Annotated in this window: 57 protein-coding genes (1 of these 57 only partly in view); 29 read left to right on the top strand and 28 right to left on the bottom strand. The window is 60.2% G+C overall.

Annotated elements, in window-relative coordinates; translation table 11 throughout:
• Window positions 1–291 precede the first annotated feature (291 nt).
• Both AC09SL_RS10490 and AC09SL_RS10495 read right to left on the bottom strand, forming a co-directional pair.
• Window positions 292–1512 (bottom strand): CaiB/BaiF CoA transferase family protein, encoded by a 1221-nt coding sequence (locus AC09SL_RS10490; RefSeq protein WP_058545472.1) that lies wholly within the window; start codon window positions 1510–1512, stop codon window positions 292–294.
• Between the two features lie 13 nt (window positions 1513–1525).
• Entirely contained in the window at window positions 1526–2707 is a 1182-nt protein-coding gene (locus AC09SL_RS10495) for an acyl-CoA dehydrogenase (protein WP_014335919.1), read from the bottom strand.
• A gap of 156 nt (window positions 2708–2863) precedes the next feature.
• Between AC09SL_RS10495 and AC09SL_RS10500 the strand changes: the two genes are divergently transcribed.
• From AC09SL_RS10500 to AC09SL_RS10545, 10 genes are all read left to right on the top strand, one after another.
• Window positions 2864–3760: a LysR family transcriptional regulator gene (locus AC09SL_RS10500; protein WP_058545471.1), complete on the top strand. Its 897-nt coding sequence runs from the start codon at window positions 2864–2866 to the stop codon at window positions 3758–3760.
• Window positions 3761–4194: 434 nt separating this feature from the next.
• Window positions 4195–5316, top strand: coding sequence for a Re/Si-specific NAD(P)(+) transhydrogenase subunit alpha (locus AC09SL_RS10505; RefSeq protein WP_064106847.1), 1122 nt, complete (start codon window positions 4195–4197; stop codon window positions 5314–5316).
• 15 nt (window positions 5317–5331) lie between these two features.
• Window positions 5332–5655 (top strand): NAD(P) transhydrogenase subunit alpha part 2, encoded by a 324-nt coding sequence (locus AC09SL_RS10510; protein WP_003187010.1) that lies wholly within the window; start codon window positions 5332–5334, stop codon window positions 5653–5655.
• On the top strand, window positions 5655–7091 hold the full coding sequence (locus AC09SL_RS10515; protein ID WP_030139190.1) for an NAD(P)(+) transhydrogenase (Re/Si-specific) subunit beta: 1437 nt from the start codon (window positions 5655–5657) through the stop codon (window positions 7089–7091). Before AC09SL_RS10510 ends, AC09SL_RS10515 begins: the two co-directional genes overlap by 1 nt.
• A gap of 199 nt (window positions 7092–7290) precedes the next feature.
• The gene (locus tag AC09SL_RS10520; RefSeq protein ID WP_058544927.1) at window positions 7291–8784 is read left to right on the top strand and encodes an acetyl-CoA hydrolase/transferase family protein; all 1494 of its coding nucleotides are present in this window, start codon (window positions 7291–7293) and stop codon (window positions 8782–8784) included.
• A 320-nt stretch (window positions 8785–9104) separates the two neighbouring features.
• A complete protein-coding gene (locus AC09SL_RS10525) occupies window positions 9105–9320 on the top strand; it encodes a DUF1127 domain-containing protein (protein WP_003187014.1) in 216 nt (71 codons plus the stop codon).
• A 341-nt stretch (window positions 9321–9661) separates the two neighbouring features.
• The gene (locus AC09SL_RS10530; protein ID WP_058544928.1) at window positions 9662–9979 is read left to right on the top strand and encodes a DUF2388 domain-containing protein; all 318 of its coding nucleotides are present in this window, start codon (window positions 9662–9664) and stop codon (window positions 9977–9979) included.
• Window positions 9980–10085: 106 nt separating this feature from the next.
• Complete coding sequence (locus AC09SL_RS10535) at window positions 10086–10394, top strand: DUF2388 domain-containing protein (RefSeq protein ID WP_058544929.1); 309 nt, start codon at window positions 10086–10088, stop codon at window positions 10392–10394.
• A gap of 27 nt (window positions 10395–10421) precedes the next feature.
• Window positions 10422–10742 (top strand): DUF2388 domain-containing protein, encoded by a 321-nt coding sequence (locus AC09SL_RS10540; RefSeq protein WP_003187020.1) that lies wholly within the window; start codon window positions 10422–10424, stop codon window positions 10740–10742.
• Entirely contained in the window at window positions 10739–12700 is a 1962-nt protein-coding gene (locus AC09SL_RS10545; RefSeq protein ID WP_058544930.1) for a DUF7844 domain-containing protein, read from the top strand. Before AC09SL_RS10540 ends, AC09SL_RS10545 begins: the two co-directional genes overlap by 4 nt.
• A 149-nt stretch (window positions 12701–12849) precedes the next feature.
• Here the strand turns inward: AC09SL_RS10545 and trpA are convergent, their stop codons facing one another.
• Window positions 12850–13662: a tryptophan synthase subunit alpha gene (trpA, locus tag AC09SL_RS10550; RefSeq protein ID WP_058544931.1), complete on the bottom strand. Its 813-nt coding sequence runs from the start codon at window positions 13660–13662 to the stop codon at window positions 12850–12852.
• The gene (trpB, locus tag AC09SL_RS10555; protein ID WP_058544932.1) at window positions 13662–14894 is read right to left on the bottom strand and encodes a tryptophan synthase subunit beta; all 1233 of its coding nucleotides are present in this window, start codon (window positions 14892–14894) and stop codon (window positions 13662–13664) included. Before trpB ends, trpA begins: the two co-directional genes overlap by 1 nt.
• A gap of 114 nt (window positions 14895–15008) precedes the next feature.
• Between trpB and AC09SL_RS10560 the strand changes: the two genes are divergently transcribed.
• A complete protein-coding gene (locus AC09SL_RS10560) occupies window positions 15009–15926 on the top strand; it encodes a LysR family transcriptional regulator (protein WP_058544933.1) in 918 nt (305 codons plus the stop codon).
• Here AC09SL_RS10560 and AC09SL_RS10565 read toward each other — a convergent pair.
• Complete coding sequence (locus tag AC09SL_RS10565) at window positions 15899–16225, bottom strand: ElaB/YgaM/YqjD family protein (RefSeq protein WP_003196426.1); 327 nt, start codon at window positions 16223–16225, stop codon at window positions 15899–15901. The two genes, AC09SL_RS10560 and AC09SL_RS10565, sit on opposite strands and share 28 nt — an antisense overlap.
• Before the next feature lie 155 nt (window positions 16226–16380).
• Here AC09SL_RS10565 and AC09SL_RS10570 point away from each other — a divergent pair, with 155 nt between their 5' ends.
• Window positions 16381–16596: a dodecin gene (locus tag AC09SL_RS10570; protein WP_058544934.1), complete on the top strand. Its 216-nt coding sequence runs from the start codon at window positions 16381–16383 to the stop codon at window positions 16594–16596.
• A 116-nt stretch (window positions 16597–16712) separates the two neighbouring features.
• Entirely contained in the window at window positions 16713–16937 is a 225-nt protein-coding gene (locus tag AC09SL_RS10575) for a DUF1161 domain-containing protein (protein WP_058544935.1), read from the top strand.
• A 53-nt stretch (window positions 16938–16990) separates the two neighbouring features.
• Here AC09SL_RS10575 and AC09SL_RS10580 read toward each other — a convergent pair whose 3' ends face one another.
• Window positions 16991–17992 (bottom strand): LLM class flavin-dependent oxidoreductase, encoded by a 1002-nt coding sequence (locus AC09SL_RS10580; RefSeq protein WP_058544936.1) that lies wholly within the window; start codon window positions 17990–17992, stop codon window positions 16991–16993.
• A 237-nt stretch (window positions 17993–18229) separates the two neighbouring features.
• On the opposite strand from AC09SL_RS10580, the gene AC09SL_RS10585 reads away from it, so the two are divergent.
• Together AC09SL_RS10585 and AC09SL_RS10590 are read left to right on the top strand one after the other, a co-directional pair.
• The gene (locus AC09SL_RS10585; protein ID WP_003196419.1) at window positions 18230–18661 is read left to right on the top strand and encodes an OsmC family protein; all 432 of its coding nucleotides are present in this window, start codon (window positions 18230–18232) and stop codon (window positions 18659–18661) included.
• Window positions 18662–18810: 149 nt separating this feature from the next.
• On the top strand, window positions 18811–19044 hold the full coding sequence (locus AC09SL_RS10590) for a DUF1161 domain-containing protein (RefSeq protein WP_058544937.1): 234 nt from the start codon (window positions 18811–18813) through the stop codon (window positions 19042–19044).
• A 6-nt stretch (window positions 19045–19050) separates the two neighbouring features.
• On the opposite strand, the gene AC09SL_RS10595 is transcribed toward AC09SL_RS10590, so the two are convergent.
• Both AC09SL_RS10595 and AC09SL_RS10600 read right to left on the bottom strand, forming a co-directional pair.
• Window positions 19051–19476, bottom strand: a complete 426-nt coding sequence (locus tag AC09SL_RS10595; RefSeq protein ID WP_058544938.1) for a PA0061/PA0062 family lipoprotein — start codon at window positions 19474–19476, stop codon at window positions 19051–19053.
• Window positions 19477–19516: 40 nt separating this feature from the next.
• Window positions 19517–19930 carry a PA0061/PA0062 family lipoprotein gene (locus AC09SL_RS10600; protein ID WP_058544939.1) on the bottom strand — a complete coding sequence of 138 codons (414 nt, stop codon included), beginning with the start codon at window positions 19928–19930 and terminating at the stop codon, window positions 19517–19519.
• Window positions 19931–19988: 58 nt separating this feature from the next.
• Between AC09SL_RS10600 and AC09SL_RS10605 the strand changes: the two genes are divergently transcribed.
• A complete protein-coding gene (locus AC09SL_RS10605) occupies window positions 19989–21080 on the top strand; it encodes an aminopeptidase (protein ID WP_058544940.1) in 1092 nt (363 codons plus the stop codon).
• Between the two features lie 207 nt (window positions 21081–21287).
• Here the strand turns inward: AC09SL_RS10605 and AC09SL_RS10610 are convergent, their stop codons facing one another.
• The 3 genes from AC09SL_RS10610 to AC09SL_RS10620 form a co-directional block, all read right to left on the bottom strand.
• Window positions 21288–21563, bottom strand: coding sequence for an HU family DNA-binding protein (locus AC09SL_RS10610; protein ID WP_003177201.1), 276 nt, complete (start codon window positions 21561–21563; stop codon window positions 21288–21290).
• Between the two features lie 191 nt (window positions 21564–21754).
• On the bottom strand, window positions 21755–22903 hold the full coding sequence (locus AC09SL_RS10615; protein ID WP_058544941.1) for an NAD(P)/FAD-dependent oxidoreductase: 1149 nt from the start codon (window positions 22901–22903) through the stop codon (window positions 21755–21757).
• A 24-nt stretch (window positions 22904–22927) separates the two neighbouring features.
• Window positions 22928–23095 carry a rubredoxin gene (locus AC09SL_RS10620; protein WP_003177199.1) on the bottom strand — a complete coding sequence of 56 codons (168 nt, stop codon included), beginning with the start codon at window positions 23093–23095 and terminating at the stop codon, window positions 22928–22930.
• Window positions 23096–23271: 176 nt separating this feature from the next.
• On the opposite strand from AC09SL_RS10620, the gene AC09SL_RS10625 reads away from it, so the two are divergent.
• Both AC09SL_RS10625 and ubiA read left to right on the top strand, forming a co-directional pair.
• Complete coding sequence (locus AC09SL_RS10625; protein ID WP_058544943.1) at window positions 23272–23835, top strand: chorismate--pyruvate lyase family protein; 564 nt, start codon at window positions 23272–23274, stop codon at window positions 23833–23835.
• Window positions 23835–24725 carry a 4-hydroxybenzoate octaprenyltransferase gene (gene ubiA, locus AC09SL_RS10630; RefSeq protein WP_058544942.1) on the top strand — a complete coding sequence of 297 codons (891 nt, stop codon included), beginning with the start codon at window positions 23835–23837 and terminating at the stop codon, window positions 24723–24725. The genes AC09SL_RS10625 and ubiA overlap by 1 nt, the downstream gene beginning before the upstream one ends.
• 183 nt (window positions 24726–24908) lie before the next feature.
• On the opposite strand, the gene AC09SL_RS10635 is transcribed toward ubiA, so the two are convergent.
• Entirely contained in the window at window positions 24909–25289 is a 381-nt protein-coding gene (locus tag AC09SL_RS10635; RefSeq protein ID WP_064106848.1) for a COG4315 family predicted lipoprotein, read from the bottom strand.
• A 152-nt stretch (window positions 25290–25441) separates the two neighbouring features.
• Between AC09SL_RS10635 and phoB the strand changes: the two genes are divergently transcribed.
• The 3 genes from phoB (at window position 25442) to AC09SL_RS10650 (ending at window position 28954) form a co-directional block, all read left to right on the top strand.
• The gene (phoB, locus tag AC09SL_RS10640) at window positions 25442–26131 is read left to right on the top strand and encodes a phosphate regulon transcriptional regulator PhoB (RefSeq protein WP_003177195.1); all 690 of its coding nucleotides are present in this window, start codon (window positions 25442–25444) and stop codon (window positions 26129–26131) included.
• A gap of 81 nt (window positions 26132–26212) precedes the next feature.
• Entirely contained in the window at window positions 26213–27499 is a 1287-nt protein-coding gene (gene phoR / locus AC09SL_RS10645; RefSeq protein ID WP_217501342.1) for a phosphate regulon sensor histidine kinase PhoR, read from the top strand.
• Window positions 27500–27613: 114 nt separating this feature from the next.
• On the top strand, window positions 27614–28954 hold the full coding sequence (locus tag AC09SL_RS10650; RefSeq protein ID WP_014335895.1) for a hemolysin family protein: 1341 nt from the start codon (window positions 27614–27616) through the stop codon (window positions 28952–28954).
• Between the two features lie 165 nt (window positions 28955–29119).
• Here the strand turns inward: AC09SL_RS10650 and AC09SL_RS10655 are convergent, their stop codons facing one another.
• The 8 genes from AC09SL_RS10655 to AC09SL_RS10690 form a co-directional block, all read right to left on the bottom strand.
• Entirely contained in the window at window positions 29120–30016 is an 897-nt protein-coding gene (locus AC09SL_RS10655) for a peptidoglycan DD-metalloendopeptidase family protein (protein WP_058544185.1), read from the bottom strand.
• A 230-nt stretch (window positions 30017–30246) separates the two neighbouring features.
• On the bottom strand, window positions 30247–31167 hold the full coding sequence (locus AC09SL_RS10660; protein WP_058544184.1) for a response regulator: 921 nt from the start codon (window positions 31165–31167) through the stop codon (window positions 30247–30249).
• A gap of 168 nt (window positions 31168–31335) precedes the next feature.
• Window positions 31336–32097, bottom strand: coding sequence for a phosphate signaling complex protein PhoU (phoU, locus tag AC09SL_RS10665; protein ID WP_003196388.1), 762 nt, complete (start codon window positions 32095–32097; stop codon window positions 31336–31338).
• A 97-nt stretch (window positions 32098–32194) separates the two neighbouring features.
• Window positions 32195–33028, bottom strand: a complete 834-nt coding sequence (pstB, locus tag AC09SL_RS10670; protein ID WP_058544183.1) for a phosphate ABC transporter ATP-binding protein PstB — start codon at window positions 33026–33028, stop codon at window positions 32195–32197.
• Between the two features lie 154 nt (window positions 33029–33182).
• A complete protein-coding gene (pstA, locus tag AC09SL_RS10675; RefSeq protein ID WP_058544182.1) occupies window positions 33183–34853 on the bottom strand; it encodes a phosphate ABC transporter permease PstA in 1671 nt (556 codons plus the stop codon).
• A gap of 15 nt (window positions 34854–34868) precedes the next feature.
• On the bottom strand, window positions 34869–36902 hold the full coding sequence (locus AC09SL_RS10680) for an ABC transporter permease subunit (RefSeq protein ID WP_175360682.1): 2034 nt from the start codon (window positions 36900–36902) through the stop codon (window positions 34869–34871).
• 405 nt (window positions 36903–37307) lie between these two features.
• A complete protein-coding gene (locus AC09SL_RS10685; protein WP_058544180.1) occupies window positions 37308–38306 on the bottom strand; it encodes a phosphate ABC transporter substrate-binding protein PstS in 999 nt (332 codons plus the stop codon).
• Window positions 38307–38474: 168 nt separating this feature from the next.
• The gene (locus AC09SL_RS10690) at window positions 38475–39773 is read right to left on the bottom strand and encodes an MFS transporter (protein WP_058544179.1); all 1299 of its coding nucleotides are present in this window, start codon (window positions 39771–39773) and stop codon (window positions 38475–38477) included.
• 378 nt (window positions 39774–40151) lie between these two features.
• Between AC09SL_RS10690 and AC09SL_RS10695 the strand changes: the two genes are divergently transcribed.
• Window positions 40152–40556 carry an acyl-CoA thioesterase gene (locus AC09SL_RS10695; RefSeq protein ID WP_003177184.1) on the top strand — a complete coding sequence of 135 codons (405 nt, stop codon included), beginning with the start codon at window positions 40152–40154 and terminating at the stop codon, window positions 40554–40556.
• Window positions 40557–40613: 57 nt separating this feature from the next.
• Window positions 40614–41513, top strand: a complete 900-nt coding sequence (locus tag AC09SL_RS10700; protein WP_058544178.1) for a D-hexose-6-phosphate mutarotase — start codon at window positions 40614–40616, stop codon at window positions 41511–41513.
• A 118-nt stretch (window positions 41514–41631) separates the two neighbouring features.
• Here the strand turns inward: AC09SL_RS10700 and AC09SL_RS10705 are convergent, their stop codons facing one another.
• The 5 genes from AC09SL_RS10705 to AC09SL_RS10725 form a co-directional block, all read right to left on the bottom strand.
• Window positions 41632–42168, bottom strand: a complete 537-nt coding sequence (locus tag AC09SL_RS10705; protein ID WP_058544177.1) for a DUF3299 domain-containing protein — start codon at window positions 42166–42168, stop codon at window positions 41632–41634.
• An 89-nt stretch (window positions 42169–42257) separates the two neighbouring features.
• The gene (locus tag AC09SL_RS10710) at window positions 42258–42503 is read right to left on the bottom strand and encodes a GlsB/YeaQ/YmgE family stress response membrane protein (RefSeq protein WP_058544176.1); all 246 of its coding nucleotides are present in this window, start codon (window positions 42501–42503) and stop codon (window positions 42258–42260) included.
• A gap of 104 nt (window positions 42504–42607) precedes the next feature.
• Complete coding sequence (locus tag AC09SL_RS10715; RefSeq protein ID WP_058544175.1) at window positions 42608–43690, bottom strand: 5-(carboxyamino)imidazole ribonucleotide synthase; 1083 nt, start codon at window positions 43688–43690, stop codon at window positions 42608–42610.
• Window positions 43691–43702: 12 nt separating this feature from the next.
• Window positions 43703–44194, bottom strand: coding sequence for a 5-(carboxyamino)imidazole ribonucleotide mutase (purE, locus tag AC09SL_RS10720; RefSeq protein WP_003196369.1), 492 nt, complete (start codon window positions 44192–44194; stop codon window positions 43703–43705).
• A 373-nt stretch (window positions 44195–44567) separates the two neighbouring features.
• The gene (locus AC09SL_RS10725) at window positions 44568–45485 is read right to left on the bottom strand and encodes a LysR substrate-binding domain-containing protein (RefSeq protein WP_058544174.1); all 918 of its coding nucleotides are present in this window, start codon (window positions 45483–45485) and stop codon (window positions 44568–44570) included.
• A 179-nt stretch (window positions 45486–45664) separates the two neighbouring features.
• Here AC09SL_RS10725 and aspA point away from each other — a divergent pair, with 179 nt between their 5' ends.
• The 3 genes from aspA to AC09SL_RS10740 all read left to right on the top strand — a co-directional run bounded on the left by aspA (window position 45665) and on the right by AC09SL_RS10740 (window position 50166).
• Window positions 45665–47089 (top strand): aspartate ammonia-lyase, encoded by a 1425-nt coding sequence (gene aspA, locus AC09SL_RS10730; RefSeq protein ID WP_003196363.1) that lies wholly within the window; start codon window positions 45665–45667, stop codon window positions 47087–47089.
• Window positions 47090–47577: 488 nt separating this feature from the next.
• Window positions 47578–49029, top strand: coding sequence for an alanine/glycine:cation symporter family protein (locus AC09SL_RS10735; protein WP_058544173.1), 1452 nt, complete (start codon window positions 47578–47580; stop codon window positions 49027–49029).
• A 132-nt stretch (window positions 49030–49161) separates the two neighbouring features.
• Window positions 49162–50166 carry an asparaginase gene (locus tag AC09SL_RS10740; RefSeq protein ID WP_058544172.1) on the top strand — a complete coding sequence of 335 codons (1005 nt, stop codon included), beginning with the start codon at window positions 49162–49164 and terminating at the stop codon, window positions 50164–50166.
• Between the two features lie 360 nt (window positions 50167–50526).
• On the opposite strand, the gene AC09SL_RS10745 is transcribed toward AC09SL_RS10740, so the two are convergent.
• Window positions 50527–51099 carry a hypothetical protein gene (locus AC09SL_RS10745; protein ID WP_058544171.1) on the bottom strand — a complete coding sequence of 191 codons (573 nt, stop codon included), beginning with the start codon at window positions 51097–51099 and terminating at the stop codon, window positions 50527–50529.
• A 215-nt stretch (window positions 51100–51314) separates the two neighbouring features.
• Here AC09SL_RS10745 and AC09SL_RS10750 point away from each other — a divergent pair, with 215 nt between their 5' ends.
• Both AC09SL_RS10750 and AC09SL_RS10755 read left to right on the top strand, forming a co-directional pair.
• Entirely contained in the window at window positions 51315–52307 is a 993-nt protein-coding gene (locus AC09SL_RS10750) for an AraC family transcriptional regulator (protein WP_058544170.1), read from the top strand.
• Window positions 52308–52472: 165 nt separating this feature from the next.
• Window positions 52473–52931: an REP-associated tyrosine transposase gene (locus AC09SL_RS10755; protein ID WP_081264419.1), complete on the top strand. Its 459-nt coding sequence runs from the start codon at window positions 52473–52475 to the stop codon at window positions 52929–52931.
• Between the two features lie 659 nt (window positions 52932–53590).
• Here AC09SL_RS10755 and AC09SL_RS10760 read toward each other — a convergent pair.
• Window positions 53591–54241 carry an HAD family hydrolase gene (locus AC09SL_RS10760; protein ID WP_058544190.1) on the bottom strand — a complete coding sequence of 217 codons (651 nt, stop codon included), beginning with the start codon at window positions 54239–54241 and terminating at the stop codon, window positions 53591–53593.
• 27 nt (window positions 54242–54268) lie between these two features.
• Window positions 54269–54814, bottom strand: a complete 546-nt coding sequence (locus AC09SL_RS10765) for a gamma carbonic anhydrase family protein (RefSeq protein WP_058544168.1) — start codon at window positions 54812–54814, stop codon at window positions 54269–54271.
• Between the two features lie 72 nt (window positions 54815–54886).
• On the opposite strand from AC09SL_RS10765, the gene prlC reads away from it, so the two are divergent.
• Window positions 54887–55302, top strand: partial view of an oligopeptidase A gene (gene prlC, locus AC09SL_RS10770; RefSeq protein WP_196764452.1) — the start only. It continues 1663 nt past the right edge of the window; only the first 416 of its 2079 coding nucleotides appear in the window; its start codon is at window positions 54887–54889; the stop codon falls past the right edge of the window.

Below are 55302 nucleotides of genomic sequence, written 5' to 3' on the forward strand. Positions count from 1 at the left end.
CTCACCGCTTTCGACCGAGAAGATCGAACCGCCGATAGAGCCAAACAACACTGCTCTACCTGCTCCTTCCGGGCTTCGATGAACTGAAGCCCAACACCTTCGAAACCTACTTAACTCATTGAATCTCAAGGAGTTTTCCGTTTCGACTGCGCCGGAAGTGGGGCGAATTATAGACTTCCAGAATCTGCCGTCAACCCCTAATTTCGCTTTTCTATCAATAAGTTGCGCAACACGGGCAAACCCGCTGCGTTTGCCCTTTAAAACCCTCCTCTATATAGAAGAAGAGAAGACTCAAAGAACTCCTGCCTCTCTGAACGCCGCCACCGCCGCTTCGTCCAGCCCCAACACTCGCTGCAACACCTCCAGCGTATGCTCCCCTAATAAAGGAGGCGCATTGCGATATTCCACCGGTGTCTCGGAGAGTCGAATCGGACTGGCCACCTGCGGCACGCTACCAGCCAGTACGTGAGGCAACTCAATCGCCAATCCACGCGCCTTCACCTGAGGATCGGCAAACACCTGGGCAAGATCGTTGATTGGCCCACACGGCACACCCGCCTGCTCCAACTGAGCCACCCACTCGGCTGTGGTCTTGAACACCGTCGCCTGGCGGATCAACGGAATCAACACCGCTCGATTCGCCACCCGCAACTTGTTCGTGGCAAAACGCGGGTCATCAGCCCACTGCGGCTGACCGGCAACCTCAGCGAACTTTCGGAACTGGCCGTCATTACCCACCGTAAGGATGAAATCGCCATCGGCCGTAGGAAAATCCTGATAAGGCACGATGTTCGGATGAGCATTGCCCAGCCGCTTCGGCGCATTGCCCGTGGTCAGGTAATTCATCGCCTGATTGGCCAGGCAGGCAACCTGGACATCCAGCAAGGCCATATCGATGTGCTGCCCGCCGCCGGCATGATCACGATGCGCCAGCGCCGCCAAAATAGCAGCAGTCGAATACAGCCCCGTGAGGATATCCGTCAGCGCGACCCCCACCTTCACCGGCCCCGCACCCTCATCGCCCTCAGGGCGGCCGGTCAGGCTCATCAACCCACCCAACCCCTGAATCATGAAGTCATACCCGGCGCGCTTGGCATAAGGGCCGGTCTGGCCAAACCCGGTGATCGAGCAATAGATCAATTGCGGATTGATCGCCTTTAACGACTCGTAATCCAGGCCATAAGCCGCCAGCCCGCCAACCTTGAAGTTTTCGATCAGGATATCGGACTTGGCCGCCAGCTCTCGCACCAGCCGCTGCCCCTCTGGACGCGTGAAATCGATAGTCAGCGACTGCTTGTTGCGATTGGCCGACAGATAATATGCAGCCTCGGTCGTGTTCTCGCCTCGGGCATCCTTCAGGAAAGGCGGCCCCCAGGCGCGCGTATCGTCACCGTTGCCGGGACGCTCGACCTTGATGACATCTGCCCCAAGGTCCGCCAGGATCTGCCCGGCCCACGGCCCGGCCAGGACCCTCGATAAATCCAATACCCGCAGATGCGAAAGCGCGCCCATGAACGTTCCCCTATTAATAGAACGCCTGGATACCGGTTTGCGCACGCCCCAGGATCAGCGCATGAACGTCGTGCGTGCCTTCGTAGGTGTTTACGACTTCCAGGTTCACGAGATGACGAGCGATGCCGAACTCATCGGAAATACCGTTGCCGCCCAGCATGTCCCGTGCCATGCGAGCGATATCCAGGGATTTGCCGCAGGAGTTGCGCTTCATGATCGAGGTGATCTCGACCGCCGCCGTTCCCTCATCTTTCATACGTCCAAGACGCAGGCATCCCTGCAAGGCCAACGTGATTTCGGTCTGCATGTCGGCCAGCTTCTTCTGGATCAACTGATTGGCAGCCAGCGGACGCCCAAACTGCTGGCGGTCCAGCGTGTACTGGCGAGCGGTATGCCAGCAGAACTCAGCCGCCCCCAAGGCGCCCCAGGAGATGCCATAACGCGCCGAGTTCAGGCAAGTGAACGGGCCCTTCAGGCCGCGGACATCCGGGAAGATGTTTTCTTCCGGAACGAATACGTTGTCCATCACGATCTCGCCAGTGATGGAGGCGCGCAGGCCGACCTTGCCATGAATAGCTGGCGCACTCAGGCCCTTCCAGCCCTTCTCGAGCACGAAGCCGCGGATATCGCCAGCGTCGTCCTTACCCCAGACAACAAAGACGTCGGCGATCGGACTGTTAGTGATCCACATTTTGCTACCCGTCAGGCTGTAGCCGCCTTCCACTTTGCGCGCACGAGTAATCATCGCGCCTGGGTCGGAACCATGGTTCGGCTCGGTCAGGCCAAAGCAACCGATCCACTCACCAGACGCCAGCTTCGGCAGATACTTCTGTTTTTGCGCCTCGGTACCGAATTCATTGATCGGCACCATGACCAGCGAGGACTGCACGCTCATCATCGAGCGATAACCGGAATCGACGCGCTCGACTTCACGAGCGATCAGGCCATAGCTGACGTAGTTCAGCCCACTGCCGCCGTACTGCTCAGGAATGGTCGCCCCCAGCAGGCCCACTTCACCCATCTCGCGGAAAATCGCCGGGTCGGTCTTCTCATGACGGAACGCTTCCAGCACCCGCGGCGCGAGCTTCTGCTGGGCGAACTGCTCAGCAGTGTCGCGGATCATGCGTTCTTCTTCGGTGAGTTGCTGATCCAGCAACAATGGATCGATCCAGTTGAAGCTCGCTTTACCGGCCATGAAAGAGTCCTCGCCAATTAAATGAAAATCGTGGATTGATCCTAGGCGCGCTTTCCTACAAGGGCAAACGAGGATTGCGCACTATCTTGTGCTAATTTCTCACTCCGTAAACGCCATGAACCCCGTTTATGCTGATATTGAGTGAGGCTTGCGTACATGCGCCGTAAAATCCCCAGCACTACCGCCCTGATCAGTTTCGAGGCTGCAGCACGTCATGAGAGCTTCACCAAGGCGGCGCACGAGCTTTCCCTTACCCAAGGCGCTATCTGTCGACAGATCGCCAGCCTGGAAGACTTCCTCAGCGTGGAGCTTTTCCGACGCTCACGCCGAGGCGTCAAACTGACCGAAGCCGGCCTTTCCTACAGCCGTCGAGTTGCCACCCAACTGGATGCGGTCGAGCGCGATGCTCTTTCAGTGATGGGACACACCGGTGCGAACGTGATCGAACTGGCGGTGGTTCCAACCTTCGGCACTCAATGGCTGCTACCACGCCTCAAGGATTTCCAGCAGCAGCATCCAGAAGTCACCGTCAACCTGACCAACCGCACACGACCCTTCCTCTTTGCGGACACAGAGTTTGACGCCGCCATCTATTTTGGTGACGCGGACTGGTCCGGTACCGAATCCCACAAACTGATGGGTGAAAATCCTATGCCGGTATGCAGCCCTACCTTACTGGGAGACCGGACGAGCCTGACACCAGAGACCATCGCCGAATTGCCCTTGCTCCAGCAGACCACTCGCCCGTATGCGTGGCGCCAATGGTTCAACGCCCAGAACCTGAACATTGCACGGGACCTGACAGGCCCGCGTTATGAACTATTCTCCATGCTTGCCCAGGCAGCCATGCACGACATGGGCATTGCGCTGATTCCGCCCTTCTTGATTCAGCGCGAGCTGGCAGAGAAACGACTGGTCGTGGCCAACCGTAGCGCGCTATCGAGCATCAAGGCCTATTACCTGATGATTCCAGAGCGAAAGGTCGAATCCGCCTCTCTTCGAGCTTTTCGCGATTGGCTCGTGAAACAAGCAAGCAACTATCACCTTGATTAATAAAGAAAAAGTCAAAACAGACTTAGGTAGTAAACTAACAGAAGACGCTACAGATATAAGTTTATGTCGCATTCAGTCAATCTGTTATGAAGTCGGTGCAGTAGTCTCCAAAGCGTTGAAATTCATGGCTTTGAGCCATATTGCGCAGCGCATCAGGGCCTATTCATCTGGCCGATGGGGAAAATTGTCAATTTGAACCTGAATCCTTGGAAAGCACGGCCTACAAGGGATGCCGATCGATTATTGCGACATTCGGTCACAGGGTGACTTGTAGTTAATTTTCCGTCACCCGTCATAATCCCTTGAAGGGCTGAATTTTCGCCTGCAAAATGCCGCGCCCCGCCTGGTTTGGCGGGATCGTGCTGATCGGCCGCCCCAGCCGCACCATCCGAAGTGCCTGGGTTTACTCAATAAGATCACGCAGGAGATTTGACGTGCACATTGGTGTTCCCCTCGAAACCCAAACGGGTGAAACACGGGTTGCTGCTACCCCGGAAACCATCAAGAAGCTGATCGGCCAAGGCCATAAAGTCACTGTTCAAAGCGGCGCCGGTATCAAGGCCAGCGTTATCGACAGTGCCTATGAGGCAGCGGGCGCAACCATTGGCAACGCCAGTGATGCATTCGGGGCCGAGCTGATCCTCAAGGTGGTCGCCCCCAGCGACAGCGAACTGGCGCTGATCAAGAGCGGCACCGTTCTGGTGGGCATGCTCAATCCGTTCAACAACGAAACCATCGCCAAGCTGGCCGAACGCGGTATTACCGCTTTTGCCCTAGAGGCTGCGCCACGCACCTCCCGCGCCCAGAGCCTGGATGTGCTGTCGTCTCAAGCGAACATTGCCGGCTATAAAGCCGTGCTGCTGGCCGCCCACTATTACCCGCGCTTCATGCCGATGCTGATGACCGCCGCAGGCACCGTGAAAGCGGCGCGCGTGCTGATTCTTGGCGCTGGCGTGGCCGGGTTGCAGGCGATTGCCACGGCCAAGCGACTGGGTGCGGTGATCGAAGCCTCGGATGTGCGTCCGGCGGTCAAGGAACAAATCGAATCCCTTGGCGCCAAGTTCGTCGACGTGCCTTACGAAACCGACGAAGAGCGTGAATGCGCCGTCGGCGTCGGCGGTTACGCCCGGCCAATGCCGGCCAGCTGGATGCAGCGCCAGGCCCAGGCTGTGCACGAACGCGCCAAACAGGCTGACATCGTTATCACCACTGCGTTGATTCCGGGCCGCAAGGCACCGACGCTGCTGAGCGCCGAAACCGTCGCGCAGATGAAACCTGGCTCGGTGGTCATCGACCTCGCGGCAGCCCAGGGCGGTAACTGCCCGCTGACCGTGGCCGACCAGGTCGTGATCGAGAATGGCGTGACCATTTGCGGTCCGACCAACCTGGCCGGTGAAGTCGCGGCCGATGCTTCGGCGCTGTATGCCCGCAACCTGCTGGACTTCCTGAAGCTGGTCTTCACCAAGGAAGGTCAGTTCGACGTGAACCTGGAAGACGACATCGTCGCCGCGTGCCTGATGTGCCGCGACGGCCAAGTCATCCGCAAAAACGCCTAAGCAGGGATTCAGACAATGGAAGAGCTTATCTCCCCCGGTATCTACAACCTGATCATCTTTGTGCTGGCGATTTATGTCGGTTACCACGTGGTCTGGAACGTAACACCCGCGCTGCACACACCACTGATGGCGGTGACCAATGCCATTTCGGCGATCGTGATCGTCGGCGCCATGCTCGCCGCCGCGCTGACCGTAACGCCACTGGGCAAGACCATGGGCACCCTCGCCGTGGCCCTGGCCGCGGTGAACGTGTTCGGTGGCTTCCTGGTGACGCGCCGCATGCTTGAGATGTTCAAGAAAAAAGCCCCGAAAGCCGTAAAAGAAGAGGCGCCCAAGTAATGAGCATGAACCTGGTAACGACGCTCTACCTGATCGCGTCGATCTGCTTCATCCAGGCCCTCAAAGGCCTGTCGCACCCCACTACCTCTCGCCGTGGCAACCTGTTCGGCATGCTCGGCATGGCGCTGGCGGTGCTCACCACTGTGGGCCTCATCTATAAGCTGGGCGCTGAGCTAGCGACAGCCGGCATAGGCTACGTCATCGTCGGCCTGCTGATCGGCGGCACCGCCGGCTCGATCATGGCCAAGCGCGTCGAGATGACCAAGATGCCGGAGCTGGTGGCATTCATGCACAGCATGATCGGCCTGGCGGCGGTGTTCATTGCGATTGCCGCAGTGGTCGAGCCGCAATCGCTGGGTATCGTCAAACAATTGGGCGATTCGATTCCGGCCGGTAACCGTCTGGAGCTGTTCCTCGGCGCAGCCATCGGTGCAATTACCTTTTCCGGTTCGGTGATCGCTTTCGGCAAGCTGTCGGGCAAGTACAAGTTCCGTCTGTTCCAGGGCGCACCGGTACAGTTCGGCGGCCAGCACAAACTCAACCTGATCCTGGGCCTGGCAACGCTGGGCCTGGGCCTGACCTTCATGTTCACTGGCAACCTCGGCGCGTTCGCCCTGATGCTGGCCCTGGCTTTTGTACTGGGCGTGCTGATCATCATCCCGATCGGCGGCGCGGACATGCCGGTGGTGGTCTCGATGCTCAACAGTTATTCCGGTTGGGCCGCGGCGGGTATTGGCTTCTCGCTGAATAACTCGATGCTGATCATTGCCGGTTCGTTGGTAGGTTCCAGTGGTGCGATCCTGTCGTACATCATGTGCAAGGCGATGAACCGTTCGTTCTTCAACGTGTTGCTCGGCGGTTTCGGCAACACCGCAGATGCGGCCGGCCCGGCAGGCTCCAAAGAAGCCCGTCCAGTGAAATCCGGCTCGGCTGACGACGCAACTTTCCTGCTGACCAACGCCGACACGGTGATCATTGTTCCAGGCTATGGCCTGGCGGTGGCACGGGCGCAGCACGCGCTGAAAGAGCTGACCGAGAAGCTGACCCACCACGGTGTGACCGTTAAATACGCGATCCACCCGGTGGCCGGTCGCATGCCCGGGCACATGAACGTGCTACTGGCCGAGGCCGAAGTGCCTTACGACCAGGTGTTCGAGATGGAAGACATCAACTCCGAGTTCGGCCAGGCCGACGTGGTGCTGGTGCTCGGCGCCAACGACGTGGTCAACCCGGCGGCGAAGAACGATCCGAAGTCGCCGATTGCCGGCATGCCGATCCTCGAAGCCTTCAAGGCCAAGACCATCATCGTCAACAAGCGCTCGATGGCCAGCGGCTATGCCGGCCTGGACAACGAACTGTTCTATCTCGACAAGACCATGATGGTGTTCGGTGACGCCAAGAAGGTCATCGAGGACATGGTCAAAGCGGTGGAATAACACTCACGGCTTCGCCATCAACGCCCCGACTTGTCGGGGCGTTTTGATTTGTATCAAGGCCGAACGTTACCGATCCGGTAATAATGTTTTGCCTGAAACACCCGTAATAGAGGCGTCAAATGCGACCTTTGTAGCGGGTCGGGCACAGCGCGAATTCACTAGACTGCGCATCTTGCTTTCCAGCCCGAGATAACAACCTATGTACCGTGATCGCATCCGCCTGCCTTCGTTATTGAATAAAGTGATGAGTGCTGCCGAAGCAGCCTTGTTGATTCAGGACGGCATGACCGTCGGCATGAGCGGCTTTACCCGCGCCGGAGAAGCGAAAGCAGTGCCCCACGCCCTGGCTGAGCGCGCCAAGGTCACCCCGCTGAAAATCAGCCTGATGACGGGTGCGAGCCTGGGTAACGACCTCGACAAGGAACTCACTGAGGCCGGCGTGCTGGCGCGACGCATGCCATTCCAGGTCGACAGCACGTTGCGCAAGGCAATCAACGCGGGCGAGGTGATGTTCATCGACCAGCATCTCTCGGAAACCGTCGAACAACTGCGCAACGGCCAGCTCAAGCTGCCCGATATTGCCGTGATCGAAGCAGTGGCCATCACCGAACAAGGGCATATCGTACCGACCACATCAGTGGGTAACTCGGCCAGTTTCGCCATCTTCGCCCGGCAAGTGATCATCGAGATCAACCTGGCCCACAACCCGAACCTGGAAGGGCTGCACGACATCTACATCCCGACCTATCGCCCGACCCGCACCCCAATCCCCCTGGTAAAAGTGGACGACCGTATTGGCAGCCCTGCCATCCCGATCCCGCCGGAAAAAATTGCCGCCATCGTCATCACCAACCAAGGGGATTCGCCTTCGACCGTCGCGCCACCGGACAGCGACACCCAGGCCATCGCCGATCACCTGATCGACTTCTTCAAGCAGGAAGTTGCGGCCGGACGCATGACCAACAAGCTCGGGCCGTTGCAGGCCGGAATTGGCAACATCGCCAACGCCGTGATGTGCGGGCTGATCGATTCTCCGTTCGAAGACCTGACCATGTATTCCGAGGTCCTGCAGGATTCGACATTTGACTTGATCGACGCTGGCAAGCTGAGCTTCGCCTCGGGCAGTTCTATCACGCTGTCGAGCCGACGCAACACCGATGTGTTCGGAAACCTGGAAAGGTATAAGGACAAACTGGTCCTGCGCCCACAGGAAATCTCCAACCATCCCGAGGTCGTACGTCGCCTGGGCATCATCGGTATCAACACCGCGCTGGAGTTCGACCTGTACGGCAACGTCAACTCCACCCATGTCTGTGGCACTCGGATGATGAATGGCATCGGCGGTTCGGGGGATTTCGCCCGCAACGCCCACCTGGCGATTTTCGTCACCAAGTCGATTGCCAAGGGCGGCGCCATTTCCAGTGTCGTGCCGATGGTCAGCCATGTGGACCATACCGAGCACGATGTCGACATCCTGGTGACCGAGATTGGCCTGGCCGACCTGCGCGGCCTGGCGCCAAGGGAGCGGGCACGCGTGGTGATCGACAACTGCGTGCACCCATCCTACCGCCAAGCGTTGAATGAATATTTCGAAGCAGCGTGCGCCCTGGGTGGGCATACCCCGCATATCCTGCGCGATGCACTGAGCTGGCACGTGAACCTCGAAGAAACCGGGCGCATGTTGGCCATCTGATACAGCTGGATCACCGGTTGTCGCAAATACAGTTTTGATTGAAGGCCGTCACTCGAGCCTGACGCGACAAAAACTGTACTGCTGTACCGGTGTTTTCTTACAGTCTTTTCCCACAAAACATCAGACATTTGCCAAAAACGCACCAATGCAGTGCAGACAAGTACAGTTGCCTCAATATCGACCAGTACACCGCTCTTTAACAGTTAACTGGTCTCTCACAATACAGATGAACTGTATCTAGAGAGACTGGCCAAACGAGAGGATCATGGGCACCAGCTAAACCACTACCTAATCCCGCCACAAGCGGAAGGATGTCAACCATGGAACGTACACTCAGTTCCGAGCTGTTTTTCGAAGACAAAGCTGAAAAAAACCAGGCTTCCCTGCCTCTTCGCGTTATCGCTAACCTGATGTTGTGGCAGCGCCGCATCGCCAGCCGCCACCAACTGGCTCGTCTGGATTCGCGCCTGCTGGCTGACGCCGGTATCAGCGAAGCACAACGTTACGAAGAGCTGAGCAAGCCGTTCTGGCGCTAACTCAGCGTCGCTGGCCCTGACCCACCGGGTCCACCGCCAGCACCGAATTGAACAAACAAGACCCGTCGCGGGAAACCGCGACGGGTCTTGTCGTTTCCGGGACCGTATTTTGGCAAGACCGCAGAGATACAACAGTTTCATAAAAATAAAAGAAGACCAGTACAGTTAATCTTGAGCCATAGCACCAATGTGAGCATCATCGTGCCAATGGCTCTCGCAAGGGCTGTCACCCAACGCGTTCTGTCCTAATATCGATGCAAACGTGGCGAAGCGAGTCGAGCATGCGTCTGCTCTTTCAGCTACAAGCACCGGCATCACCTCATTATTCAAGGAGTCTCACCATGAACCGTCTTCGCCTGCTCAGCGCAGTTGCCCTGCTGGCCGTAGCCGCCCACTCCAATGCCAGCAGCTTTATCGTCACCACTGACTCCATCGTTGGCGCACTCAAGGCCACGTCCGACGTGACTTCCGATGCAACTTCATCATTGCGGGACAACAAGATCGTTCAAGCCGCCCGAGATGACGCTGCCAGCTTCGTGGCCAGCGAAGGCGCCATCCGTGGTGTGAAGCTGGAAAGCGCTTTGGATTACATCCGCCAGCAAGCACCACAGCTCAACGCTACCGATGCGCAGCTGGCCCAAGCCATCCTGGTGATCTGATGCAACATGAAACATCGGGCGCCAAATGATGTTCCGATGTTTCAACGCTGGCTCTGGCCCGCAGGTTTGCGCTAGCCTTCAGGCTCGCCATCAATCGTCGAGCCCCATGCGTTCTTACTCAGATCTGTTCTTAGCGTCTTTCTTCGTAGCTTTTTGCTGGTCAGTTCCGGCCCATGCCTTCGATGTGTCCACCCAGCAAGTGGTGGTCAGCGGCTATGCCACGAGCATGGTGACCTCCGCGCCCTTCGACCATAAACTGATCGTCGCCGCTCACGATGACGCTGCGGCCTTCATCGCCAGCGACGGGCAGTTGCGAGGTGCACAACTGGAATCGGCCCTGGATTACCTGCGCCGGACCCAGCCAAAACTTCACGTCAGCGACCTTGAACTGGCACAGGCAATTCTCGTCCAATAGTTATCTCTATTTCTCCGGAGTCGTTCCATGCGTAGCCCGCTGATTGCTGCCGCCCTAGGCCTGCTGGTGTTGGCCGATGTGGCCCAGGCACACACCCTGGTAGCCACCAGTAACATCATCGTTCGCGCTTCCCAGCGCACGATTGACTTCACTTCCGACACCACCACTTCCATCCGTGATTCAAAAATCGTCCGCGAAGCCCATGACGATGCGGCCAGTTTTGTCGCCAGCAATGGGGAGATTCGTGGTGCTCATCTCGAGGCCGCCTTCGATACCTTGCGCACCCGCGTGCCGGAAGCCCGCGACGCCAGTGACCAGGTTCTCGCCGAAGCCATCCTCGCATTGTGAGGCGGTTCGCCGCCTGGCTGGCGGCCGGGGTCTTGCTGCTCACGGGCAGCATGGCCCAGGCTGGCCTGCAACTGCACCTCAACACCGAGGGACTGAGCCCGGCGCAACAGCAGGCCAGCCAGGCGCTGCTCGATGAAGCCATGCAGGCGCTGCCGCCACGCTTCATCGAGCGGCTGGACCGACGCATCGATGTCGGCTGGACCGACCAGATGCCCGCCAACGCCTACGGCCAGGCCTCGCTGGTGTCGCAACTGGACCTCAATAGCGACCTGCTCGACGGCCTTGTCGACGGCAGCGCCGCGACGCAAAAGACTCATCGCCCCCACGGCACCGTACGACGGGAAATGCTCGCCACGGTCCTGCACGAACTGACCCACATTTATGACCGCTCGCGTCTATGGCCAGATGCCGAACGTACGCTGATCCAGCGCTGCACTCGACGCAACAGCAGCGCCGGGCTCATCGGTCTTCCCGATGAATGCCGGGGCCAGAACGACCGCCGTTTCACCCTCAGCGATGATCCGCGCTTGCTGGATCTGGCCGGCTGGCCGCAATACGTTGGCCGACGCGGTGAACGGGAACAGCACAACCGCCAGGTCGCCCGCAGCCCGGACATCTACGAAACGAGCAGCCCCAAGGAATTTGTCGCGGTCAATATGGAGTACTTTCTCCTCGACCCGAGCTACGCCTGCCGACGCCCCGCCCTGTATCGCTACTACCAGGAACACTTCGGCTGGGCGCCCGCCGCCAAGGACACCTGCGCCAAATCGTTCGCGTTCCTCAACGCCGGCAACGACTTCGCCAAGACGCCACTGGGCAAGGTCGATCCAGAGCGAGTCTATTCCATTGATTACCTGCTGGCCGAAGCCAATCAGAACTGGGTGAGCCGCTGGGGCCACAGCATGCTCCGGCTGGTGATCTGCGCACCGGGTCGCCCACGTGGCCCGGACTGCCGCCTGGATCTGGACCAACACCTGGTACTGTCATACCGCGCCTTCGTGAGCGATGTGCAGCTATCGAGTTGGGATGGGTTGGTAGGCAAATACCCGTCGCGCCTGTTCGTATTGCCGTTGGCCCAGGTGATCGATGAATACACCAAGACCGAGCTGCGCAGCCTGGCATCGGTGCCGCTGAACCTGTCGCGCACTGAGATCGAGGAGACGGTCGAGCACGCCGCCGAAATGCATTGGAGCTATGACGGCAACTATTACTTCCTGTCCAACAACTGCGCCGTTGAAAGCTTGAAGCTGCTGCGCAGCGGCAGCAATAACGAGCAGCTCAAGGGCCTGGACAGCATCATGCCTAACGGCTTGTTGGAAGTACTCAAAGGCCGCGGCCTGGCGGACACCAGCGTGCTGGATGATCCCAAGGAAGCCTTGCGCCTGGGCTACCGCTTCGACTCATTCCGCGATCGGTACCAGGCGATGTTCGATGTGCTGAAGAAGTATCTGCCGATCAAGCAACAAACGGTGGAAGACTGGCTGGCCCTGGACGCCGCCGAACGCCGCGTCTGGTTCGAACAGGCCGACCTGCGCACCAGCGCAGCGTTATTGCTGCTGGAACAGGCCAGTTATCGTCGGCAACTGCTGTTGGCGCAGGATGAAGTCAAACAGCGCTACCTCGGTGCCCGTGAATTGCACAATGGCGGCATGGAAAGGGCCAACGCGACACTGCAGCAGATCCTCGCCAACAGCGGTTTCCTGAGCCGCCCGGCCGAACTGCTGGGCAGCAGCGGTTACGGCTTGCCGCAACCGCGCGAGTGGCAACGCCTGGAATCGCAAAGCAGCTTGCGTCAGAAACAGCTTCAAACGCTGACTGGCGACCTGGACAAGGAAGTCCGGGCATTGCTTGAGCCGAGTCGCGCCGCTGAAATTGCTGCGAGCGAGGCCAATGTGAAAGCGATCGGCGAGCATTTGCGCAAGCTGCACAAAGCCGGGGGCGGATTGGAGTTGCCTTGATACCATTGTGGCGAGGGAGCTTGATCCCGCTGGGTCCGTAGGAGCTGACGAGCGAAGCGAGGCTGCGATCTTTTCACTGCCAATTGAGTCTGGAGCGAAAGATAAAAAAATCGCAGGCTTAGCCAGCTCCTACAAAGCCGAACCAGGCATCAGCCCAGACGCGCCTTGCGCACACCATCAGCCAGGGCGGCACACAAGCTCAACACGCCATCAATCGCCTGTTCCGATGTATCGGCATTGGCGATATGGTCGATCAGCGCCGAGCCAACCACCACTCCATCAGCCAATCGTGCGATGGCCGCCGCCTGCTCCGGCGTACGGATACCGAAACCAATGCTGATCGGCAAATCGGTGTGGCGACGCAGGCGTGCCACGGCTTCTTCCACGTGCTCCAGTGTCGCGGCACCGGCACCGGTCACACCCGCCACCGACACGTAGTACACAAAGCCCGAACTGCCGTTGAGCACCGTCGGCAAACGCACGTCGTCTGTGGTTGGCGTGGTCAGGCGGATAAAATCCAGGCCGGCTGCCTGGGCCGGTTCGCACAGTTCGCTGTTGTGCTCGGGCGGCATGTCCACAACGATCAGGCCATCGACACCAGATTCCAGCGCCTCGCCGATGAAACGCTGCACGCCATAACGGTGGATCGGGTTGAAGTACCCCATCAGCACCAGCGGTGTCTCGCTGTTGTCCTTGCGGAACTCACGAACCATCTGCAGGGTTTTCGCCAGGTTCTGCTGGGCGCCCAAGGCACGAATATTCGCCAATTGGATCGCCGGGCCGTCGGCCATCGGATCGGTGAACGGCATGCCCAACTCGATCACGTCGGCACCGGCCGCTGGCAGGCCCTTGAGGATTGCCAGGGAGGTGTCGTAGTCCGGGTCGCCAGCCGTGACAAAAGTCACCAGGGCGGCGCGGTTCTGTTCCTTGAGTTCGGCAAAACGGGTTTGCAGGCGGCTCATCAGTGTTTCTCCTGCTGGGACTGTTCCATGTGGTGCATCACGGTTTGCATGTCTTTGTCGCCACGGCCGGACAGGTTGACCACCATCAGGTGATCTTTCGGCAGGTTGGGTGCGCGTTTGAACACTTCCGCCAGGGCATGGGCGCTTTCCAATGCAGGAATGATCCCTTCCAGGCGGCAGCATTTGTGAAAGGCTTCCAGAGCTTCGGCGTCGGTCACCGAGGTGTACTGGACGCGACCAATATCGTGCAACCAGGCGTGTTCCGGACCGATGCCGGGGTAGTCGAGACCCGCCGAAATCGAATGGGCGTCGATGATCTGACCGTCATCGTCCTGCAACAGGAAGGTGCGGTTGCCGTGCAGTACACCGGGGACGCCGCCGTTCAGGCTCGCCGCATGCTTACCGGTCTCGATGCCATAACCGGCGGCTTCGACGCCGATGATCTCGACGCTCTTGTCGTCCAGGAACGGGTGGAACAGGCCCATGGCGTTGGAGCCGCCGCCGATGCACGCCACCAGGCTGTCCGGCAGGCGACCTTCCTGGGCTTGCAGTTGCTCGCGGGTTTCCTTGCCGATCACGGCTTGGAAGTCGCGCACCATCGCCGGATACGGATGCGGGCCAGCCACAGTGCCGATCAGGTAGAACGTGCTGTCGACGTTGGTGACCCAGTCGCGCAGGGCCTCGTTCATTGCATCTTTCAGGGTACCGGTGCCCGCGACCACCGGGATAACTTCGGCGCCCAGCAGTTTCATGCGGAACACGTTGGCCTGCTGCCGCTCAATGTCGGTAGTGCCCATGTAGATCACGCAATCGAGGCCAAAACGCGCGGCCACGGTGGCGGTGGCCACGCCGTGCATGCCAGCGCCGGTCTCGGCGATGATGCGTTTCTTGCCCATGCGCCGCGCCAACAGGATCTGGCCGATGCAGTTATTGATCTTGTGCGCGCCGGTGTGGTTCAGCTCTTCACGCTTGAGGTAGATCTTGGCGCCGCCGCAGTATTCGGTCAGGCGCTCGGCGAAGTACAGCGGGCTCGGACGACCGACATAGTCACGCTGGAAGTAGGCCAATTCCTCAATGAATGCCGGATCTTCCTTCGCCAATTCGTATTCGCGAGCCAGATCGAGGATCAGCGGCATCAGGGTTTCGGCCACATAGCGGCCGCCGAACGCACCGAACAGGCCGTTGGCATCGGGGCCGCTGCGCAGGTTTAAAGGGGTCGTAGACTGGGTCATCGGGCGCTCCAGGCAAAAAATGCGTTGAAAGACAATGACGCTCACTCTACCCCTGACATTCCCTGCTGAAAACCGATAAGATCGCCACAACCTGTCAGAAAAACTCACAGATAAATGAGCCACGACCTTCCCCCCCTCAATGCCTTGCGCGCCTTCGAGGCCACCGCCCGCCTGAACAGCGTAAGCCAGGCGGCCGAACAGCTGCACGTCACCCACGGTGCCGTGAGCCGACAGTTGAAGGTGCTTGAAGAGCATTTGGGTGTCAGCCTGTTCATCAAGGATGGACGCGGCTTGAAACTCACAGATGCCGGCATGCGTCTGCGCGATGCCAGCACTGACGCGTTCGAGCGGTTACGCAGCGTGTGCGCAGAACTGACGCAAAGCACGGCAGATGCCCCGTTCGTCCTGGGCTGCTCGGGAAGCCTGCTGGCGCGCTGGTTTATTCCCCGTCTGGGCAGGCTCAATGCCGACCTGCCGGATTTGCGCCTGCACCTGTCCGCTGGCGAGGGTGACCTGGACCCCAGGCGACCAGGACTGGATGCCTTGCTGGTATTCGCCGAGCCGCCCTGGCCGGCCGACATGCAGGTGTATGAACTGGTGAGCGAGCAGATCGGCCCGGTCATGAGTCCGCACTACGCCGGATTCGCCCGCTTGCAGGCTGCACCGGCCAGCGCGCTGCTGGATGAATCGTTGCTGCATACCACGTCCCGCCCACAGGCCTGGCCGACCTGGGCACAGCAAAACGACCTTGACCCTCGGGCATTGAAGTTCGGGCAAGGATTCGAGCATCTGTATTATTTGCTGGAGGCCGCCGTAGCGGGGCTCGGCGTGGCGATCGCACCCGAGCCGTTGGTGGCCGAGGATGTGCGCGCAGGTCGCCTGGTCGCGCCGTGGGGGTTCGATGAAACGGCGGCGCGGCTGGCGTTATGGCTACCCAAGCGCGCCGCAGACGGGCGCGCTCGACAATTGGCCCAGTGGCTCAAGCATGAACTGAGCCAACCGGCTCAGTCACCGCGTTTGCACAGCAAGTAAGCAGCCAGCAAACCAAGCGCACCGACCGCGACACCGGCCGTGGTCCATGGGTGTTCCTGCGCGTAGTCGCGGGTGGCGATCCCGGTTTCACGGGTTTTCACCTTGACCTCTTCATACGCGTCACTGAGCAGATGGCGAGAATGTTTCAGCGCGTTCTCGGCATTGGCCTTGAGCGACTTGAGGGTCTTACGCGACTCGTCCGAAGCGTCGTCCTTCAGGCTTTCCAACGACTTGAGCAGACTCTCGATCTCCGCTTCCATGCTTTGCAACGAGGCTTTGCGTAACGAATTGCTGGCCATGGTGGCTCTCTCCTGCAGTGGTTGAGTGGCGTGTGTGAATTGGGACTGCGACCGCTTCTGAAAGTGCAGTAAATCTGAACTTCAAGGCATAAACGGCGCCACACGTAAGGCGAAAAATCGCTGCTAGGCTGTTAAAGACAACCAAGGAGAACGTCATGACTGATCATCACACCTACAAAAAAGTCGAGCTGGTCGGCTCCTCTCCCACCAGCATAGAAGACGCCATCAACAACGCCCTGGCCGAGGCCAGCAAAAGCCTCAAGCTCCTGGAGTGGTTCGAAGTCACGGAGACCCGTGGTCACATCGAAAATGGCCGGGCCGCGCACTTCCAAGTGACCATCAAGGTCGGCTTCCGGATTGCCAATAGCTGAGGGGCGGTGAACTTGCACGCTGGCGGAGTGCCATAGGGAATGGCGATGCGCTATCTGGCAAGCGCGTCATGTCTGTTCGATCCCTGCCCTATTGATCCGACCAAGGAGTGCGAGCGATGAAAAATTTGATGGTAGCCCTGGGTTTGCTAAGCCTTGCCGGTGGCGCGTTTGCGGCCGGCAAGCCCTGCGAAGAGCTGAAAAGCGAAATCGCAGCGAAGTTGGACGCCAAGGGAGTGTCAGGGTATTCGCTGGAAATCGTCGATAAAGGCGCAGCGGCTGACGGAAAAGTCGTAGGCACCTGTGAGGGCGGTACAAAGGAAATCGTCTACAAACGCGGCTGATAGCGCGTTCAGTTCAAAGCCGACGCACAGCGTCGGCTTTTTATTGCCGCAACTCAGCCCTTCATGACCTGCGCCAGCAACTCATACGAGTGCAGGCGATCAGCGTGTTCATACAGGTCGCTGGTAAAAATCAGCTCATCGGCCTGGGTTTGCTCGATCAGTACCTCCAGCTTGGCGCGAATCTTCTGCGGGCCGCCGACCATGGCCAGGCCAAGGAAATCACCCACCGCTTCTTTCTCGTGGGGTAACCAGAGGCCGTTCATGGTTTCCACCGGTGGACGCTGCACCAGGCTCTGGCCGCGCATCAGCGCCAGGATCCGCTGATACACCGACGTCGCCAGGTAATCGGCTTGTTCATCCGTGTCTGCCGCCACCAGCGGCACACCGAGCATCACATAAGGCTTGTCGAGCACTGCCGACGGCTTGAAGTGGTTGCGGTAGATACGAATTGCCTCGTGCATGTAGCGCGGTGCGAAATGGGAGGCGAACGCGTAAGGCAAACCGCGCTCACCGGCCAGTTGTGCACTGAACAGGCTCGACCCCAGCAACCACACCGGCACGTTGGTGCCGGTGCCGGGCATGGCAATAATGCGTTGGTCCGGGGTGCGCGGGCCCAAATAGCGCATCAGTTCGGCCACGTCTTCAGGGAAATCGTCCGCGCTGCCGGAGCGCTCACGACGCAGCGCCCGGGCGGTCATCTGGTCGGAACCGGGCGCACGCCCCAACCCCAGGTCGATCCGACCCGGGTAGAGGCTTTCCAGCGTGCCGAACTGTTCGGCGATGATCAACGGCGCGTGATTGGGCAACATGACCCCGCCGGAGCCGACACGAATGGTCGAAGTTCCCCCCGCCAGATACCCCAGCAGCACCGCCGTCGCGGAGCTGGCGATACCGTCCATGTTGTGGTGCTCGGCCACCCAGAAGCGGGTGTAACCGTATTTTTCCACGTGCTGCGCCAGGTCCAGCGAGTTGCGCAAGGACTGGGCGGCATTGCCATCGGCGCGGACAGGCACCAGGTCGAGGGTTGAGAATTTCACTTCGGACAGCTGTTTCATGGGCCGGGATCTCCAACGGCGTTCCGGGCTTTTCCAAGGGCAAAAGCCTGCCGTTTCTAAAGGTGTGTTCCATGCAATGTGGGCATATACCCGAGTTTCAATAGCTGCGAAGAAATTTCCTACTAAATTCGTCGGCTAATCGACAAGGTGAACTTTTCCGGGCGGTCTATCCTCACAACCCAGACAGCTAAAAAACACCCAGGCGCGTCTCTCGCGCCGGATCTTCAGGAGGCAGACATGGCTATCATCAAGAAAGCATCGGCTCATTGGGAAGGTGACCTGAAAACTGGTATCGGCTCCATTTCCACGGAAACCGGTGTGTTGCGCGAAGCGCCCTATGGCTTCAAGGCGCGCTTTGAAGGCGGCAAGGGCACCAACCCGGAGGAACTGATTGGCGCGGCCCATGCCGGCTGTTTTTCCATGGCCTTTTCGATGATCCTCGGCGATGCCGGGCTCAAGGCCGACAGCATCGACACCAACGCTGAAGTGACCCTGGACCAGGTCGATGGCGGTTTCGCGATCACGGCAGTCAAGTTGGTACTCAAGGCGAAAATTCCCGGCGCCAGCCAGGCGCAATTCGACGAACTGAGCAAGAAGGCCAAGGAAGGGTGTCCGGTTTCCAAGGTGCTGAACGCCCAGATCACCCTGGATGCGACGCTGGTGAACTGACGCATGAAAGGGTCGCAGCCTTTGCAGGCGCTGCTGAAGGCTGCGATTTCTTGAATACGGTCGAGCTGTTTACCCTGGCGCAATTATGATCGAATGAAGCCTGCAGTTTCAGCGCACAGGCAGTGCGCGCTGCCATGAGGAATTCGAACATGAAACGATCAGCCCTGGTGGTCATCGGCTGTGCATTCGCTGCATCAGCCCTTGCAGACCCCAAACCCTGCGAAGAGCTGAAAGCGGAAATCGAAGCGAAGATCCAGGCCAATAACGTGCCTTCCTACACATTGGAAATCGTGACCAATGATGAAGTGCACGACGAAAATATGGTCGTGGGCAGTTGCGAAAACGGCACCAAAAAGATCATCTACCAGAAGAACGACAGCTAAGCTGTCCTACGGAACGCAATTGACCTGCCGTTCTTCGGCCACGATTTCACGCTTGGCGTTATAAAGTCGGGCGCTGGGTGTGAACGCCAGGTTGCGAGCCTCCAGGCGATAACGCTGGCCCGCCTCGAAATGGTCATAACGCACGAGCATGTAGCACAACCGCTCCCGCGGTTCAGCTTGCATACCCAACCCACCACCGCTAAACACTTCGAAGTCGAAGCGCACTTTCAGTTCGTGACTGCCCGGCGAAACCTGAAAGAACCTTCCGTCCCGCAATCGCTGGCCATCGAGGCTTTCAGCCATCAACATTTTGCCGCCCGGCATGGGGGTAGCGAAATCGATCCACGCCATGTTCGGGTCGACCTGGGGCAGCGGGCTCGTTGCACAACCGCCCATGGAGACCAGGGCAAGTAACAGCAGAGGTAAGCGCATGGTGAATTTCCCGGAAATCAGGCACTGAGCATAGCGCCAATCAAGTGTGTTGGCAGCCCGCCGGCGTACCTTGTCCCACTACTTTGCGTTGTTGATCGTAAAGCTTGGCCCATGGCCGGAAACCGATGCTGCCGGCCTGCAGTTGGTAACGTTGGCCCGCGTTGAAATCCTTGAACTTCACATTCAACCGGCAATCACGCCACAGCGGCTCGGCATCCGGGCCGATGTTGCCGGGCTCGACGGCAAACTGATAACGCACCGTCAGCTCATGGCTGCCGGGTTGCACTTCGAAATAGCGCCGGTCGATAGACGTCTTGTCATCGACTTTTAGCGCTTGCAGCGCGGTGTCCTGCTGGTTTCCCAGGTCGATCCACGCCTGGGATGGATCAGGGTCAGGCAAACCGGCGCAACCGGTCAGCAGCAACAGGCCGCTCGTCAGCATCAACACGCGCATAGCGAAGCTCCAGGCAAGCGAGATAGTCTTGTGGACAGACTTCCCAGGGTGATTCCAATTGATCAGGCCGCGTTCAAGCCATCGGTTACTCGACCGTGTTTTCCAGATTTTGTTTCCAAGTCTCCTGCTTTTGTTACTGAACGGTTGCACAAGCGCCGCTTATTACAGCCAGCTCGTCGGTGGGCAACTGCGGTTGTTGCAGGCCCGAGAGCCTGTCGACCAGGTCATCGCCGACCCTGCTCGCGATGCCCAACTGAAAGCGCACCTGACCCAGGCGCGCGAGGCACGGACGTTCGCCAGTGATCACCTGCATTTGCCGGACAACAAAAGCTATCGCCTGTATGCGGACATTGGCCGCCCGTTCGTAGTCTGGAATGTCTTCACCACGCCAGAGTTTTCCCTGGCGCCGCAAAATCATTGTTTCCCCATTGCCGGTTGCGTGGCTTATCGCGGTTACTACAGTCAGGGCGCAGCCCGTGGCGAAGCCGCATTGCGGCGTTTGCAGGGCATGGACGTGTCGATCGGTGGTGTAGAGGCCTATTCGACACTGGGCTGGTTCAACGATCCGATCCTGAGTTCGATGATGCATTGGGGCGACGAACGCCTGGCGACGCTGATCTTCCATGAACTGGCGCACCAGCGCTTTTATGTAAAGGACGACACAGAATTCAATGAGTCCTTCGCCACCTTCGTCGAGCAGGAAGGCAGCCGGCAATGGCGCGCCAGTCGAGGCCTGGCGCCGGATAACGGTAAACGGGTACGCCAGCGTGACCAATTCATCCAATTGATTCTCGACACCCGCCAGCGCCTGGAAACCCTCTATGCCCAACCCCTGACAGCTGAACAGATGCGCCAACGCAAAGCTGCGGAATTCGAACGCCTGCGCACCGACTATGAGCAGTTGCGCGACACTCAATGGGCAGGCGACAAACGCTACGATGCCTGGGTCTATGCCCCTCTGAACAATGCGCGATTGCTGCCGTTCGGGCTGTATGACCAGTGGGTGCCGGCGTTTGCGGCGCTGTTCAAGCACAAGGGCGGCGATTGGATTGGGTTTTATGCGGCGGTGGAAAAGCTCGGCAAGTTGCCGATCGACGAGCGCAAGGCGGCCTTGAAGGCGTTGGCAGCGCCGAAGACCTCTGCGGATTAGGCGCACGTCATCGCGTGTAGGAGCTGCCGAGCGAAGCGAGGCTGCGATCTTTTCCCTGATGCTTGAGTCTCAAGCGAAAGATCAAAAGATCGCAGCCTTCGGCAGCTCCTACAACGGGACACCCAGCACAAAAAAAGGGCATACCGATTCATCGGTATGCCCTTTTGATTGCCGCTTTCTTCCCCCTGGTTGAGGTACTCGCAGCAATTATGGGTTGACGCTGTCTTTCAAGAACTTGCCTGGTTTGAAGGCAACGGTGTTGCTGGCCTTGATCTTCACCGGCTCACCGGTCTGTGGGTTTTTGCCGGTGCGGGCGCCGCGGTGGCGTTGCAGGAAAGTGCCGAAGCCCACCAAGGTGACGCTGTCCTTGCGGTGCAGGGCGCCGGTGATTTCTTCGAGGACGGCGTTGAGGACGCGGTTGGCTTGTTCTTTGGTGAGGTCTGCTTTTTCCGCGATAGCGGCGGCGAGTTCTGGTTTACGCATGAATGAAGCCCCTTTGACGGTTTTTTTGTTGTTATGTCCGTGCCGTTCTCTTTGGAACGGCCCCTAAGGCGCCGCAGGCTCTACTCTGCGGCAGACGGGAGTGAGGATGGCACGGAGCCGAAAACGGCGCCAGTGTCCGGGCGACCTTTGTGGGACCAAAAGTAGGGTTTTTGCGACAGAACGACCAGTATTTACGCCAGCAAGGGTGGAAGTTCCTTGTTCAGCGCCAGTTTCTCCATCACCGCCGTGCCTGTCAGCGCGTAGCCCAGCAGGTTGCCTTGAGCGTCGCGGCATAACGCCTTGATGTCCGCACCCTGCCCTTCGACGCTCCACACACCCTCGCTGCCTCGCGGTGGAGGCGACACCACCAGTGGGCACACCGGGGTTTTTACGGTAATCGGCATGGCGCCGTAGCTGACGGCCGTCGGGTTGCCGGCCAGGGTCTGGGCCAGGGCCCGGGCGCAGCTCATCAGCGGCATGACATACAGCAGGTTCAAGCCGTCGACCTCGGCGCAGTCACCCAGGGCGTAGATGTTGGCGTGGGAAGTTTTCAACTGACGGTCGACCACAACGCCACGGTTGACCACCAGACCGGCGGCGGCCGCCAGGTCGATGCGTGGGCGCAAGCCGATGGCCGAGACCACCAGGTCACAGGCAATCACCTGGCCGTCGGACAGGTGCGCCTCCAGCCCGTCGGCGACCTTCTGCAAGCGGTTGAGCACGGGGCCCAGGTGGAAACGCGCGCCGAGGCTTTCCAGCCCGGCCTGGACCGCTGCGGCAGCGGCCGGGTGCAGCAGCGTCGGCATGACTTGCTCGCACGGCGCCACCAGTTGCACTTCGTAGCCACCCAGGCTCAGGTCGTTAGCGAACTCACAACCAATCAGGCCAGCGCCGAGCAACAACACCCGACGCTTGCCAGCGGCCGCGGCCCTGAAGCGTGCGTAGTCTTCCAAGTCGTTGATCGGAAAAATCAGCTCCGCCGCATCGCCCTGCACCGGCACGCGCACGGTTTCGGCGCCCCAGGCCAGGATCAGGTCACGGTAGCTCACCGCCTCTTCGCCGATCCACAGCCGCTTGTGGCCCGGATCGATGCCGCTGATGCGGGTGTGGGTGCGTACTTGGGCCTTGAGTTGCTCGGCCATGGCCCCCGGTTCGGCCATGCTCAGGCCGTCGGCATCCTTGTTTTTTCCAAAGCCTGTGGAGAGCATCGGCTTGGAATACGAGCGCCCGTCGTCCGCGGTGATCAGCAGCAACGGGGTTTCGCTGTCGAGCTTGCGAAACTCCCGGGCCAGGTTATAACCGGCCAGGCCCGTACCGACGATGACGACAGGTGCGCTCATGTTGCTCTCCATTTGATGAAACGATCAGTTGATTTCGATCATTTCGAAATCCATTTTGCCGACGCCACAGTCCGGGCACAGCCAGTCTGCCGGTACGTCCTCCCAGCGAGTGCCGGGCGCGATGCCATCGTCAGGCCAGCCGTCAGCTTCGTTGTAGATCAGGCCGCAGACGATACATTGCCACTTCTTCATTCCAATATTTCCTCAAGATGTCAGGCCTTGGCCGGTATTTTCCGGCTCAGGGCCGTTTTGTACTGATCGGTTGCCACAGATGCAAGCATGATCGGCGGGACGGCAGGCCAGGCCAGTCAAAATCACCGACCGACATGGTAAGCTCGCGCCCTCATTTGCTGCCATTCAAGACCTCTGTGCCGCATACAAATTCGATATTTCCTACACTCCAATGGCTGCCCCAGCCCCTGCTGTCGCCTCGCCCCGATGCGGGTGTCCTCGACTGGCTGTTCGACGAAGGCTCCCTGACCCGGCGCCTCACGCGCCTGTCGGACGGCCATTTCAGCGTGACGCCGTTGTTCGAAGGCTGGCAACCATTGCGCGCCGACGAATGCGCTGCCCTGGACCTGGCCGAGGGCAGCGAGGGCTGGGTACGCGAGGTGTATCTGCGCGGCCATGACCAGCCGTGGGTGTTCGCCCGCAGTGTGGCGGCGCGCAGCGCCTTGCAGGGTGACGGCTTGCAGATGGACGAACTGGGCAGCCGTTCCCTGGGGGAGTTGCTGTTTTGCGACCAGGCGTTCCAGCGCCGAGCCATCGAAGTTTGCCATTACCCCGAGGCCGGGTTGCCGGAAGAAGTGCGCGCCAGCGGGCTGTGGGGTCGCCGTTCACGCTTCGATCGCGGTGCGTTGAGCGTGCTGGTGGCGGAAATTTTCCTGCCGCGCCTGTGGACCGTCGCCCGCGCCTATTCGGAGAGTTTTTGATGTACGTGCAACTGCTCAAATCCTTGAATCGCCTGAACCCACGGGCCTGGGACTTCGTGCAACTGACCCGCATGGACAAGCCCATCGGCATCTACCTGCTGCTGTGGCCGACGTTGTGGGCGTTGTGGATTGCCGGGGAAGGCTCGCCGTCCATCGCCAACGTGGTGATTTTCGTCCTCGGCGTGGTGCTGACCCGCGCCGGCGGTTGTGTGATCAATGACTGGGCCGACCGCAAGGTCGACGGTCACGTCAAGCGCACCGAGCAGCGCCCGCTGGTGAGCGGCAAGATCAGTTCGAAAGAGGCACTGGTGTTCTTCGCCGTGCTGATGAGCGTGAGTTTCCTGCTGGTGCTGTGCACCAACGCACCGACCATCCTGCTCTCCCTCGGGGGTTTGGCGCTGGCACTCAGCTACCCGTTCATGAAGCGCTATACCTATTACCCGCAAGTGGTCCTGGGCGCGGCGTTCTCCTGGGGCATGCCAATGGCGTTCACCGCCGAAACCGGTCATCTGCCGGCCGCCGCCTGGCTGCTGTACATCGCCAACCTGCTGTGGACGGTGGGCTACGACACCTATTACGCGATGACCGACCGGGACGATGACCTGCGCATCGGCGTGAAATCCACGGCGATCCTGTTTGGCGATGCCGACCGGGTGATCATCCTGACGTTGCAAGGCCTGGCCTTGGGCTGCCTGCTGTTGGCCGGGTCGAAATTCCAGCTGGGCGGCTGGTTCCACCTGGGGCTGGTGGCCGCTGCCGCATGCTTCGCCTGGGAGTTCTGGTACACCCGTAACCGGGACCGGATGCGCTGCTTCCAGGCATTCCTGCACAACCACTGGGCCGGGCTGGCGATTTTCGTGGGGATCGTGCTGGATTACGCGTTGCGCTGAATCCCAGGCGGGGCCCCTGTGGCGAGGGGATTTATCCCCGTTTGCTGTGGGAGCAAAGCTTGCTCGCGAAACAGGCACCTCGATTTCTAAGAGACCGCAGCGCCTTCATCGCGGGCAAGCCTTGCTCCCACATAAATCCCCACGCCACAGATGATCTATCGTTACGTTGGTGGAATACTTCTGTCAGGGCTTGGCAACCTTCCAGGCACCGTCCATCACGCCGTCACCGGTCTTGTCTCCGGCTTTGGTGTCCTTCACAAAGGTGTAGAGCGGCTTGCCCTTGTAGGCCCACTGCATTGAGCCGTCATCACGCTTGATCACGGTCCAGTCCCCCATGGATTTATCACCCGCCTCAGCCATCAGCGGTGGCCAATTGGCCGCACACTTGTCATTGCACATCGACTTGCCGGCCGAGTCCTTGGCGAAGGTGTAAAGCGTCATGCCCTTAGAGTCGGTGAACATGCCGTCCTTCTCCATCGCAGGATCGGCTGCCATCGCCAATCCAGGCAGCGTCAGGGCAGCAGCCATCAGCAGGGCTTTGAAAGAAACAGTCATTTGTTTCATGGAAACCTTCTTTTGTGGTTGTCTGAATTCGGACTCAAAAGCTTAGTCCAGGATCCTCTACACTGCCGGGTGCCGAAATAAGTGTCACACGACTGCAATAATTCCGTTATCTAATGCGGCGCAAGACAGTTAAATGACAAGAGGATTACCCCATGGTTGGCAGGAGCATTCTGATCGTCGACGACGAGGCGCCCATCCGCGAGATGATCGCTGTTGCGTTGGAGATGGCCGGCTATGACTGCATGGAAGCAGAAAACTCTCAACAGGCCCACGCCATCATCGTCGACCGCAAGCCCGACCTGATTCTGCTGGACTGGATGCTGCCCGGCACGTCTGGCATCGAACTGGCACGACGCCTCAAGCGCGACGAGCTGACCGGCGATATTCCGATCATCATGCTCACCGCCAAGGGCGAAGAGGACAACAAGATCCAGGGCCTGGAGGTCGGTGCCGACGACTACATCACCAAGCCGTTTTCCCCGCGGGAGCTGGTAGCGCGCCTGAAGGCCGTGCTGCGACGCGCCGGGCCGACCGATGGCGAAGCCCCCATCGAAGTCGGTGGCCTGCTGCTCGACCCGATCAGCCACCGCGTGACCATCGACGGCAAACCCGCCGAGATGGGCCCGACCGAATACCGCCTGCTGCAATTTTTCATGACTCACCAGGAACGTGCCTACACCCGCGGCCAACTGCTGGACCAGGTCTGGGGCGGCAACGTCTATGTCGAGGAGCGCACCGTGGACGTGCACATCCGGCGCCTGCGCAAGGCACTCGGCGACGCCTATGAAAATCTGGTACAAACCGTGCGCGGCACCGGTTATCGTTTTTCGACCAAGGCCTGATCCGAGCCCTTACCGCCCGACAAAGCTGACAAGGACGCGCGTCACGTGAACCAAAACTGGCATGGCACCCTGATTCGCCACATGTTGTTGCTGGTGACCGGCTGTTTGCTGATCGGCCTGATCAGCGGTTACTACGGTTGGAGCCTGGCCGCGGGCCTTGGGCTTTACCTGGCCTGGACGCTCAAGCAATTGCTGCGCCTGCATGAATGGCTGCGCCTGCACCAACCCGACGAAGCGCCGCCCGACGGCTATGGCCTGTGGGGTGAGGTGTTCGACAGCATCTACCACCTGCAACGGCGCGACCAGCGCGTTCGCGGACGCCTGCAGGCGGTGATCGACCGGGTCCAGGAGTCCACCGCCGCGCTGAAAGACGCGGTGATCATGCTCGACAGCGACGGCAACCTGGAGTGGTGGAACCGCGCCGCCGAGACCCTGCTGGGCCTCAAGACACCCCAGGACAGCGGCCAGCCGGTGACCAACCTGGTGCGTCATCCGCGCTTCAAGGAGTATTTCGAGCAGGCCAATTACGCCGAGCCGCTGGAGATCCCTTCACCCACCAATGACCGGCTACGCATCCAGCTGTACATCACGCGCTATGGCAACAATGAGCACTTGATGCTGGTGCGCGACGTCACGCGTATTCATCAGCTGGAACAGATGCGCAAGGACTTCATCGCCAACGTTTCCCACGAACTGCGCACGCCGTTGACGGTGATCTGTGGTTACCTGGAAACCCTGCTCGACAACGTCGAGGAGGTGAACCCGCGCTGGAGCCGGGCCTTGCAGCAGATGCACCAGCAAAGCGGGCGCATGCAGACCCTGCTCAACGACTTGTTGCTGCTGGCGAAGCTGGAAGCCACCGATTACCCGTCGGACAACCAGCCAGTGCCCATCGACGACCTGCTGCAAACCATTGTCGAAGATGCGCAGGAACTGTCCGGCTCCAAGCAGCAGACCATCACCCTGGAGGCCGACCCTGCCGTGCAGCTCAAAGGCAGCGAGGCGGAACTGCGCAGTGCCTTTTCCAACCTGGTGTTCAACGCGGTCAAGTACACCCCGGAGCAAGGCCGGATCCATGTGCGCTGGTGGGGCGATGAGCAAGGCGCGCACCTGAGCGTGCGGGATTCGGGGATCGGCATCGACAGCAAGCATTTGCCGCGCCTGACCGAACGTTTCTACCGTGTCGACTCCAGCCGCAACTCCAATACCGGGGGCACCGGGCTGGGCCTGGCCATCGTCAAACACGTCCTGCTGCGCCATCGCGCCCGCATGGAAATCAGCAGCGTACCCGGCCATGGCAGCACCTTTACCTGCCATTTCGCCCCGGCCCAGGTGACTCGCACACGCCTGGCCCATCCCGCTGATTGAGCACGCCCCCTAGGCAATCGCCCAGTCAGCCGCTACATTGACTGACTTGCGCCTGCCTTTTCAGGCGCTCATTTTTTAATTCCTACGACTATACGGAACCCGCAAAACTCCATCATGGACCCTTCCCCTGGCTTGTCCCTCGTTACCCTCTTCGCCGAATTCGGCATGATTCTTTTTGCTCTGATCCTGGTTTTGCTCAACGGTTTTTTCGTTGCGGCCGAATTCGCCATGGTCAAGCTGCGCTCGACCCGGGTCGAGGCCATTGCCGAGCAGAACGGCTGGCGCGGGCACATCCTGCGCACCGTCCATAGCCAGCTCGACGCCTACCTGTCGGCGTGCCAGCTGGGTATCACCCTGGCCTCCCTGGGCCTGGGCTGGGTCGGTGAGCCGGCGTTCGCCCACATCCTCGAGCCGTTGCTGGGCGCGGTCGGCGTACAGTCGCCGGAAGTGATCAAGGGCGTGTCGTTCTTCACCGCGTTCTTCATCATTTCGTACCTGCACATCGTGGTCGGTGAACTGGCGCCCAAATCCTGGGCGATCCGCAAGCCCGAGCTGCTGTCGCTGTGGACCGCCGTGCCGCTGTACCTGTTCTACTGGGCCATGTACCCGGCGATCTACCTGCTCAACGCCAGTGCCAACGCCATCTTGCGCATCGCCGGCCAAGGCGAGCCTGGCCCGCATCACGAGCACCACTACAGCCGCGAAGAACTGAAGCTGATCCTGCACTCCAGCCGTGGCCAGGACCCGAGCGACCAAGGCATGCGCGTGCTGGCCTCGGCCGTGGAGATGGGCGAACTGGAAGTGGTGGACTGGGCCAACTCCCGGGAAGACCTGGTGACGCTGGAGTTCAACGCGCCGCTCAAGGAAATCCTGGCGATGTTCCGTCGCCACAAGTTCAGCCGTTATCCGGTGTATGACAGCGAGCGCCAGGAGTTCGTCGGCCTGCTGCACATCAAGGACCTGCTGCTGGAACTGGCGGCCCTGGATCACATCCCCGAGTCGTTCAACCTGGCCGAACTGACTCGGCCGCTGGAGCGCGTGTCGCGGCACATGCCGCTGTCGCAATTGCTGGAGCAGTTCCGCAAGGGCGGCTCGCACTTCGCCTTGGTCGAGGAAGCCGACGGCAACATCATCGGCTACCTGACCATGGAAGACGTGCTGGAAGTGTTGGTGGGCGATATCCAGGACGAACACCGCAAGGCCGAACGCGGCATCCTGGCCTACCAGCCGGGCAAGCTGCTGGTACGGGGTGATACGCCGCTGTTCAAGGTCGAGCGCTTGCTGGGCATCGACCTGGACCACATCGAAGCCGAAACCCTGGCCGGGTTGGTCTATGAAACCCTCAAGCGCGTACCGGAAGAGGAAGAAGTGCTGGAAGTCGAAGGCCTGCGGATCATCATCAAGAAGATGAAAGGGCCGAAGATCATCCTGGCGAAGGTGTTGATGCTCGATTGAGTGTCAACCCGTTCCGGCGAGCCGGTGGCAAAGCTGTGGGAGCAAAGCTTGCTCGCGATACAGGCGACGCGATTTCTGAAAGACCGCGTCGCTTTCATCGCGGGCAAGCCTTGCTCCCACAGATAAATCCCTCCACCACGAAAGCATCCTCATCACGCCTAGGTTCTACTGCTTGCCCAGCGCAAAGTTGGGCAAGTCGCCCACCGGTTGATTGAACTGGTAGGGAATCGACACCAGCCCCAAGCCGGTATTGCGCTGCACCACGAAATGCAGGTGCGGGCCTGAGCTGTTGCCGGTATTGCCCGACAACGCCAACGGCGTGCCCACCCCGATCCGCTGCCCTTCCCGTACGCTCACCGAACCTTTCTGCAAGTGCAGATAGACGCCCATGGTCCCGTCATCGTGCAGCACCCGTACGAAGTTCCCCGAAGGGTCGTCCCCACGGCCGGTCTGCTGGTTTTCGGTCTTGATGACCACGCCGCCCCGCGCCGCGATGATCGGTGTGCCCACGGGCATGGCGATGTCCATGGCGTAGCGGCTCTTCGGACCGTAATGGCTGTACTGGCCGTTGGCACCCTGGCTCAGCCGGAACGGCCCGCCCCGCCACGGCAACGGGTACCGATAGGCCTGTGCCGCGCCTGCAGGGTCGCCCAGGGAGTATTCGAACCTTGGGGTATACACCAGCGGCCTGCCGGGCCGCGTGGCCGTGAGCAACGCCAGGCGCAGGTTGCTGCGCGCCGGCAGCACCCGACGAATCGGTCGGCTCGGTGCCCCGCTGACGTTGCGCAGCCCGGCGAAACTCAACTCGATCTCCACCGGCGCATACAGATCGTTGCGCACGAACACCGCGTCCGCGCCTTTGTGCTTCTTGATATCGAGGAACACCTGTCGCTCCAGGCGCTCGACCATGCGATCGCGGAACACGAACACCTGGGCGCCCTTGCTGGGGCGATCGCTATAGGACACCACGCCATTGGCATCGGTGGATTTGTAGATCGTCATGGCCACGGCCGAGGTGGAGGCCAGGACAAGACCACAGGCAAACAGCAGGGGTGCGAGCATGGGCAAAGGTTCTGTCGAAAAATGAAGGCCTGCACAGCAGCCTAGCAGCTGGGATGGACCAGCGTAGTCGACGGATGTTTCAAAATTGGATCAGTGATCGGTGTTGAAGCTCATGGCCCCATCGCGAGCAAGCTCGCACAGGGGGATTTGCGTAGGGCACAAAAACTGTGGCCAGTGCACAAATCACTGTGCGAGCTTGCTCGCGATGGCGTATTCAAAGCGCCGCCGAATCAGGCGCCAGGTACGAAGTGCTTCTGCGCGGTGCCGCGGGCGATCAGGCGGGAGATGTAGTCGAGTTTCTGCGGGTCTTTGTCGACGAAGCGGAAGGTCAGTTGCAGCCATTCGCTGTCGGGCGTCTGTTCATGGGCGACGATGGCGTGCAGGTAGCCGTTCAGACGAGCGGTTTCGGCGTTGTCGCCTTGCTCCATATCCAGCACTGCACCTTCGAGCACTTGCGGCAGGGTGTCGGTGCGTTTGACCACCAGCAGCGCTTCCTTGAGGCTCAGGGCCTTGATCACGCATTGCTGGGTGCCGCTGGACAGGCGCAACTGGCCTTGGCCGCGGTTGGTCGACGGAGCGGCGGCGGCCGGCGCCTTGACCGGTGGGCTGTTGAGCAGGCCACGCGCCGGAGCGGCTGCAGCTGGGGCAGCAGCGGGGGCCGAAGCAACAGCGGCGACCGGAGCCTTGCCGCCTGTCAGGGCGCTCAAGGAGTCATTGCCGAACGCCGAGTTCATCTTGGTCGGGGCACTGTTCATCAGCGTATCGAGCTTGCCGACCTTATGCAGGGCCTGTTTGACCTTGGTCAGTAGCTGTTCGTTGGTGAACGGCTTGCTGACATAGCCGGAAACGCCGGCCTGGATCGCCTGGACCACGTTTTCCTTGTCGCCGCGGCTGGTGACCATCACGAACGGCATGCCCTTGAGGTTGTCCTGCTGGCGGCACCAGGTCAGCAGTTCCAGGCCGGACATTTCCGGCATTTCCCAATCGCACAACACCAGGTCGAACGCTTCGCGAGCCAGCAGGGCCTGGGCTTTCTTGCCGTTCACCGCGTCTTCGATGCGCACGCCCGGGAAGTAGTTGCGCAGGCACTTCTTCACCAGGTCACGAATGAACGAAGCATCGTCCACGACCAACACACTGACCTTACTCATCCAGATACACCTCTAAAAAATCCCGGCAAGCATACCGCTTTTACTGATGGCACATTGCCAAAAAACCTTCAGTCACGCCGGGACTTTTCGTTCGCGGGGTGCTGCTTTCGATTAAAAAAAATCCAAAAAAAAGCCCGACCAGAAGGCCGGGCGCTTTTCTTGGCAATCTTACTTATCGTCAGTTTCGCCCGGAACATTAGCAGTTTCGGACGGGGTGCCCTCAACTTCTTGCTTCATCCGCTTGAGCCCCAAATGCCGCACATCCGTGCCGCGCACCAGGTAGATGACAAGTTCCGAGATGTTGCGTGCATGATCGCCGATACGCTCCAGAGAACGCAGCACCCAGATGATGCTCAACACCCGAGAGATGGAGCGCGGGTCTTCCATCATGTAAGTCGCCAGCTCGCGCAGGGCGGTCTTGTATTCGCGGTCGATGATCTTGTCGTACTGGGCCACCGACAACGCCAGGTCGGCGTCGAAGCGGGCAAAGGCGTCCAGCGCATCGCGAACCATGTTGCGCACCTGGTCGCCAATGTGGCGAACCTCGACGTAACCGCGCGGTGCCTCGCCTTCTTCGCACAACTGAATGGCACGACGAGCGATCTTGGTGGCTTCGTCGCCGATACGCTCAAGATCGATCACCGACTTGGAGATGCTGATGATCAGCCGCAGGTCGGAAGCAGCCGGCTGACGACGGGCCAGGATACGCAGGCACTCCTCGTCGATGTTGCGCTCCATCTGGTTGATCTGATCATCGATTTCGCGCACCTGCTGGGCCAGGCCGGAGTCGGCCTCGATCAGCGCGGTCACCGCGTCGTTGACCTGCTTTTCCACCAGCCCGCCCATGGCCAGCAAGTGACTGCGCACTTCCTCAAGCTCAGCGTTGAACTGTGCGGAAATGTGGTGAGTAAGGCCTTCCTTCGAAATCATTTTGTTCGCTCCGCGAAAGTTGCAAGCTTCAAGCTGCAAGCTTCAAGCAGTTAAATGTTGATCCTGATAGCGCAGTGCGGCTATGCAGCAGCCTCGACTAGCCGTAACGACCAGTGATGTAGTCTTCGGTCTGTTTCTTGGCCGGATTGGTGAACAGGGTATCGGTGTCGCCGAATTCCACCAGCTTGCCCATGTACATGAACGCGGTGTAGTCGGAAACCCGCGCCGCCTGTTGCATGTTGTGGGTCACGATGACGATGGTGAACTTGGACTTGAGCTCGTAGATCAGCTCTTCGACTTTCAGCGTCGAGATCGGGTCCAGGGCCGAGCAGGGTTCGTCGAGCAGCAGCACTTCCGGTTCCACGGCGATGGTGCGAGCGATCACCAGACGTTGCTGCTGACCACCGGACAAGCCCAGGGCCGATTCATGCAGGCGGTCCTTGACCTCATCCCACAACGCCGCGCCCTTGAGGGCCCATTCCACGGCTTCGTCGAGGATGCGCTTCTTGTTGATGCCCTGGATGCGCAAGCCGTAGACCACGTTTTCGTAGATGGTTTTCGGGAACGGGTTGGGCTTCTGGAACACCATGCCCACGCGACGACGCAGCTCGGCCACGTCTTCGCCCTTGCGGTAGATGTTGTTGCCGTAGAGGTTGATTTCCCCTTCGACGCGGCATCCGTCCACCAGGTCGTTCATGCGGTTGAAAGTGCGCAGCAAGGTCGACTTGCCGCAGCCCGACGGGCCGATAAACGCGGTGACGCGCTGTTTCGGGATGTTCAGGCTGACGTCATACAGCGCCTGCTTCTCGCCGTAGAACAGACTCAGGCCGGGCACTTCGATGGCGACGGTTTCCTGAGCCAGGTCCAGGCTCTGCTTGTCGCGGCCCAGGGCCGACATGTTGATGCCGTGTGTATGTGCTTCGTGTTGCATGGGAGGCTCCCTGTGCTAACAAATTCGGTTCGGAACGCCTTTGTGGCGGCCCCATAAAAATTCCGGTGAACGCCGATCAGTGTGGGAGCGAGCTTGCTCGCGAAGGGGCCATCAAGGCCGCCAAAGCTTCGCGAGCAAGCTCTCCCACAGACCATCAGCTATCCAGTGCCTTGTACTTCTCGCGCAGGTGATTACGGATCCACACCGCCGACAGGTTGAGCGTGGCGATCACCAGCACCAGCAACAGCGCCGTGGCGTACACCAGCGGTCGTGCCGCTTCGACGTTCGGGCTCTGGAAGCCCACGTCATAGATGTGAAAGCCCAAGTGCATGATCTTCTGGTCCAGGTGCAGGTAGGGGTAGTTGCCGTCCAGCGGCAGCGACGGGGCCAGTTTCACCACGCCCACCAGCATCAGTGGCGCCACTTCGCCAGCGGCACGGGCCACGGCGAGGATCATCCCGGTCATCATCGCCGGGCTCGCCATGGGCAGAACGATTTTCCACAGGGTCTCGGCCTTGGTTGCGCCGAGGGCCAGGGAGCCTTCGCGCACGGTCCGCGGGATCCGCGCCAGGCCTTCCTCGGTCGCCACGATCACCACCGGCACCGCCAGCAGCGCCAGGGTCAGGGATGCCCAGAGCAGGCCCGGGGTACCGAAGGTCGGCGCCGGCAAGGCTTCGGGGAAGAACAACCGGTCGACCGAACCACCCAGCACGTAGACGAAGAAGCCCAGGCCGAACACACCGTAGACGATGGCTGGAACGCCGGCCAGGTTGTTCACCGCGATACGGATCAGGCGGGTCATCGGGCCTTGGCGGGCGTATTCACGCAGATAGACCGCCGCCAGCACGCCGAACGGCGTGACGATCATCGCCATGATCAGGGTCATCATCACAGTGCCGAAAATCGCCGGGAAGATGCCACCTTCGGTGTTGGCTTCACGGGGGTCGTCGCTGAGGAATTCCCAGACCTTGCTGAAATAGAAGCCGAGCTTGGCAAACGTGCCCATGCCGTTCGGCTGATAGGCGTGTACCACCTTGCCGATGCCGATCTCCACTTCCTTGCCGTTGGCATCGCGGGCGGTCAGGCTGTCGCGGTTGAATTGTGCATGCAGGTCGGACAGGCGCGCTTCGATGTCCTTGTAACGGGCATTGAGTTCGGCACGTTCGCTTTCCAGGTCCGCTTGAGCGGCGGCATCGAGCTTGCCATTGAGCTCCAGTTTGCGACCGTGCAGGCGGATGCGCTCCAGGCCGGCGTTGATTGCACCGATGTCGCTTTTTTCCAGGGTCTTGAGCTCGGCGGCCAATTGGTTGACCCGCTGAACGCGGGCTTGCAGCTCCGGCCAGGCCGCCTCGCCTTCGGCAATGACCTTGCCGTCCTGCTTGACGTTGACCAGGTAGCCGTAGAAGTTGCCCCACTCACGACGCTCGATGGCCATCAGCTCCGGCGGCGTGGTCTGGTTGGTCAGCCAGTCACCGACGATCCAGGTGAAATCGGTGCCGTTCAGGTCCCGGTTACCCACCTTGATCAGCTCGCGAGTCATGAACTCCGGGCCTTCGTCCGGCACCGGCAGGCCGGCGCTTTTCAGGCGCTCGCGAGGCACTTCTTCTTTCTGCACGATTTCGCCGACCACCAGGTGCGCAGGCATGCCCGGCACCTCGTAGCTGGCGTGGACCAGGTCCGCCGGCCAGAAGTGGCCCAGGCCGCGCACGGCGATCACCGCCAGCAGGCCAATGGTCATGATGACCGCGATGGACACCGCGCCACCGCTGATCCAGACGCCGGGGGCGCCGCTCTTGAACCATCCTTTCAGGGAGTTCTGTTTCACAGACTTCTACCTTTCTTAAAGCGACGAATATTTCTTGCGCAGACGCTGACGGATCAGCTCGGCGAGGGTGTTCATGATGAAGGTGAACAACAGCAGCACCAGGGCCGACAGGAACAGCACGCGGTAATGGCTGCCGCCAACTTCCGACTCCGGCATTTCCACCGCCACGTTGGCCGCCAGGGTACGCAGGCCTTCGAACAGGTTCATTTCCATGACCGGCGTGTTACCGGTAGCCATCAGCACGATCATGGTTTCGCCGACCGCACGACCCATGCCGATCATCAGCGCCGAGAAAATGCCAGGGCTGGCGGTGAGGATCACCACGCGGGTCATGGTCTGCCACGGCGTGGCGCCGAGGGCCAGAGAGCCCAGGGTCAGGCCGCGGGGCACGCTGAACACGGCGTCTTCGGCGATGGAATAAATGTTCGGAATCACCGCGAAGCCCATCGCCAGGCCGACCACCAGGGCGTTGCGCTGGTCGTAGGTGATGCCCAGGTCATGGGAGATCCACATGCGCATGTCGCCGCCGAAGAACCAGGCCTCCATGTACGGGCTCATGTACAGCGAGAGCCAGCCCACGAACAGGATCACCGGGATCAACATCGCGCTTTCCCAGCCCTCTGGTACCTTCAGACGCACGGACTCAGGCAAACGACTGAAGACGAAACCGGCCACCAGAATGCCCACCGGCAACAACATCAGCAGGCTGAAGATACCCGGCAAGTGCCCTTCGACGTACGGCGCCAGGAACAGCCCGGCGAAGAAGCCGAGGATCACCGTCGGCATCGCTTCCATCAATTCGATCACCGGCTTGACCTTGCGACGCATGCCCGGGGCCATGAAGTAGGCGGTGTAGATCGCGGCGGCAATCGCCAGCGGCGCGGCCAGCAGCATCGCGTAGAACGCTGCTTTCAGGGTGCCGAAGGTCAACGGCGACAGGCTCATCTTGGGTTCGAAGTCGGTGTTGGCGGCGGTCGATTGCCAGACGTACTGAGGCTCGTCGTAGTTTTCGTACCAGACCTTGCCCCACAACGCGCTCCACGACACTTCCGGGTGCGGGTTGTCCAGTGTCAGCGGTTGCAGCTTGCCGCCCTGCTCGACGATCAGGCGGTTGGCCCGTGGCGACATGCCGAACAGGCCCTGGCCATCGACCACCTGGTCCACCAGCAGGGTGCGGTGGGCGGTGCTGTGGAATACGCCAAGCTTGCCGGCGGCGTCGAGCGCAACGAAACCCTTGCGACGCTCTTCGGCGCTGATCTCAACGATCGGCGCGCTGCCCATCTGGAAGGTACGAATCTGTTTGAAGCGCAGCTCGCCGTCCGGATCGCGAGCCATGAACCATTGGGCCAGGCCGCCCTTGGAGTCGCCGATGATCAGCGAGATCCCGCCCACCAGCTGGGTGACGGCGGTGACTTGGGCGTCGGCGTCCTCGAGCAGTTTGTAGCGACCGTTGAGGCTCTTGTCCCGCAGGCTGAACACATCGGCCTGGGCACGCCCGTTGACCACATACAGCCATTGCTGGCGCGGGTCCACGAAGATGCTCTTCACCGGCTCGGTCATCTGCGGCAGGTCAATGCGGGTCTGCTCGCTGGTGACCTCACCGGTCATCATGTTTTCTTCGCTGGTCAGCGACAGCACATGCAATTGAGCACCGCTGGAACCGGCCAACAGCAAGGTCGTATCAGAGGCGTTGAGGCTGACATGTTCCAGGGCGGCGCCCTGCTCGTTCAATACGATCGGCGTCTCGCCGTAAGGATATTCGACGGCAGGCGAGATGGTTTTCTTGCCGTCCGGGTAGGTGACCTTATAGGTGTGACGGAATACCAGGGCCTGGCCGTTGGACAGGCCGATCGCCACCAGCGGGCTGCCGGGTTGATCTTCACCAATGGACGTTACGCTGGCACCGGCCGGAATCGGCAGGTCGACACGACGCAGTTCGGCGCCACTGCGGACGTCGAAGAACAGCGCCTGGCCCTTGTCGGAAACCCGCATGGCGACTTGGTTCTGTTCTTCGATGGAGATCATCAAGGGTTTGCCGGCGTCTTGCATCCAGGCCGGCGTGATCGAGTCCTTGGCGGTCAGGTCCGCGCCCTGGAACAGGGGCAGCACCACATAGCCCAGGAAGAAGAAAATCAGGGTGATCGCACCGAGGACGGCGAGGCCGCCGATCAGCACGTACCAGCGGGTCAGGCGATCCTTGAGCGCGCGAATGCGGCGCTTGCGTTGAAGCTCAGGCGTATTGAAGTCAATGCGCTTGGGAGGGGAAGTCGTAGTCATTGTGGAATTGGCCAGATCATTCATGCGCACACCCTAGCGATCCTGTATGACAGAAAGATGACAATGCAGTGACGCAGCAAATCCGCCGCCAGCAGGAAGCGGCAGCGGACAGGAATTTGGGTTGTGGGAGCAACCTTCGCTCCCACAGAAGTCCGGGCGTTGGCCCGGACTCAGGTATTACTTCTTGGCGACGCTGCCTTCCGACAGACCCAGGTCAGCCAGTGCCTTGGCGGCTACTTTGGCTGGCAGTGGGATGTAGCCGTCCTTGACCACGACTTCCTGGCCTTGCTTGGACAGGACCAGCTTCACGAACTCGGCTTCCAGCGGGGCCAGAGGCTTGTTCGGGGCTTTGTTGACGTAAACGTAGAGGAAGCGCGACAGCGGGTACTTGCCGTTCAGGGCGTTCTCTTCGCTGTCTTCGATGAACTCGCCGCCTTCTTTCTTGGCCAAGGCAACGGTTTTCACGCTGGCGGTCTTGTAGCCGATACCCGAGTAGCCGACGCCATTAAGCGAGCTGCTGATCGACTGCACAACCGAAGCCGAACCCGGCTGTTCGTTGACGTTTGGCTTGTAGTCGCCTTTGCACAGGGCTTCTTCCTTGAAGTAGCCGTAGGTGCCGGACACGGAGTTACGGCCGAACAGTTGCACTGGCTTGTTGGCCAGGTCACCGGTCACGCCCAGGTCACCCCAGGTCTTGACGTCGGCCTTGGCGCCGCACAGACGAGTCGAGGAGAAAATCGCATCGACCTGAGCCATGGTCAGGCCTTTGATCGGGTTGTCCTTGTGTACGAACACAGCCAGGGCGTCCACGGCAACCGGGATAGCGGTTGGCTTGTAGCCGTATTTCTGTTCGAAAGCCTGCAGCTCGTTGTCCTTCATCTTGCGGCTCATCGGGCCCAGGTTGGAGGTGCCTTCGGTGAGCGCGGGTGGCGCGGTGGAGGAACCGGCCGCTTGAATCTGGATGTTTACGTTCGGATATTCTTTCTTGTAGTTCTCGGCCCACAAGGTCATCAGGTTGGCCAGGGTATCGGAGCCGACGCTGGAGAGGTTGCCCGACACACCAGTGGTCTTGGTGTAAGCCGGAATTGCCGGGTCAACACCAGCGGCAACCGCGCTGGCAGTCGCTACGCCAGCAGCGACAAAAGTCATTGCCGCCATCAAACGCTTCAGTTTCATGCCTTACTCCTAGCAGATAGAGTGTGTTAAGTCGGCCAAGTATCGGTAAGCCGTGTGAACACTCTATGGCTGAAATATGACAATTGGATGAAAGGCCAGTATCGAGTTTTACAAGATGTTGTGGCGAGGGGATTTATCCCCTCACCACAGAGGCCTGTCCAGCGCTGATCAGCGTCCCTTCTTCCAGAGATACCCACCCACCACAATCCCGATCCCACAGATGACCACCACGTAGTACGCGGGCCCCATCGAGCTCTCTTTCAACAGCAAGGTCACGATCATCGGCGTCAACCCGCCGAAGATTGCATAGGCCAGGTTGTAGGAGAACGACAGGCCGCTGAAGCGCACCACCGCCGGGAAGGCATTGACCATGACATAGGGCACCGCGCCGATGGTGCCTACCAGCAAGCCACTCAAGGCATACAGCGGGAACAGCCACTCGGGGTGGTCGAACAGGCAGTGGTAGAAGGTCCAGAAGGTGATCATCAGCAAACTGCTGCCGAAGACAAACACCCGCCCGGCGCCGAAACGGTCGGCCAGCACACCGGCACCGATGCAACCGAAACTCAGGAACACGATCGCCAGGCTGTTGGCCTGCAACGCGGTGGTCGGGCTGAAGTGGTACACCGTCTGCAACACGGTCGGTGTCATCAGGATCACCACAATGACGCCGGCCGACAGCAGCCAGGTCAACAGCATGGAAATGGCGATGGCGCCGCGATGGTCACGCAGCACGGCCCGCAGCGGCACTTCCTCGGCCAGGGCTTTGCGCAGTTGCAGCTCGGCGAACACCGGGGTTTCGTGCAACCAGCGACGCAGGTACACCGAAAACAGCCCGAACACGCCACCCAGCAGGAACGGGATCCGCCAGGCGTAATCGGCCACTTCCACCGGTGTATAAATGCTGTTGATCGCCGTGGCGACCAGCGAACCCAACAAAATCCCCGCCGTCAGACCGCAGGTCAGCGTGCCGCAGGCATAGCCGATGTGGCGCGCTGGAACGTGTTCGGAAACGAATACCCAGGCACCAGGCACTTCCCCGCCAATGGCCGCGCCCTGGATCACCCGCATCAGCAACAGCAGGATGGGCGCCCACATGCCGATCTGTGCGTACGTGGGCAGCAGGCCCATGATCAGGGTCGGCACGGCCATCATGAAAATGCTCAAGGTGAACATCTTCTTGCGCCCCAGCAGATCGCCAAAGTGGGCCATGACGATCCCGCCCAGGGGGCGGGCCAGGTAACCGGCGGCAAAAATGCCGAACGTCTGCATCAAGCGCAGCCACTCGGGCATTTCGGCAGGGAAGAACAATTTGCCGACCACGGTGGCAAAGAACACGAAAATGATGAAATCGTAGAACTCCAGCGCACCGCCCAAGGCAGAAAGCGACAGGGTCTTGTAATCGTTGCGGGTCAATGGACGTGCCGGTTGTGCGGGCGTTGCCGTGCTCGAAGGCGCAGTGGTCATGGCAAGGGCTTCTCTTATAGTGGGTTCTGCAACCCTGGCAACACGGGGTTGGGGGCCTGGGCAGGTCCGGCACGATAGCAAATTGTTCGAAAAAGCACATAGAGGTGCGTATTTGATAGTCAAAATCGGAACCGAGTGGTCGTCTCGACGCCTATCGCCCGATATACTCGCAACCTTGCAGTACTCTGTAAGGGGTTGCTGTGCGAAAACGTCGTTGGTGGCGTAGTACCAGAACCAGCCGATTTCGCAGAGTTTCCCTTTGGCACGCCTTTACGAAAAACGTGACGAACGCAGTATGTTCGGGCTGAATCGTTTTTTACAAAGACGGCTATTCACCTGAAGTACAAGACAGCGTTACGGGTCAGAGGCACCCCCGGCATGATAGAGCTCGAACAAGAAGATCCAATCCCGCAAGGCGACCTGGCCCTGCAAATCACCGCGCTCCCTCGCGAGACCAACGGTTTCGGCGATATCTTCGGCGGCTGGCTGGTGTCCCAGATGGACCTGGCCGGCACCGCCATGGCCAGTAAAGTGGCGGGCGGACGCGTGGCCACCGTGGCGATCGATCGCATGGCGTTCCTGGTGCCGGTGGCGGTGGGCGCGCAGTTGTCGTTCTATACCCAGGCGTTGGAAATCGGCCGCAGTTCGATCCAGATGATGGTCGAAGTCTGGAGCGACGACCCGCTGTCCAGTGAATGGCGCAAGGTGACCGAAGCGGTGTTCGTCTTCGTCGCCATCGACGGCAGCGGCCGCACCCGCTCGGTTCCGCCGCGCGCCCGTTAAACACGGCGGCCGTTTTGCGGTCCATTGCAGTCCCTGTTCCCGAGCGAGATTTGCAACATGCCTACGCCCAACGTCGAAGCCGTCAAGCTGGATGAACTGAACGCCTGGCGCATCCGCCACGGTCAGGCCGAGCTGCTGGTGGCCCAACAAGGCGCGCATATCCTCAGCTATCAAGTGGACGGCCAGCCGCCGCTGATCTGGCTCAACGACCAGGCCACGTTCAAGGCCGGCAAGAGCATCCGCGCGGGCGTGCCGGTGTGCTGGCCGTGGTTCGGCAACCTGACACGCAACCCCGACAGCGTACAGGCCATGCGCGTGAGCAACGACCCGGCCACCGCCCACGGCCTGGTGCGGGCGATGGATTGGGAGCTCAAGGGCATCGAAGCCCAGGGCGAAAGCCTGAAAGTGGAATTCGTGCTGCCCTACCCCGAAAACGGCCTCTCAGGCTGGCCCCATCAGGTAGACCTGACGCTGGCCATCGTGATGGACGAGCAGTTGCACATCCGCCTCACCAGCCATAACCGCGGCAGCGAAACCGTCAGCCTCAGCCAGGCGCTGCACAGCTACTTTGCCGTGAGCGACGTGCGCAACGTACAGGTCGAAGGTGTGGATGGCTTGAGCTACATCGAGACCCTGGACGACTGGAAAACCGTCACCCAGGCCGGCGACTTGCACTTTGCTGGCGAGACCGACCGCATCTACCTCAATACCCCGCCGAAGCTGAGCATCGTCGACCCCCAGTGGCAACGACGGATCGAGCTGACCAGCAGTGGTTCGCGCTCGGCAGTGATCTGGAACCCATGGACCGAACGCGCCAAGGCCTTCAGCGACATGGCCGACGACGGCTGGCAACACATGCTGTGCATCGAAACGGCCAATGTGATGGACGATGTGGTGACGTTGGTGCCGCAGGCCAGTCATACCCTGGGTGTGAGCCTCTGCAGCAAGCCGCTCTAAGCCACACCACAAAACCATTGTGGGAGCGGGCTTGCTCGCGAAAGCGGTGTGTCAGTCAACATAAGTATCAACTGACCGACCGCCTTCGCGAGCAAGCCCGCTCCCACATTGGGATCTATTACAAATCCGCCTCCTGCACCACCCGCACCTTCTCCGCATCCAGCGCATACGCCGCACTCGCCAGATCATTGTCGACCTTTTCGATCTTCAGCGTGCCGGTCACCCACAGCGGTGTATAGATGTCGTCCAGCTTCAAGCCCTTGGGATAGCGCACCAGCACCAGTTGATTAGGCGGCGGTGGCGGGACGTGGATGCAGGCGCCGGGGTAAGGCACCAGGAAAAACAGCGTGCTGCGGCCTTTGGCGTCGGTTTCCAGGGGCACCGGGTAACCACCGATGCGGATGTGCTTGTCGTTCATCGACGCCACGGTCTTGGTCGAATACATCACCGCCGGCAAGCCCTTGCTTTGCTTCAGGCCACCTTTCTCGGTGAACGTACCGTTGGCTTCGGGGGAATTATGGTCGATCTCGGGCATGGCCTCGAGGGCTTTCTGGTCCGACTTGGGCATCAGTTCGAGCCAGTCGGTTTCCGGCAGCTCGGCGGCGTGGGCCAGGCCACTGCCCAGCAAAAGAAGGGTCAACACTAGACGGCGCATGAATGGGCTCGGCAATGAGTAGGAAGTGCAACGCCGGGCATTCTAGCCCCCTCTGCGCGCCACGCAGAGGGGGCTTTGTCGCATTTGAATCAGTTTCTTTTGATCAGGCCGTAGATCACCAGCAACACCACCGCGCCCACCAGGGCACCAATGAAGCCAGCGCCTTCGCCGGCATGGTAGATGCCCAGGGCCTGGCCGCCGTAAGTGGCTGCCAACGAACCGCCGATACCGAGCAGGATGGTCATGATCCAGCCCATGCTGTCATCGCCCGGTTTCAGGAAGCGTGCCAGCAGGCCGACGATCAGGCCGATAAAGATGGTTCCAATGATTCCCATGGCATTTCCCTCTCGTTGAATAGCTAGAGCCAGAATCCGGTCAGATTTGGCGCCTAGCTAATCAGAGAAGTTGGCCGACGAATGGTTCCACCGACTCCAGACTATTACTCGGCGATCAGCGTCTCGACCTTGATGATCTGCTGGGCCAGCGTCGCCCGGTCAGCGCAACGCAGGTTGGCGTGACCGACCTTGCGCCCAGCCTTGAACGCCTTGCCATAGTGATGCAGATGGCAGTCGGCAATCGCCAGGACTTTCTCGCTGTCCGGGACCTTGCCGATGAAGTTGAGCATCGCGCTTTCACCGACCTTGGCGGTCGACCCCAGCGGCAGCCCGGCCACCGCCCGCAGATGGTTTTCGAACTGGCTGCATTCGGCGCCTTCGGTGGTCCAGTGCCCGGAGTTGTGTACCCGAGGCGCGATTTCGTTGGCCTTGAGGCCACCGTCCACTTCAAAGAACTCGAATGCCATCACGCCGACATAGTCGAGCTGCTTGAGCACCCGGCTGGAATAGTCTTCGGCCAGGGCCTGCAACGGATGGTCGGTGCTGGCGACGGACAGCTTGAGGATGCCGTCCTTGTGAGTGTTGTGCACCAGTGGGTAGAAACGGATCTCACCGTCGCGGGCACGCACGGCAATCAACGAGACTTCGCCAGTGAACGGCACGAAGCCTTCCAGCAGGCAGGCCACGCTGCCGAGTTCGGCGAACGTACCGACCACGTCTTCAGGCTTGCGAAGGACTTTCTGACCCTTGCCGTCGTAACCCAGGGTACGGGTCTTGAGCACGGCGGGCAGGCCGATGGTAGCGACGGCAGCGTCGAGGTCGGCCTGGGACTGAATGTCGGCAAAAGCCGGCGTGGGGATGCCCAGGTCCTTGAACATGCTCTTTTCGAACCAGCGATCACGGGCGATCCGCAAGGCTTCGGCGCTCGGGTAGACCGGGACGAACTGGGACAGGAAGGCCACGGTCTCGGCCGGGACGCTTTCGAACTCGAAGGTCACCAGGTCGACTTCATCGGCCAATTGGCGCAGGTGATCCTGGTCGCCATAGTCGGCCCGCAGGTGTTCACCCAATGCCGCGGCGCAGGCGTCCGGCGCCGGGTCAAGGAAAGCGAAGTTCATCCCCAGCGGCGTACCTGCCAGGGCCAACATGCGACCCAACTGGCCGCCACCGATTACACCGATCTTCATTCGTCAACAACCTCAGGCAATGCGTGGGTCTGGATTGTCCAGGACGCTGTCTGTCTGCTCAGCGCGGAATTTTTTCAGCACGGTATGAAATTGTGGGTGCTTGGCGCCCAGGATGCTCGCCGAGAGCAGGGCCGCGTTGATCGCGCCAGCCTTGCCGATGGCCAGGGTCGCGACCGGGATACCGGCCGGCATCTGCACGATCGACAGCAGCGAATCGACGCCCGAGAGCATCGAAGACTGAACCGGCACGCCCAGCACCGGCAGGTGGGTCTTGGCCGCACACATGCCTGGCAAATGGGCGGCGCCACCGGCACCGGCGATGATCACCTCGATGCCACGCGCCTCGGCCTCTTCGGCGTACTGGAACAGCAGGTCCGGGGTACGGTGGGCGGAGACCACTTTCACCTCGTAAGGGATGCCGAGCTTTTCCAGCATATCGGCGGTGTGGCTAAGGGTGGACCAATCGGACTTGGAGCCCATGATCACGCCAACCAGTGCACTCATCGTCGTGCCTCTTCTCTCTGGGCGCCCGCAGGCGCGTCAAAAAACAACAAGCCACGCAGGAGACCGGCGTGGCTTGTTGTACGAATTATGGTCGGGCGAACCGACCGAAGGCCGGGCAGTATACCGAAAATGGTGCGTTAAACGCACTTTCGCCGACCATCTGTCATTTGCGGTGAAGTGGCGGTTTTATTGACTTGCAGGTCAGCAGAGCAACGACACAAATCCCTTGTGGGAGCGAGCTTGCTCGCGATAGCGATAGGTCAGTCAATGCAACCGTGAATGCCAGTCCGTCATCGCGAGCAAGCTCGCTCCCACAAGGGCTCGGTGATGACCCTGATATCAGTGGCATCCCACAAGGGGTTCTGCGCTGGTTTCAAGATCCGGCGGCGCCCTGCGCCGCACCACCTTCAAGCTTGCGCCACAACAACCGCACATTGGCCTTGCGCACCAGGGCGCAGCGGTACAGGCGGATCTCCAGCGGCACGTGCCATTGCGGGCCGCCGCAGATCACCAGTTCGCCCCGGGCCAGTTCGGCGCGTACGCTCAGGTGCGGCACCCAGGCGATGCCCAGGCCTTCCAGGGCCATGCTTTTGAGGCTGTCGGCCATGGCCGTCTCGTAGATCGTGGTGAAACGCAGCGCCCGCTGGCGCAACAACTGGTTGACTGAACGCCCGAGGAAAGCCCCGGCGCTGTAGGCCAGCAGCGGCACGCTGGCCTCGCCCTCAAGGTCGAACAGCGGATTACCGTTGGCATCGGCGGCGCACACCGGGAGCATTTCGGTCTGGCCCAGGTGCAGCGACGGGAAGATCTCCGGGTCCATCTGCATGGCCGAGTCCGGATCGTAGAAGGCCAGCATCAGGTCGCAGCCCCCTTCACGCAGGGCATGGACCGCATCGCCGACGTTGGTCGCCACCAGCCGCGTGGCGATGTTCATGCCCTCGTTGCGCAATTGCGCGATCCAGCGCGGAAAGAAGCCCAGCGCCAGGGAGTGGGCGGCGGCCACCTGTATGACTTCGCCCTGTCCGCCTTCCAGGTGATGCAAATGGCGCAACACTTCACCCAGTTGTTCGACCACCGTGCGCGCCGTCACCAAGAAGAGTTGCCCCGCTGCCGTCAGCTCGACCGGCGTGCGGGAGCGGTTGACCAGGGTCAGCCCCAGCGCCGCCTCAAGGCTGCGGATTCGCCGGCTGAACGCCGGTTGCGTCACGAATCGCCGTTCGGCCGCCTGGGAGAAACTGCGGGTAGCGGCCAGGGCACTGAAGTCCTCAAGCCATTTGCTTTCAAGATTCATCACGCCTCCCTTACACGCACCAAAACAGGTCACACGTTCGTCGCACTGTCGACGTCACACCGACATTATGCCGAATATGCATAGGGCAGTGCTTAACAGCATTGGCCCATTTTTTTTCGAGAGCCTAGGATTCGCAGCGTTCCGGCTCAGACCGGGTCCTTATCGAGATGATTTCCATCATGTCCTCCGCTGCATCATTCCGCACAGAAAAAGACCTGCTTGGCGTACTCGAAGTACCAGCGCAAGCGTATTACGGCATCCAGACCCTACGAGCGGTAAACAATTTCCGTCTCTCCGGCGTCCCGATCTCGCATTACCCCAAGCTGGTGGTCGGCCTGGCAATGGTCAAACAGGCCGCCGCTGACGCCAACCGCGAACTGGGCCAGCTCAGCGAAGCCAAGCACGCCGCCATCAGTGAAGCCTGTGCACGATTGATCCGCGGCGATTTCCACGAAGAATTCGTGGTGGACATGATCCAGGGCGGCGCTGGCACGTCGACCAACATGAATGCCAACGAAGTCATCGCCAACATCGCGCTGGAGGCCATGGGCCACCAGAAAGGCGAGTACCAATACCTGCACCCCAACAACGACGTGAACATGGCGCAGTCCACCAACGACGCCTACCCAACCGCGATCCGCCTGGGTCTGCTGCTGGGCCACGACGCATTGCTGGCCAGCCTCGACAGCCTGATCCAGGCGTTCGCGGCCAAAGGTGAAGAATTCAGCCACGTCCTGAAAATGGGTCGTACCCAGCTGCAAGACGCCGTGCCGATGACTCTCGGCCAGGAATTCCGCGCCTTCGCCACCACCCTGAGCGAAGACCTGGCGCGCCTCAAAACCCTGGCGCCTGAACTGCTCACCGAAGTGAACCTGGGCGGCACCGCCATCGGCACCGGCATCAACGCCGACCCACGCTACCAGGCCCTGGCCGTACAGCGTCTGGCAACCATCAGCGGCCAGCCGCTGGTCCCGGCCGCCGACCTGATCGAAGCCACCTCCGACATGGGCGCCTTCGTGCTGTTCTCCGGCATGCTCAAGCGCACCGCAGTCAAGCTGTCGAAGATCTGCAACGACCTGCGCCTGCTGTCCAGCGGCCCACGCACCGGCATCAACGAAATCAACCTGCCGGCCCGCCAGCCAGGCAGCTCGATCATGCCCGGCAAGGTCAACCCGGTGATCCCTGAAGCGGTCAACCAGGTGGCATTCCAGATCATCGGCAACGACCTGGCCCTGACCATCGCGGCCGAAGGCGGCCAACTGCAACTGAACGTGATGGAGCCGCTGATCGCCTTCAAGATCTTCGACTCGATCCGCTTGCTGCAACGGGCCATGGACATGCTGCGCGAGCACTGCATCGTCGGCATCACCGCCAACGAAGCGCGCTGCCGTGAACTGGTCGAGCACTCGATCGGCCTGGTCACCGCCCTGAACCCGTACATCGGCTATGAAAACGCCACCCGCATCGCCCGTGTTGCCCTGGAAAGTGGCCGCGGCGTGCTGGAACTGGTGCGCGAAGAAGGCTTGCTCGACGACGCCATGCTCGACGACATCCTGCGCCCGGAAAACATGATTGCTCCGCGTCTGGTCCCGCTCAAAGCGTGATCGACACGACCACCGCTCACCAGGTCGAGGGACTAGACACCTCTCACCTTTTGAGGGCTTGGGGATCTTCCCCAAGCCCTTTTTTTAATTGATAGCAGCAAAGGATGACCGAACCTGTGGGAAGGAACCTGCTCGTGATAAACGACGACGCGCTGCCCGTTGTAAACCGCGTCGCCAGCCAACGCAAGCAGGCTCGCCCCCACAATAACCTGACCGAAAGGCCAGGTGTTTCAAAGGGTCCGCTTCGTCGGACGCACCACAACTGTGCAGACGGGCACCGCACTGATAGGTATAGTGCCGCCCCTCTTCGCATGAGCGGTCGTCTGCAGCGAGACCCTTAAACATGCGAAAACCGAACTAATAACAAACCCGCGAAAATGGACCGGGACGAAACATCGCCTCACCTGTCGGGCCGCGCGCCGACCGATGTAACGCGATGTTTCCAAATGGCCAGCATTTGCTTAAACAAAAAACAGCGAGGAATACTCATGCTTGAAGTCATCAACGACTTCCTCTCAGGGAAAGTGCTGATCGTGCTCATTGTCGGGCTCGGGAGCTACTTCACGATCCGCTCGCGTTTCGTCCAGTTCCGTCATTTCTTTCACATGTTCGCGGTGTTCCGTGACAGTTTGAAAAGCAGCACTGACCAGCTCAGCTCATTTCAGGCGCTGATGCTCAGCCTCGCCGGTCGTGTCGGCGCGGGCAACATCGCCGGTGTCGGCATCGCCGTGACCCTCGGCGGTCCTGGTGCAGTGTTCTGGATGTGGGTGACCGCGCTGGTCGGCATGTCCAGCAGCTTCTTCGAGTGCTCCCTCGGCCAGCTCTACAAGCGCTGCGACGCCGAAGGCCAGTTCCGTGGCGGCCCGTCCTACTACATCCAGCACGGCCTGCAGAAGCGCTGGTTGGGCATGGTCATGGCGGTCCTGCTGCTGGTCACCTTCGGCTTCGCCTTCAACGGCCTGCAAGCCCACGCAGTTACCCATTCCCTGAACAACGCCTTCGGCTTCGACACCACCTACACCGGCCTGGGCCTGGCGGTGCTGCTGGGCCTGGTGTTCATCGGTGGGATCAAGCGCATCGCCAAGGTGGCCGACCTGCTGGTACCGGTCAAGACCCTGGCGTACATCGGCGTGACCCTCTACGTGATCGTGCTGCAGTTCGAACACGTACCGGACATGCTGGCGACCATCGTCAGAAGCGCCTTCGGCCTGGACCAGGCCTTTGGCGGCCTGATCGGCAGCGCCATCGTCATGGGCGTCAAGCGTGGCGTGTTCGCCAACGAAGCCGGCCTGGGCAGTGCGCCAAACGTGGCCGCCGTCGCGTCGGTCGAGCACCCGGTAGCCCAGGGCGTGGTTCAGGCGTTCAGCGTGTTCCTCGACACGTTCCTGATCTGCACCTGCACCGCACTGCTGATCCTGCTGTCGGGCTTCTACACCCCGGGCTTCGAAGGCGACGGCATTGCCCTGACCCAGAACTCCCTGGCGGCCGTCGTGGGTGACTGGGGCCGGATATTCATCTCCGTGGCCCTGTCCTTGTTCGTGTTCACCTCGATCCTCTACAACTACTACCTGGGCGAGAACAACCTGCGCTTCATGCTGGGTGAAAACCGCAAGGCCCTGATCGCCTACCGCACACTGGTTCTGGTCCTGATTTTCTGGGGCGCCATCGAAAACCTCGGCACCGTGTTCGCCTTCGCCGACATCACCATGACCCTGCTGGCGTTCGTGAACCTGATCGCGCTGTTCCTGCTGTTCAAGGTCGGCATGCGCATCCTGCGTGACTACGATGACCAGCGTTCGGCCGGCATCAAGACCCCTGTCTTCGACTCCAGCAAGTTCCCGGACCTGGATCTGGACCGCAAGGCTTGGCCGGCCAACCCATCGGCGCCGGTTACCAAACCTGACGCCAAGACTGCTGGCGTGGCCGCAGCGCAACGCTGATCGGTAATCAAGGAAAAAAACCGGGCGCATCCCCTGCGCCCGGCGTGACACAGCCTGAGGTCGGCGTCATGCTCGACCTTATGTTGTGGCAGCTGACCCAAGCTGCCGTTTTCGTCCTCGGAGAACAACCCCATGAATGGCTTGACCTACCCTGCCGCCCAGCACGTCATGGTGCTCTATACCGGCGGCACCATCGGCATGCAGGCCAGCGCCCACGGCCTGACCCCGGCATCCGGTTTCGAAGCGCGGATGCGTGACTACCTGCACAACCAACCCGAACTCGTCGTGCCGCAATGGCGCTTCCGGGAAATGTCGCCGCTGATCGACAGCGCCAACATGACCCCGGCCTATTGGCAACAACTGCGCGAAGCGGTGGTCGATGCCGTGGATGTGCAGGGCTGCGACAGCGTACTGATCCTGCACGGCACCGATACCCTGGCCTACAGCGCCGCGGCGATGAGCTTCCAGTTGCTGGGCCTGCATGCACGGGTCTGCTTCACAGGCTCCATGCTGCCCGCCGGCGTGACCGACAGCGACGCCTGGGAAAACCTCAGCGGCGCGCTGGTCGCCCTCGGCCAGGGCCTGGCGCCGGGCGTGCACCTGTACTTCCACGGTGAGCTGCTGGCGCCGACCCGTTGCGCCAAGGTGCGCAGCTTCGGTCGCCACCCGTTCAAGCGCCTGGAACGCCAGGGCGGCGGCGTCAAAGCCTCCTCGCTGCCGGCGCAGTTGAACTACAACCAGCCCAAGCAATTGGCGAACATCGCCGTGTTACCGCTGTTTCCCGGCATCAGCGCACAGGTCCTCGATGGCCTGCTGGGCAGCGGCATCCAGGGCCTGGTGCTGGAGTGCTACGGCAGCGGCACCGGGCCGAGCGACAACCCGGCCTTCCTCGCCAGCCTCGAGCGGGCGCGGGACAGCGGCGTGGTGGTCGTGGCGGTGACCCAATGCCATGAAGGTGGCGTCGAGCTGGACGTTTACGAGGCTGGCAGTCGCTTGCGTGGCGTTGGCGTGCTGTCCGGCGGTGGCATGACCCGCGAGGCGGCGTTCGGCAAGTTGCAGGCGCTGATTGGCGCGGGGTTGCCGGTGGAAGAGGTTCGGCGGCTGGTAGAGCTGGACCTGTGTGGCGAGCTGAGCTGATCCTAAAAACCTGGGCAGGCTGGGTGAAGACCCAAACGGCTTTTTCGAAGAGTGCGGTTGTGCGTGAAATCTGTAAACGCTTGGTTATCCGGCTGACTCAGAGTTCACGTAGAAACGCGAAACTTAAATTTGTTTTTGACCTGTCAGATCCCGCTGAAAGTTTTCACACAACTTGTGTGAAAACAAGCTTGCTCGCGACGTAGGTATATCAGTCACATAACCATTATCTGACACACCGCAATCGCGAGCAGGCTCATTCCACAGATGTTGCGTTGAGCCTTCACCTTTCTGACGCTTCTCTCCACAACACAGTCTATAAACCAGAACCAATAATATTTTTTTATTCGATCAACCTTCCTTTCAGACTGATTTGGCCAGTCTCCAGCCGTCTAGATCAGCGCGCAGCACCCATTTATTGAAAAGCTGCCTCCCCCCGAAAACTTCACGAGGATCAACCTCATATATTTCAGACAGCACAACTACAACTTCCTTATCGTATGAGTCTTGCAAATAAAGACGATTTGCGGACCAGTCGACATTCTTCAACTTACCTTTTTTATATGTCATTGAATGCGCAGAATCATCGGAAAAATGTCCTTTCAAACTAAGATCCTGCCCCACAGAGGCAGATCTTAACTTCGCCTCAAGCCCCTCCCTCATACTAGGATTCCGCGCATCTGGGCCGTAGGTACTAATAGGACCATGCCCCTCTATCATTGGACCAGTGGGAGAATCTGCAAGCTTAGAAAGCAGAATAGTTTCTGGCTTATCATAAGTCGTGTTATATATTTCCAACGTATCGGACGCAAAGCTAAAACCTGACAAAAGGCCCGTCTTTCTGGAGATATTATGGTTATCAAGAAAGTACCCTCTGATGGTGATCTCCGTGCCGAATTGAGTGTTGTTTATTTTTTCCTTAAGTTCAGTGTCCATTACAAATACCCAGGTAGTAAATAGGAGACTTAAATATGCCTTTACTTACCTTCACCAAAACCTGTAAACATTGACAGTGTTTTATATAATTTCGGAATAAGGCACCGTAATCAACCTCATTACCACACATAATCTAGATTCAGCGAGTAACATTACGATCCAGCTTCGGCATACAACTTGCTCCGTTTCCAGCCTTCCCCAAGCAGGAAACGGACATGCTGCATTCCCACCTCACCACCCTCAACGCCGTCTCACTGGTACTGAACACCTTTAAAAACGAAGGGCTGTCCAGTGATGCATTGCTGGCCGGCAGCGGCATCAGCGCGGCGGACCTGAGCCGGGCCGATACGCGTATCACCACCAACCAGGAGATGCAGGTCTGCGCCAACGCCGTGGCCCTCAAGCGCGACATCGGCCTGGAGCTGGGCCTGCGCATGCACGTTTCGTCCTACGGCATGCTCGGCTATGCGCTGCTCACCAGTGCCACCTTAGGTGACGCCTTGCGCCTGGCGCTGCGCTATCCGGCGCTATTGGGAACACTCTTCGAACTGAACCTGGACGATGACGGCGAGCACATCTGGTTCAGTGCCGGCGATTATCGGGAGAATCCGGCCCTGGCGGTGTTCAATGCCGAGTTCTGCATGGTTTCGCTGAAGGTGATCTGCAATGACCTCCTTGGTCATGCACTGCCCTTGCGTGCGGCACGCTTCGAACATCCAGCGCCCGATTACCAGGCGCGCTACGCAGCGCTCTTCGATTGTCCGGTGCGCTTCGACAGCATCGATAACGCGTTCGCTTTCGAGCGCCACTGGCTCGACCACCCCCTGCCCCTGGCCGACCCCATCACCCATCACGCCATGGCCGAACGTTGCCGCCGGCAGAACACCGAATTCACCGGACGCCAGGCCTGGTTGGGGCGGATCCGTCAGTTGCTCGACGCCCAACTGAACGCCGCCCCCGGGCTGGAAGGCCTGGCCGAACAGATGAACTGCTCGGCGCGTACCTTGCGGCGCCACCTCAAGGACCTGGGCTGCAGCTACCAGGAGCTGCTGGACGAATTGCGCTTCGAACGGGCCAAGCAGATGCTTTGCGAGGACCAATTGCCGATCTATCGAATCGCCGAACGACTGGGTTTCAGCGAAACCGCCAGCTTCCGCCATGCCTTCGTGCGCTGGAGCGGGGTGGCGCCCAGCCAGTTCAGGGCCTGACCTTCCCAGGGAATCACCTCCTTCATGTACGACACCTTACCCCTGTGGGAGCAAGTCTTGCCCGCGATGGCGTCAACCCAGACACATCCTGCTCCAACATTCCAAGTCGGATCCGCTTCTGCTGTCCTAGCCTTGAAATAAAGGACAGATTAAGGACGATCATTTGTGACAACACGGCCTCATTCCCAAGGGTTGCGTTCCGGACGATATTCGCAGCCTGGACAAATCTATTTACTGACCGTGAATACGCGCGATCGCGAGCCGCTTTTTAGCCGCTTCGAGACAGGACGCTTAGTCGTTGATGCCTTCCGAAAGGCTCAGGAAGAGCAATTTGCCCACTCGTTGGCCTGGGTGGTGATGCCAGACCATTTTCACTGGCTGATCGAATTGCAGGGGATAGACCTTTCCAAACTGATTGCGCGAACGAAGTCTCGGACCACGGTTGTCTTCAATCGATTGACGCAGCGGGAAGGATCGCTTTGGCAGGAAGGATTTCATGACCGAGCCATTCGCAAGGAGGAGGATCTGCAAACAGTCGCTCGATATGTCGTGGCAAACCCGCTGCGAGCCGGTTTAGTTACAAAAATAGGGGACTATCCATTGTGGGACGCGATATGGGTCTGATTCGATTTGAGCGGCGTCGACGACGGCCTCATCGCGGGCAAGCCTTGCTCCCACAGGTATTCCAATTCTGTTTTTTGGGGGGAGCAAGCCTGATTCCATAGGCATTCCAAGTGCTGCTTTTGAAGGGGAGCAAGCCTGCTTCTACAGGCATTCCAAATGCTGCTTTGAAGGGGGGCGAGCCTGCTTCCATAGGCACTCCAAGTGCTGCTTTTGAAGGGGGGCAAGCCTGCTTCCATAGGCATTCCAAGTGCTGTTTTTGAAGGGGGGCAAGCCTGCTTCCATAGGCATTCCAAATGCTGCTTTTGAAGGGGGGCGAGACTGCTTCCATAGGCACCCCAAATGCTGCTTTTGAAGGGGAGCAAGCCTGCTTCTACAGGCATTCCAAATGCTGCTTTTGAAGGGGGGCGAGCCTGCTTCCATAGGCACCCCAAATGCTGCTTTTGAAGGGGAGCAAGCCTGCTTCTACAGGCATTCCAAATGCTGCTTTGAAGGGGGGCGAGTCTGCTTCCATAGGCACTCCAAATGCTGCTACTTGGAGGAACAAGTCTGCTTCCACAGGCATTACAAATGCTGCTTTTGAGGGGGAAGCAAGCCTTGCCCCCAATAGCATTCAAGCCGCGGTCCTGTGGGAGCAAGGCTTGCCCGCGATGGCAATATGACTAACCCCGCAAAAACGCCTGATGCAACGCATCCACCGTCTCGAAGTGATACGCCGGGCCCTCGGCGCTGAGTTCTTCATGGCTGCCAAAGCCATACCCCACCGCCGCGGCATCCAGGCCATTGCTGCGGGCGCCGATCAGGTCGTGTTTGCGGTCGCCGATCATCAGGGTGCCGGTCGGGTCGAGGCCTTCTTCGGCCAGCAGGTGGGCGATCAGCTCGACTTTATTGGTGCGGGTACCGTCCAGTTCGCTGCCGTAGATCACTTTGAAGTGCCGGGCGAAGTCGAAGTGGCGGGCGATTTCCCGGGCGAAGACCCAGGGTTTGGAGGTGGCGATGTACAACTGGCGCCCTTGGCCGCCCAGGGTTTCCAGCAACGGCATCACGCCGTCAAAGACGCGGTTCTCATAAAGGCCGGTGACCTTGAACCGCTCGCGATAGAAATTCACCGCCTCCCAGGCCTTCGCTTCGTCGAAGTCATAGAACTGCATGAAGGCCTGCAACAGCGGCGGGCCGATGAAAGGCTCGAGACGGGTCAGGTCGGGTTCGTCGATGCCCAGTTTGCTCAAGGCGAACTGGATCGAACGGGTAATGCCCTCGCGGGGGTCGGTGAGGGTGCCGTCGAGGTCGAACAGTACGGTTTGGTAATGCATGAACATTCCTGGAAGTGGCGGGGCGATTCAATCCTGGTCGTAGCCTTCGGCCAGATGCAGGTCCTTGAGCTTCACGTAGTTCGCCGCGCTGTAAGTGAAGAAGGCGCGCTCCTTGTCCGTCAGCGGCCGGGCCTGCTTCACCGGGCTGCCCACATATAAAAAGCCGCTTTCCAGGCGCTTGCCCGGCGGTACCAGGCTGCCGGCACCGATGATCACATCATCTTCGACCACCGCGCCGTCCATGACGATGCTGCCCATGCCGATCAGGACCCGGCTGCCCACGGAGCAGCCATGGAGCATGACCTTGTGGGCGATGGTCACGTCGTCGCCGATCAGCAACGGGAAGCCCTCGGGATTGAACGGCCCAGCGTGGGTGATGTGCAGCACGCAACCGTCCTGGACGCTGGTACGCGCACCGATACGGATGCGGTGCATGTCGCCGCGAATGACCGTCAGCGGCCAGACGGAGCTGTCTTCGCCGATTTCAACGTCGCCGATCACCACCGCGGTGCTGTCGACAAAAGCGCCACGGGCTAGCCGCGGGCGGTGGTTCTGGTACGTGCGAAGGGTCACGATAGGCTCTCTCTTATCCGGTGATAGGCGCTGCTAGCTGCGGTGAACGTCGATTGTAATTAAGATGGGCCCATGTTTCTTCCAGCCAAGGTGTCGACCGTGAGCGTGAACAACCCTCTTTTACAGCCCTATGACCTGCCGCCATTCTCGGCGATCCGTGCCGAACACGTGCAACCGGCCATCGAGCAGATCCTGGCTGACAACCGCGCCGCCATCGCCGAGCTCCTCAAGACCCAAGTCCAGCAGCCTACCTGGGCCGGCCTGGTATTGGCGATGGACGAGCTCAATGATCGACTGGGCGCTGCCTGGAGCCCGGTCAGCCATTTGAACGCCGTGCGCAACAGCCCAGAACTGCGCGAAGCCTACGAGGCCTGCCTGCCGGCGCTGAGTGCCTACTCCACCGAGCTGGGCCAGAACCGCGAATTGTTCCAGGCCTTCGAAGCCCTGGCGAGCAGCCCTGAAGCCGCCGGTTTCGACGTCGCGCAGAA

This window comes from Pseudomonas sp. PF05 (assembly GCF_056521845.1).

Bases quoted from the DNA above. Each gene is read 5' to 3' on its own strand.
- AC09SL_RS10490 (WP_058545472.1), bottom strand. From the start codon at position 1,512: ATGGGCGCGCTTTCGCATCTGCGGGTATTGGATTTATCGAGGGTCCTG.
- AC09SL_RS10495 (WP_014335919.1), bottom strand. From the start codon at position 2,707: ATGGCCGGTAAAGCGAGCTTCAACTGGATCGATCCATTGTTGCTGGAT.
- AC09SL_RS10500 (WP_058545471.1), top strand. From the start codon at position 2,864: ATGCGCCGTAAAATCCCCAGCACTACCGCCCTGATCAGTTTCGAGGCT.
- AC09SL_RS10510 (WP_003187010.1), top strand. From the start codon at position 5,332: ATGGAAGAGCTTATCTCCCCCGGTATCTACAACCTGATCATCTTTGTG.
- AC09SL_RS10515 (WP_030139190.1), top strand. From the start codon at position 5,655: ATGAGCATGAACCTGGTAACGACGCTCTACCTGATCGCGTCGATCTGC.
- AC09SL_RS10520 (WP_058544927.1), top strand. From the start codon at position 7,291: ATGTACCGTGATCGCATCCGCCTGCCTTCGTTATTGAATAAAGTGATG.
- AC09SL_RS10525 (WP_003187014.1), top strand. From the start codon at position 9,105: ATGGAACGTACACTCAGTTCCGAGCTGTTTTTCGAAGACAAAGCTGAA.
- AC09SL_RS10530 (WP_058544928.1), top strand. From the start codon at position 9,662: ATGAACCGTCTTCGCCTGCTCAGCGCAGTTGCCCTGCTGGCCGTAGCC.
- AC09SL_RS10535 (WP_058544929.1), top strand. From the start codon at position 10,086: ATGCGTTCTTACTCAGATCTGTTCTTAGCGTCTTTCTTCGTAGCTTTT.
- AC09SL_RS10540 (WP_003187020.1), top strand. From the start codon at position 10,422: ATGCGTAGCCCGCTGATTGCTGCCGCCCTAGGCCTGCTGGTGTTGGCC.
- trpA (WP_058544931.1), bottom strand. From the start codon at position 13,662: ATGAGCCGCCTGCAAACCCGTTTTGCCGAACTCAAGGAACAGAACCGC.
- trpB (WP_058544932.1), bottom strand. From the start codon at position 14,894: ATGACCCAGTCTACGACCCCTTTAAACCTGCGCAGCGGCCCCGATGCC.
- AC09SL_RS10560 (WP_058544933.1), top strand. From the start codon at position 15,009: ATGAGCCACGACCTTCCCCCCCTCAATGCCTTGCGCGCCTTCGAGGCC.
- AC09SL_RS10565 (WP_003196426.1), bottom strand. From the start codon at position 16,225: ATGGCCAGCAATTCGTTACGCAAAGCCTCGTTGCAAAGCATGGAAGCG.
- AC09SL_RS10570 (WP_058544934.1), top strand. From the start codon at position 16,381: ATGACTGATCATCACACCTACAAAAAAGTCGAGCTGGTCGGCTCCTCT.
- AC09SL_RS10575 (WP_058544935.1), top strand. From the start codon at position 16,713: ATGAAAAATTTGATGGTAGCCCTGGGTTTGCTAAGCCTTGCCGGTGGC.
- AC09SL_RS10580 (WP_058544936.1), bottom strand. From the start codon at position 17,992: ATGAAACAGCTGTCCGAAGTGAAATTCTCAACCCTCGACCTGGTGCCT.
- AC09SL_RS10585 (WP_003196419.1), top strand. From the start codon at position 18,230: ATGGCTATCATCAAGAAAGCATCGGCTCATTGGGAAGGTGACCTGAAA.
- AC09SL_RS10590 (WP_058544937.1), top strand. From the start codon at position 18,811: ATGAAACGATCAGCCCTGGTGGTCATCGGCTGTGCATTCGCTGCATCA.
- AC09SL_RS10595 (WP_058544938.1), bottom strand. From the start codon at position 19,476: ATGCGCTTACCTCTGCTGTTACTTGCCCTGGTCTCCATGGGCGGTTGT.
- AC09SL_RS10600 (WP_058544939.1), bottom strand. From the start codon at position 19,930: ATGCGCGTGTTGATGCTGACGAGCGGCCTGTTGCTGCTGACCGGTTGC.
- AC09SL_RS10610 (WP_003177201.1), bottom strand. From the start codon at position 21,563: ATGCGTAAACCAGAACTCGCCGCCGCTATCGCGGAAAAAGCAGACCTC.
- AC09SL_RS10615 (WP_058544941.1), bottom strand. From the start codon at position 22,903: ATGAGCGCACCTGTCGTCATCGTCGGTACGGGCCTGGCCGGTTATAAC.
- AC09SL_RS10620 (WP_003177199.1), bottom strand. From the start codon at position 23,095: ATGAAGAAGTGGCAATGTATCGTCTGCGGCCTGATCTACAACGAAGCT.
- ubiA (WP_058544942.1), top strand. From the start codon at position 23,835: ATGTACGTGCAACTGCTCAAATCCTTGAATCGCCTGAACCCACGGGCC.
- AC09SL_RS10635 (WP_064106848.1), bottom strand. From the start codon at position 25,289: ATGAAACAAATGACTGTTTCTTTCAAAGCCCTGCTGATGGCTGCTGCC.
- phoB (WP_003177195.1), top strand. From the start codon at position 25,442: ATGGTTGGCAGGAGCATTCTGATCGTCGACGACGAGGCGCCCATCCGC.
- phoR (WP_217501342.1), top strand. From the start codon at position 26,213: ATGTTGTTGCTGGTGACCGGCTGTTTGCTGATCGGCCTGATCAGCGGT.
- AC09SL_RS10650 (WP_014335895.1), top strand. From the start codon at position 27,614: ATGGACCCTTCCCCTGGCTTGTCCCTCGTTACCCTCTTCGCCGAATTC.
- AC09SL_RS10655 (WP_058544185.1), bottom strand. From the start codon at position 30,016: ATGCTCGCACCCCTGCTGTTTGCCTGTGGTCTTGTCCTGGCCTCCACC.
- AC09SL_RS10660 (WP_058544184.1), bottom strand. From the start codon at position 31,167: ATGAGTAAGGTCAGTGTGTTGGTCGTGGACGATGCTTCGTTCATTCGT.
- phoU (WP_003196388.1), bottom strand. From the start codon at position 32,097: ATGATTTCGAAGGAAGGCCTTACTCACCACATTTCCGCACAGTTCAAC.
- pstB (WP_058544183.1), bottom strand. From the start codon at position 33,028: ATGCAACACGAAGCACATACACACGGCATCAACATGTCGGCCCTGGGC.
- AC09SL_RS10680 (WP_175360682.1), bottom strand. From the start codon at position 36,902: ATGCAAGACGCCGGCAAACCCTTGATGATCTCCATCGAAGAACAGAAC.
- AC09SL_RS10685 (WP_058544180.1), bottom strand. From the start codon at position 38,306: ATGAAACTGAAGCGTTTGATGGCGGCAATGACTTTTGTCGCTGCTGGC.
- AC09SL_RS10690 (WP_058544179.1), bottom strand. From the start codon at position 39,773: ATGACCACTGCGCCTTCGAGCACGGCAACGCCCGCACAACCGGCACGT.
- AC09SL_RS10695 (WP_003177184.1), top strand. From the start codon at position 40,152: ATGATAGAGCTCGAACAAGAAGATCCAATCCCGCAAGGCGACCTGGCC.
- AC09SL_RS10700 (WP_058544178.1), top strand. From the start codon at position 40,614: ATGCCTACGCCCAACGTCGAAGCCGTCAAGCTGGATGAACTGAACGCC.
- AC09SL_RS10705 (WP_058544177.1), bottom strand. From the start codon at position 42,168: ATGCGCCGTCTAGTGTTGACCCTTCTTTTGCTGGGCAGTGGCCTGGCC.
- AC09SL_RS10710 (WP_058544176.1), bottom strand. From the start codon at position 42,503: ATGGGAATCATTGGAACCATCTTTATCGGCCTGATCGTCGGCCTGCTG.
- AC09SL_RS10715 (WP_058544175.1), bottom strand. From the start codon at position 43,690: ATGAAGATCGGTGTAATCGGTGGCGGCCAGTTGGGTCGCATGTTGGCC.
- purE (WP_003196369.1), bottom strand. From the start codon at position 44,194: ATGAGTGCACTGGTTGGCGTGATCATGGGCTCCAAGTCCGATTGGTCC.
- AC09SL_RS10725 (WP_058544174.1), bottom strand. From the start codon at position 45,485: ATGAATCTTGAAAGCAAATGGCTTGAGGACTTCAGTGCCCTGGCCGCT.
- aspA (WP_003196363.1), top strand. From the start codon at position 45,665: ATGTCCTCCGCTGCATCATTCCGCACAGAAAAAGACCTGCTTGGCGTA.
- AC09SL_RS10735 (WP_058544173.1), top strand. From the start codon at position 47,578: ATGCTTGAAGTCATCAACGACTTCCTCTCAGGGAAAGTGCTGATCGTG.
- AC09SL_RS10740 (WP_058544172.1), top strand. From the start codon at position 49,162: ATGAATGGCTTGACCTACCCTGCCGCCCAGCACGTCATGGTGCTCTAT.
- AC09SL_RS10745 (WP_058544171.1), bottom strand. From the start codon at position 51,099: ATGGACACTGAACTTAAGGAAAAAATAAACAACACTCAATTCGGCACG.
- AC09SL_RS10750 (WP_058544170.1), top strand. From the start codon at position 51,315: ATGCTGCATTCCCACCTCACCACCCTCAACGCCGTCTCACTGGTACTG.
- AC09SL_RS10760 (WP_058544190.1), bottom strand. From the start codon at position 54,241: ATGCATTACCAAACCGTACTGTTCGACCTCGACGGCACCCTCACCGAC.